This window comes from Brachybacterium endophyticum, from assembly GCF_003130585.1.
Classification (GTDB): Bacteria; Actinomycetota; Actinomycetes; order Actinomycetales; family Dermabacteraceae; genus Brachybacterium; species Brachybacterium endophyticum.
This window is the reverse complement of the sequence record NZ_QFKX01000002.1, coordinates 229,188-286,858: the sequence shown is the minus strand read 5'-3', so window position 1 is coordinate 286,858 and position 57,671 is coordinate 229,188. Positions and strand designations below refer to the sequence as shown.

The following is a 57,671-nucleotide window of genomic DNA, read 5'->3' as shown; positions in this document are numbered from 1 at the left end:
GTGCCAGGCGACGGCGTCGGCCAGCACGACGGCCTCGTTCCTGAGCTCCGGGACCCGTGCCGCGAACAGCGTCAGGGCGATCAGGCGCGGCGTCCGGAGGGACTGGGACATGTCGTACCAGGCCATCGGATCGTCCTCATCGTCCGCGACGCGGTGGATCTCGATCCAGTCCGCGGCGATGCGCACGGCCTCGTTCAGCCAGGTCACCTCGCCGCTCTCCTCGTACGCACGCAGCAGCGGGTCCATGAACTCCCACGCGTGCAGGTGGAATCCCCACGAGCGGTGCTCGTCGCCGTACTGCGCCCAGTCCTCGATCCGCGCGACGGGAACGGGCTCGAAGCTCGCGAACTTCCACCCCTCCTGCAGGATCGACTCAGCGCTCTGACGGTTGTCCTGGATGGTGAACCATCCCTTGAGAGCGGGCAGCTCCGCGGTCGCGAGCTTCTCGAGCAGCTCCCCGGAGTTGACGCCCCGGGCGTCGAGAGCGAGCTCCGCCTCGAGGTGCGGCTTCTCCTCGCCGTCGTACCCCAGCTTCTTGTAGATGCGGTAGTACTCGTTCACGTTCCTGTCCCAGGTGCGGTGGTTGCGGACCCAGCGGGCAGCACGGTCCCCGAGGGCACGACGCCGCTCGGGATCCTCGATCAGCGCCACGATCTTCTGCGAGAGGTCGTCGGGCGACCCTGCGCGGAAGGTCTCCACCGCGCGGGACTGATCGGCGATCTCCTGCAGCGCGCCCACGTCCGAGAGGATCACCGAACGGCCGGTGGAGAAGGCCTCGAAGGGCTTGAGCGGCGTGACCAGGTCCGCCACCCGCGACTTCTTCCTGGGCACCACGAACAGGTCGATCAGACCGTAGTAGCGCAGGATGTCCTCGTGCGGGACACGGCCGGTGAAGTGGACGTTCTCGATCCCGTGCTTCTCGGCATGGGCCTTGAGCGTCTCGAGGTAGTCCCCGTCGCCGACCAGCAGGAGGCACATGGGGGCGTCCGTCTGGGCCGTCGCGAGGTGGTAGCCGTCCATCAGGGTGTCGATGCCCTCGTACTCCACGATCGAGGAGATGTAGCCGACCACGACCGCGTCCTCGGGCAGTCCGAGCTCGGCCGCCAGCTCGGCATCCTTCTCCTGGAGCGGGAAGTTCTCGGACTCGACCGCGTTGGGGACGATCGAGACGTCCTCCGGCGCGATACCGCCCTTGGCGGACTCGAGGATGTGGTCGCGCATGACCTCGGCGAGGGTGAAGACGTGGTCCGGCAGCAGCCGCGACACCTCCTCCGCGTGCTTGCGCAGACCGTAGGCCGCGGGCTCGCCGTAGACGCTGAACATGGTCTCGGCACCGGCGCCCCAGCTGTTGGCCGTGATCGTGCGCGAGAGCCACGACTCCTCCCAGAAGCCCCGCGACTCGTAGATCGTCGGGATTCCGAACTTCTTCCCGACGGCGCTGACGATCAGCGCGTTGAAGAAGTCGGACTGCGCGTGCAGGACACTGGGACGCACCTGCTGGACCAGCTCGGCCAGGGCGACCATGTTCAGGCGCAGCCACTCGTCCACGAGCATCGTGTTGCGCGCGGGACCGGGCAGCAGGAAATAGTCGATGCCCTGATGGGTGTAGTGCTCGATCTGCTCGACGTCCCGCTCGGTGATCCCCGCCTGGCCGACGATCGCCACCGGAAGCCCCTGTCGGGCCTGGGCGAGCGCCGTGTACTGCGTGCGCAGCGTGTATCCGGTCTGCGTGTCCGGCAGGACGCGCCCGACCATGTGCAGGATCGGTCCCTCGGGGTCGTACGCGCTGCCGTCGGGCAGGTCCGCCGTCACCAGCGAGGGCCGGGAGAAGAGCTCGATCTCGTGATGGATCTTGGCCGCGGCATTGGCGTCATTCTCGCCCCGCGTCTTCTCGTGCACCATCTCGACGACCGTGGAGGCGAGGTCCCAGTACCCGGCCCGCCGGTAGAACCTGTAGAGGGCCCGGAGGGTGGTGAGACTCTGCAGCTCGAGCACGTCGAAGCTCTCGATGAGCGGACGCAGCTGCAGGAGCTCGCCGCGCTTCACGTAATCGGTGAAGAGCCGTGCGGCCTGGGACTTCGTCAGCAGCGCCTTCGGATCGCGGCCGAGCTGGATGGCCGACTCGAAGGAGTTGCGGACGTTGGTCCTGGTGGTGGCGCGCAGCTCCTTCACATCGCCCTCGACGGCATCGAGGTACCCGGCGGGCACGCGGGCACGGAGCGTCCGGACGTCCTTCCCGACCGATGCGGTGCGCTTCTTCCCGGCCTCGATCTTCTCGCCGTGACCGGAGAGGGTCTCAGCCTGGCCGGTGATGCGGGCATCATCGTCGGTGAGGCGGGCGTCGTGGTCGGTGAGGTGCGTGTCGTGCTCGACGAGCCTCGCGTCGTGGTTCTCCACGCTCCCGGCGAGATCCGATGCTCGCGACTCCAGGTTCTTCGTGCGGGTCGCCAGGCGATCGGTCGACGCCGCGAAGCGTCCGCCGACCTTCACCACGAAGAGGCCGGCAGCGATCACGAAGGCGATCCCGACCACTCCCGCGATGATGGCGATCAGCCACGACCCGAGCCCGGCCGCCACCGTCATCAGCACCAGGGTGAGGATCGCCCACACACCTCCGAGGGCCACAGCACCACGCAGTCTCGTCCTCATCGGGCACCTCCGTCGTTCCACATGTCGATGACCACGGTCGTCCTCCTCGTTCGCACGGCGCTCAGGAAGCCTGGCCGGTGAAGTCGGCCGGCCGCGCGGCGTCGAAGAACTTCCAGCGGATGGCCTCCACGGTGCGCTCGGCGGCCGCGCCGTCACCGTAGGGGTTCACGGCGTTGGCCATGCCCTTGTACGCCTCGGTCGAGTCGAGGAGCAGGGAGACCTCGTCCACCAGGCGCTGGCGCTGGGTGCCGATGAGCTTGACCGTCCCGGCCACGACGGCCTCGGGACGCTCGGTGTTCTCGCGCATGACGAGCACCGGCTTGCCCAGGCTCGGGGCCTCCTCCTGCACGCCGCCGGAGTCCGTGAGGACGATGTCGGCGAGGCTCAGGGCACGCGTGAACTCCGCGTACGCGAGGGGCTCGATCAGCAGCACGTTGTCCAGGTCCTCCACGGCGGGCCGGATCGCGGAGCGGACCTCGGGGTTCTTGTGGATCGGGAACACCACGGTGAGGTCCGGGTACGTGCGAGCGATCTCGGCGATGGCGGCGCCGATGTCGTCCATGGCCGAGCCGAGGTTCTCGCGTCGGTGCGCCGTCACCAGCAGGATGCGACCGGCGGAACCGGCCTTCACCGCCTTCTGCAGCTCCTCGAGGCGTTCGTCCTCGAAGTGCACCTCGAGGTTGGAGGTCGCGAACATCAGGGTGTCGATCACCGAGTTCCCGGTGACGACGATGTCGTTCTCGCTGATGTCCTCGCGGGTGAGGTTGGACTTCGAGGTCTCCGTCGGCGCCAGGTGGAGCGCGGTGATCTGACTGGTGAGCTTGCGGTTCGCCTCTTCGGGGAACGGCGAGTTGATGTCGCCGGAGCGCAGGCCGGCCTCGAGGTGGATCACCGGGATCTGACGGTTGAACGACGCGACGGCCGCCCCCATCACCGTGGAGGTGTCGCCCTGGACGATCACGGCATCGGGCTTCTCGTGGTCGAGGATCTCGTCCACGCCGGAGATGACCTTGGCGACGATCCCGTTGAGCGTCTGGCCGCTGCTCATGATGTCGAGGTCGTGGTCGGGGACGATCTCGAACATGGTGTTCACCTGATCGAGCATCTCGCGATGCTGCCCGGTCACGACGGTAATGCTCTCGAGATCGTCGGCGGCTTCGATGGCCTTGATGATCGGGGCGACCTTGATCGCCTCGGGGCGGGTGCCGTAGATGGTCATGATGCGGAGCGACATGGTTCTCCTAGTGCTGGGGAGGCAGGGGGTGGGGGTGTGTCGTTCGGTCGGTCAGGGAGCCGTGGTGTCGGACCGTCGGCCACCGCGGTGGCCTCTCGGGGGTTTTCGCGCATGTCGTGGGGTCCAGTGGAGCTCGTTGGAGCCTCGCTCGAACTGGCGTCGGTCCTCGGTCTGCTCCCAGCCCTCGCGCCGGGCATCGAGGAGCAGTCCGTTGGCCTTCGAGGTGTCGCCCTGTGCGAGGTTGTGGGCGAACCAGCGGTACTTGCGCGCCACCTCCACGGCGTCGCCGTCGAGGATGACCTGGCCGCGTTCCATCCAGATGGCGCGTGAGCACATGTTCTCGATGGTCTGGGCCGCGTGGCTGACGAGGAACACCGTTCCCGCGCGCTCCAGGAGCTCGTCCATCGCACGCTTCGAGCGCTCCATGAACGCGGCGTCACCCGTCGAGAGCGCCTCGTCGATCATCAGGATCTCCGGGCTGGCCGCGAGCGAGATCGCGAACTTCAGGCGGGCCGCCATGCCGGAGGAGTAGGTGCGCATCGGGAGGTCGATCGCATCGCCGAGCGCCGACAGCTCCACGACTCCGTCGAAGGCGGCGTCGGCCTGCTCCGGGGTCAGCCCGATCGCCAGCGCGCCGAGCTTGACGTTCTGCGCGCCGGTCAGCTCCGGCAACAGAGCTGCGTTGACACCCAGGAGGGACGGGTTCGCCGAGGTGAGCACGGTCCCGGAGCTGGGTGCTTCCAGACCGGCGAGTGTGCGCAGGAGCGTGGACTTCCCGGACCCGTTGCGGCCGATGATGCCGATGAACTCTCCGGAGCGGGCGGTGAAGGACACGCCGCGGACGGCGCCGACGGAGATCTTCTGGGTCCGGCGGAGCCGGCTGAGAGCCCCGCTCCCCCGCGTCCGGTTGGTGCGCTTCACGGTGTAGCGGACCTTCAGGTCGCGGGCGACCACCGTCAGGGGCGAGTGCTCGGGGGCCACCCAGCGCTCGCCCTGCTCGTCGGGGGACGTGGACTCTGCCGCTGCCGTGGCCTCAGCGCTTCTCGTCGCCATACGTCGCCTCCCCTCGCCAGAAGAACAGGAATCCCACGATCAACAGTCCCACGGCCCATGCCCCGAGCACGACCCATGACCTCAGCTCGGGCACGGCCCCGTCCATCAGGGCCACGCGGTACATGTGGACCAGCTGGTAGATGGGGTTCGCGTGGATGATCGCGGCGAAGACCGGGTGGTCGAAGAAGCGTTCGATCGGGAAGATGACGCCCGAGCCGTACATGAGGAACCGCGAGATCACGGTCATCGCCTGCGAGACGTCGGGCAGGACGTACCCGATCCGCGCGAAGAGGAACGAGATCCCGAGGTTGAGCAGGGACTGCAGGGCGAAGATCGGCACGATCAGCAACCATGTGACCTGGGGCAGCTCGTGCTTGGGCAGGACGATGATCATCGCCAGCATCACGGCGACGGTGATGACCATCTGCATCGCGTCCCGGATCTCCGCCGAGATCGGAAGCGCAGCGCGTGGGAACGAGAACGCCCTGATCATCGCCTTGTTGGAGCGCAGGATGCCCGGCCCCTGGCTGATGCTCCGCGAGGTCGAGCGGAACATCATCACGCCGATGATGATGTAGGCCGCGAAATTGTCGATCCCGCGGTGCGCATCGAGGATCACCCCGAAGATCAGGAAGTACATCGCGGCGTCGAGCAGCGGCCGCAGGACCAACCACAGGTTGCCGAGAAGGTTCGAGCTGTTCTGGGTGGCCACGCGGTGGCGCGAGTCCATCCAGACGAAGTGTCGCCGCTCCCACAGCTCCGAGAGGTAGCGGGTCATCCTCGGCCGCACTCCGATCGGGCCGAGATGCGAGGCATCCATGCCCTCGGCCTCGAGGGAGCGCAGGATCTGCGGCACGGTGTCGGCGTCAGCGCGCATCGTCTGCTCCTCTCGGGTCGGGAACCAGTCGGCGGTAGGCCGCCTCATATCGTCTCACCTGCGCACCCCACGTCCTTCGGGCGGCCAGGGCTCGTCCTTCGGCGACGCGTCGCCCGGTGGCCCCGGGATCTCTCCACAGCGTCGTGATCGCCTCCGCGAGCTGCGGTGGGCTCTCGGGCGGGACGAGCAGTGCGCAGACGTCGCCCCCGTCCGTGCGCGCGACCTCGCGCAGCGCCGGGAGATCGCTGAGGATCAATGGGCGGGCCAGGGCGAGCGCCTCGACGGGCTTCTGCGGCGTGACCCACTGGGTGACCGTCAGGTCGCGGCGAGGGACGACGACGGCATCGAGGGCCTGGACCCAGTCGGGCGCCGCCGACGCGGGGACCCTCCCCGGGAAGAGCACGCGGCCGCCGATCCGGAGCTCCCGGGCGAGGGCTCGCAGGGCGGGTGCCGCGGCGCCGTCACCGGCGATGACAACGTGCAGAGTGCTGCGCAGGGCCTCGGGTGCGGTCTCGTCCTCGAGGATGCGGGCGACCGCGCGCAGGAGCGTGTCGAAACCCTCGTAGTCCACGAGCGCGCTCACCGAGCCCACGACGAAGGCGCCGCCCGGCAGGGACAGGCCGACGTCGCGCCGCGCCGTCGCGGTGTCCGAGTCGTGGTGCAGCAGGTCCTCGGTGATCCCGTTGGGCATCAGCAGGATGCCCTCGGGATCGACGCCCCGGCGTGCGAGCTCGTCGGCCATGGTCCGGCTGAGCGTCACCACCTGGTCGGCCTGCCGGGCGAGCTCGGCCTCGCGGGCCGCGACCAGCTGCGCCTTCTCGGACTCCGCGGCGCGCCGGCGGTTCTCGGCCGTGGAATGGGAGGCGATCCAGGTCTGCTCCATGAGACCGCGGACCTCGAAGACCCACGGGATGCCGGTCGCCTCGCTGACCGCCTGGGCGACCAGGGCGTTGCGGTAGTCGGTGGTCGCGTGGATGACGTCGGGCCGGAAGGAGGCGACGACGTCCATCGCGGCGTCGGCCTCCTGCTGCAGGCGTGCCTGCGAGGTAGCACCGAGGGACCGGGGCAGGCTGCGGCGGTACGTCACGCCGTCGACGACGTCGTACTGCCGGGCACCGGCTCTTCCCACCATCACCGGGTAGCCGGTGCGGGTCAGCGCGACGGACCGCACCCCGAGCGAGCGCAGGGAGCCGAGGATGCGGTGGCTGCGCAGGGAGTAGCCCGACTGCGTGTGAGGAAGGGAGTTCGTCAGCAGGTGCAAGACCCTGAGCTCACCCTCGGGGTCACGGTCGCCCTCCGGCGTCGTCAGAGATCGTGAGGAAGCGCGCGGGGGATCCAACCGGAAGCCGGGCTGCAGCAGCTCGAGCTCGCTGCGCAGCCGCCGCGCCTGCGTGCCCTCGCCCTCTCCCTCGCGCTCGAGGATGCCCAGGGCCCCCTGGAGGTCGCCCTCGTGCCAGTTGGCGCGGGCCCGGGTCGCCGGTGGCGCCGCCGCATCCACGAGATCCGTCCGGTCCAGCAGGATCGCGACCTCGTAGCCGAGTCGCGCGCTCGTCGCCGCGGCGCGTGACGCGCTCTGCCCGGCGAGGTCGGATCGTCCGGTCATCAGTGCACCGAGAGCGGCCAGCCCCTCGCCGCGGCGCGTCCCCCCGGCGGCGGCGTGCAGGGCCCGGCCGGCGCGGACGCGGACGCCGGGCGGCAGGCGCCGGCTGATCTGGACCGCCAGCAGGGCTGGATCGTCCTGGAGGTGCTGCCACGCGGACTCGGCGAGGAGACGAAGGTTCCCCGCGAGGCGAGAAGCAGTGGCCACGGGCACGTGAGGGCCTTTCGGGCTGGGGACGAGGGACGAGCGAGAACTCGGCGAGAGCGCCGGGAACGGTATGTCAGGACGGCCTTCGAGCACCACGTCGCGTGGCGGCGACCGAGTGCTCGGCCGATGGGACCCGGGGATCGGGCCCCACGGATTCTAGTCAGGCAGATCAGCTCGCCGATGTCTCCATCTCTGAGTGGAAGGCCACTCTCCTCGGCGCGCCTCCCGACCAGCCACGCACGACGGTCCGAACAGCCCACACGCAGCGATGATGCCCTGTTCGCCAACTCACACCCCACCCTGCCGAGGGGTCCGGGGCGCCGTTCTGCGTAGACCTGTCGGATCGTTCCGAAGATGCCCGATCTGCCCTGGTCCGCGGGGGCCCTGTGGACGCATCGCGGTCGCGATCCGGGTGGGCCGGACGGGCGCGATAGCCTCCCAGCGACCACCACGCCCGGCCCCCACCCGGGCCATGACGAGGAGTGCCCCCGTGACTGCAGTGTTCGGCCTGTCCCTCATCGGCGCCTTCTGCCTCATCGGCATGGCGCTGCGCCGGTGGATCCCGTCCCTGCGCCGGAACATGGTCCCCGCCTTCGTGCTCGCGGGCTTCCTCGGGGCGATCGCCATGAACGTGGGGCTGTCCGGCCTCGTGGACGGCGTGGACCACAGCCTGTTCACGACGCTCACGAGCGAGCTGTTCACCCTCTCCTTCATCTCGATCGGTCTCACACCCCCGCCCGCGACCGACGCGGAGGATCAGGGACGCGCCCGCAAGGTGCTGCTGAAGGGCGCGTGGACGATGGGGCTGACGTGGACCTTCGTCTTCGCCGTCCAGGCCCTGATCGGCGTCGGCACCGTCGCTGCGACCGGTCGTTTCGGCGGCATGGATGCGGTCTACGGGTTCATGGTGCCCTTCGCGTTCGCCCAGGGCCCGGGGCAGGCGGTCACGTTCGCGACGATCTTCGAGCAGCAGGGGTGGGGTCACGCGGTGGACGTGGGGCTCGCCTTCGCCGCGGCCGGGTTCGCCGCCGCCTTCCTGGTGGGTGTGCCGCTCGCCAAGTGGGGCATGGGCAGGGGGCTCGCCCGCCACTCGATGGGCATCTCGGACTCCGTGGCCAAGGGCTACTTCCGTCGTGACGAGGAGGGGGACTCGATCGGCTCCGAGACGACCTTCTCCGGCAACATCGACACCCTAACCTTCCACCTGGCCCTGATGGGGGTCTCCTACGTCCTCGCCCACGGTCTCGCCTGGGTCCTCGCCTTCATCCCCGGCTTCGTGGGCGAGACCATGAGCGGGATGATGTTCATGAACGGCCTGCTCGCCGCCTACGTGGTGCGCTGGTCGCTGGGGAGGCTGGGTCTCGCCCATCTCACCGACCGGCAGCTGCAGGCCAAGATCACCGGCTTCGCGACCGACTACGTGGTCGTCGCCTCCTTCATGGCCGTCCAGGCCGCGGTGGTCGCCGCGTGGCTCGTGCCGATCCTGGTGACGTGTGTGATCGCCACGGTCGTGACCGTGGTCCTCGCGTTCGTGCTCGGGCAGCGCTACGGCAGCGACCACGACTTCGAGCGCACGATGGGGATGTACGGCACCCTCACCGGTACCACGCCCACCGGTCTCGCCCTGGTGCGCATCCTCGACCCGCGCATGCGCACCACGACCATGGCCGAGATGGGGCTGATGAACCTTCCGGAGATGCTCTACATCCCGGCCATGCTCACGATCTCCGCCGCCTTCGCCGGGCAGTTCGGTCTCTGGGCGGCGATCGGGATCATGGCCGCGCTGACCGTCGCCTACTTCGTGATCATGCTGCTCACCCGCAGCATCGGTCGGCGCACATGGTCGCTCGCCGGCCCTCTCCCCGTGCCCGGGACGAGCACGCCGGAAGCATCGGCTGCCCGATCGGTCGGCTCCACCGATCCCGTCTGACCGCCCCGGCCCCGGAGCACGTCCCCGGAGCTCCACCCCGCGCCCGACCCGCCTCGCCTCCCCTCGGAAGGACCCTTGCATGAGCACGCTGTACCACTCCGGCCGCATCCTCACGATGATCGATCAGGACGACGCTCCCGAGGCCGTGCTGGTGCAGGACGGCCTGATCGCCGGGGTGGGGGCTCTCGAGGACCTCCGCGCCCTCGACGCCGACGCCGAGCAGGTGGATCTGGCCGGGCGCACGCTCATGCCCTCCTTCATCGACTCCCACGGTCACCTGCTGCAGCACGGGCTGCTCTCGGTCCTCGTGGACCTCGAGCACGCGCGCAGCATCGCCGACGTGGTCGCCGCCTTCCGTACGCGCCTCGCCGAGCGCGACCCGGCGGACCGATCCCCTCTGATCGGTGCGAAGTACGACCCCGCGACGCTGGCCGAGGGACGGCACCCCACGCGCGACGACCTCGACGCGGTCTCCACCCAGCTGCCCGTCTTCGCGCTGCACCGCAGCATGCACGTGGCTGTGGGCAACTCGGTCCTGGTCGAGGGTGCGGGCCTCGAGACGACGACCCCTGATCCGGAGGGCGGCCGCTACGGGCGTCGGCCCGACGGCAGCCCCGACGGGTACGTCGAGGAGCATCCTGCGATGGCGTCGCTGCTGGCCGTCCTGGATCCCGAGGGGACCGGCGGACTGGTGCCCGGGCCCTCCGACCCCGCGACGGCCGTGCGTCTCGCCACCGAGGACTACCTGCGACACGGCATCACGACCGCCCAGGAGGGTGCGGCCGATCCCACCACCGTGAGCTCCCTCGTGGAGGCGGCGCAGCAGGACCTGCTCGATCTGGACCTCGTCGTCTACCCCCTCGTGGGATGGGGAGCGCAGGCCTTCGTCGACCACGAGGACTTCACCGACGACTATCTGGGCAGGCTCCGCCTGGGCGGCTACAAGATGATCCTCGACGGCTCGCCGCAGGCCCGATCCGCCTGGATGAGCGCGCCCTACGAGCCGGTGCCCGGCGATCCCGAGCCGGGATGCGCCTATCCGATCCACCCGCCCGAGGAGGTCGAGGAGCACGCCCGTGCGGTCGCCCGGGAGGGGCGTCAGCTGATCGTGCACTGCAACGGGGACGCCGCGGCCGAGCTCTGGGTCGCCACCGTGCAGAAGGTCGGGGCGGAGTCCCCCGCCCTGCTGGACGCCCGGCCCGTGATGATCCACGCCCAGACCGTCCGCGACGACCAGCTGGACCGCATGGCGGAGCTGGGGATGATCGCCTCGATCTTCTCGTGCCACTCGTGGTTCTGGGGCGACGTGCACATGCGCAACTTCGGGCCCTCGCGCGGCCGTCGGATCTCCCCCGCCCGCTCGGCCCTGGACCGTGGCGTGCGCGTCACCCTGCACCAGGACTCCCCGGTGACCCCGCCGGACATGCTGCTGACGATCTGGGCGGCGGTGAACAGGATCAGCCGCAGCGGAGCGCCCATCGGCCTCGAGCAGCGCATCTCCACCTGGGAGGCGCTGCGGGCGGTCACCGCCGAGGCCGCGTACCAGTACGGCGAGGAGGACTCCAAGGGCCTGATCCGCACGGGTATGCGTGCCGATCTGGTGGTGCTCTCGGGCGACCCGCTGGCCACCGCTCCGCAGGACCTCCGAGACCTCGAGGTGGTGACCACCATCAAGGACGGGCGGGTCGTGTTCGAGCGCTAGGAGCCGCGGACCCGCTCGAGGATCCGCAGGTACTCACGGGCCAGGACGTCGTCGCTCGCGTTCTCCTGCACCCAGTCCCGTCCGGAGGCGCGCACCGCGACCCGGGTGCGGTCTGCCTGCATTCCCTGCCACAGCGTCATCAGGGCGTCGATGTCCTCCGGGGGCACCACGTCGCCCGCACCGGACTCGCGCACCACGTCGGCGGCCTCCCCGTCGACCAGAGCGGTGACGTGGCGCCCGGTGGCCAGGAGCTCGTAGAGCTTCGAGGGGACGGTCCAGGTGAAGGGCTCCCAGTCGCGCAGCGACACCAGCACGGTGTCCGCCCACGCATACTGCTCGCTGACGTCACCGTGCGGGATCCGTCCCCTGATCTCCACCGGGGCGTCCAGCACGCGCACGAGCTCGGCCAGATGATCCCGTTCGGCGCCGTGCCCCACCAGGCGGAGGCGGATCGGGACGCCGCGGGCGTGCAGCCGTGCCGCCGCCCGCACCACGGTCTCCAGACCCTGCGAGCGCCCCATGTTCCCCAGGTACAGGCAGCGCAGCTCCTCGTGGTCCGGGACGTGATCACGCTGCGGGCGCACCACGTCGAGGTCGGCGCCGTTGCGGACCACGTCCACCCGCGCGATCCCCCGCTCCCGGAGGACGTGGGCGAACCGGGCCGTCGTCGTCACCACCTGCTGGGCATCGCGCTGCCAGGCGGAGACCAGCAGATGCACCTCGGTCTTGACGAGCCCGATCAGTCGGCGGGCTGCGGATCGGCGCCCCGACGCCGGCGCGGTGTCGGCCGATGCCACGCCCTCGCGCCGCACGGTGGCGCCCACGTGGGTGACGAGGTCCGGCCAGGCATCGCGCATTTCCACGACCAGCGGGACCCGCCAGAGCCGGGAGAGCACCGTGCCTGCGAGGAGGCTGTCGATCGCCGGCGCGGTCGCGATCACGACGTCCGGACGCGTACCGCGGCGTGAGAAGCGCCGCAGGGCGCGCAGCATGCCGTCCATCGCGGCCAGGGCGTGGTCGGCGCTGCGGGTGACGATGTCGCCGTGGTGGGCGAGGAACCGCGTGCGCACGATGGTCTCGCCGTGCGCGCCGCGCTCGACCGTGCCTGCTCGGTGACGGCGCCCCTGTTCGGCGCTGGGCCGACCGGCGGGATAGTGCGGGACGGGTGTCACCACGGTGACCTGATGCCCGGCGGCGATGAAGCGCCCCACCAGGGCGGACCAGCGCCGCTGGGGCGCGCCGTACTCCGGTGGGTAGTAGTGGCTGATCAGAAGGATTCTCATGCGTTTCCGGCTCGGGGGGTGGGGAGGCGCACAGGCCGTGCGCACGCAGGGTTCACGCGGGGACCTGCGACGATGCGCAGGTTCGGGGATTCCGGGCCCGCCCAGGGTAGCGCTCTCATCGAGCACGCAGAAGATGGTGCCCTCACACGTGCGAGCACCATCGCGGCCCCTCCCGTACAGTCGGGGCGACCATCTCCTCCCCGACCGTGAGAGGCTTCATGAGCGAGGACCTGGACATCTTCTCCGCCGACGAGACGGGGGCTGCTGCGCGCCCTCCGCGCCGGCGACGGCGCGTCGCCCTGATCGCTCTGCTGGTGGTGCTCGCGCTGGTGATCGCCGCAGGCGTAGTCGTCGGCCGCTACTTCTACTCCCTCGACCACGCCTACCAGAAGCACTCCGTGGTGAGCCTGGACCACGGGCCGTCGGACGACGAGCGCACCGGCAAGGGGCAGAACATCCTGCTGCTGGGATCGGACAAGCGCAGCGGCGAGGAAGCCGAGAAGTCCGGAGTGAGCGGTCAGCGCTCGGACACGATGATGCTCGTGCACATCCCCGAGGACGGCTCCGAGGCGTACATCGTCTCCTTCCCGCGCGACCTCTACGTCCCGATCCCGGGGCACGGGAAGGACCGCATTAACTCGGCGCTGGCCTACGGCGGTCTGCCACTCGCCGTGAACACCGTCGAGGACTACACCGACGCCCCCATCGACCACGTCGCCCTGATCGACTTCGACGGCATCCAGGGCCTGGTCGACACCCTGGGCGGCGTGGACGTCACCGTCCCGGAGACCTTCGAGCAGAAGGGCGTGACCTTCACCGAGGGCGAGCAGCACGTGGACGGCAAGGAGGCGCTGATCTTCGCCCGCGAGCGCAAGGCGTTCTCAGACGGGGACTTCCAGCGCAACCGCGACCAGCAGGAGCTGCTGAAGGCGATCGCCGGGAAGCTCATCAGCAAGGACACGCTCTCCTCCCCGACAAAGATGAAGAACTCCGTCGAGGCGCTCTCGCCCTACCTCACCACCGACGACGGCCTGACCACCCGTCAGCTCGTGAACCTGGGGCTGTCGAACCGGAACCTCCGGAGCAGCGATCTGCACTTCCTCGCGGCTCCGCACGGCGGGCCGACCACCGGCGCGGGTGGCGCGAGCGTCGTCTCGACCGACGAGAAGGCCATGGACGGTCTCCGGGACGCCCTGAAGAACGACAGCATGGAGGAGTACGCGGCCGAGAACGGCTGAGCCCGCGGACCGCACAAGCTCGCCACCTGATCGCGTCAAGCGCCATTCGGCCACCGCTGCGATCTGCAAGAGTGCAGGCATGTCGTTCTCCACCGTGCCTCGCGCTCTCTATCGCGCGCTGACCTCGCCCCATGACGGGCACGCGGGGAAGCAGGTGGTCTTTCTCGGCTACGTGATCGGGATCAGCTTTCTGCTGGCGGCCGTCGACCTCCAACTCGTTCTCAGCCCCGAGTACCTTCTCGGAATCGCGGCTCTCACCGCGCTGACGGCTGTAGCCGGTTTCCTGCGTCCGCGTCTAAAGAGCACGAGCAACCTGTGGATGACGCTGCCGATCGCCGACATCTTGGCGGTGGCGCTGCTCCGCGATGTGTTCCGGGTCGAGGCCGCTACGGTCACCCTGCTCTCCTTCGCCCCGGTGCTGTGGGCGGCCTATTGCTGGCGCTACGTCGGCGCGGTTCGGGCCTCACTGGCCCTGACGCTCTCGTTCGCGGCCTCGACCACGATTCGCGAGCTTCCTGCGATCGATGGAACTGTTCTCGTGCGCTGCGCGATCCTCCTACTCGCCACGTTGCAGGTCAGCCTGCTCGTCGCCCTGGCAACGACCAGGGCGACGCAGGAGAGAGCCCGGTCCGAGAAGGCACTGCGCGAGAGGACCGAGCTGTTGCACACCACTACCGGGCAGAAACAACTGCTCCAGAACGTCATCGACAGTCTGTCTGTCGGGATCGTCATCGTCGACAAAGACGGGCACGACGTCCTGATGAACAGTGTCCAGAAGAAGTTGCACGTTCTCGCGGTGCCGGAGGGAGATCCGGATCCTCCCGAAGATCGGCTCCTCGTGCGATACCCGGAGTCCTCGACACCGATCCCGCCGGACTCGCGGCCGGTACGGCGCGCCGTCGAACGGGAGACCTTCACCAACTACGTGGTGGCGCTCGGCCCTGTGAGCGGACCGAACCGCACGCTGACAACGAGTGCGCGTCAGATCGTCGACGTGAACGGAGCCCGGGACGGTGCGGTTATCGTCTTCTCCGACGTGACGGACTTCGTGGACGGAGCGCGTCGACAGCAGCAGCGCACGGCCAACGTCTCGCACGAGATGAGGACGCCGTTGACCTCGATCCTGGGCTACCTCGACCTCACCTTGGAATCACCGGACCTCGACACACAGACGAGGAACTACCTCGAGGTGGCCGATCGGAACGCGGAGCAGATGCTGAACTACGTCGAGGACTTGCTGTCGGGCCTTGCCGAAGCACGTGAGGACCGCGCCCTCGATGCTCGGCCTACGCCACTCGGCATACTGGTACGAGATGCCTGTGAGGCGCTGCTCCCCCGGGCCGCGGGAGGTGAGGTCGAGCTTCGCTGCACGATCGAGTCAGAGGCTTCGATCCTGCTCGATCCTCCCCGGATGACGCAGGTCCTAAACAACCTGATCTCGAACGCGATCAAGTACACCCTCCCCGGCGGCAGCATCGACGTGCGCGTCCATGAGGTGCCGGGAGCGCTCGAGGTGCAGGTGTCCGATACGGGTATCGGCATGGCTCCGGACGAGCAGGCGAACCTTTTCATGGAGTACTACCGGACGTCGGCGGTCGCAGAGGGCCACATCCCCGGCTACGGGTTGGGTCTCTCGATTGCCCAGCGCATCGTGCGAGCGCATGGGGGCCAGATCAGCGTCCGCTCCACCGAGGGGAAAGGCTCCACGTTCACCGTCCAGCTGCCGCGAGAGAACCTGTTCCTGGCCGGAGCGTGAGTTCGTCCGCAGGGCACGCGCGATGATCGCAACTGCCATCACCTGGCTGCGCGTATCGACCACTCATCGCACGCTGCAGCCCCGGTGCCAGTAGGCTACTGAGCAGTAGCTCACCGGCCGTTGACGGCCGACGGACCCCGTCGTCGAGGTCCGCGCACATCAGTGAAAGCGAGCCCTGCGTGCGCACACTTCTGACCCTTCTGCTGGCCGTCGTCTTCGGCGCATCGGCCCTGTTCGTCTTCGGGATCTCCGGGGTGTTCAGCCCGTTTGGTCACCAACTCTGGTGGGACGTCGCTGTCCTCGTCCTCTCTCTCGTCGCCGCATGCGCTCTCACCTACGTCGCGCTGCTACTGGTGACCTTCCTGCGGGAAATGCGGCATCCGCGAAACACCCCCGGCGATCCGGAGACTCTCCAATGGCACCTCCTCGTCCCGTGCCGCGACGAGGAGAACGTGATCGCCGAGACCATCTCGGCAGCCCGGTCATCCTTCGCTGATGTCCATGTGTGGGTCATCGACGACGCGAGCGAAGACGCCACGGCCGAGGTCGTCCGCGGTCTGATGGTCTTCGAGGACCACGTGCATCTGATCTCACGCGTCGCTCCGGACGCACGAACCGGCAAGGGCGATGCGCTGAACGCCGCCTACCGCATCGTGTCGGACCATGTCGGCGGCACGGGCGAGCAGCGGCACAGCACGGTGATCGGAGTTCTCGACGCCGACGGTTACCTCTCCGATAACGCTCTGACGATGCTCGCCGGCCCCCAGGCTTTCGGCGACACCGAGGTCGGTGCCGTGCAGCTCGAGGTCTGGATGAAGAACCGGGGCGATCGCCGACCTCGACCGACTGACGGGCGATGGCGAAATGCCATCGGCCGTTTCCTCGTGCGCATGCAGGATCTCGAGTTCCGCACGACGAACTCGGCAATGCAGGTGCTGCGCACACGGACCGGAACCGTGGGAATGGGCGGGAACGGCCAGTTCACCCGGCTCACCGTGCTCGACGCTCTCGCCGAACAGCGCGGCAAGCCGTGGGGGAAGAAGCTCTCGGAGGACTACGAACTCGGCCTGAACATCCTGCAGATGGGCATGCACAACCACTACATCCGCGAAGCCCATGTTTCACAGGAGGCACTGCCGTTCACCCGACGGCTCATCACGCAGCGCACGCGATGGGCTCAGGGGAACATGGAATGTGCCTCCGCACTTCCGGGACTGCGCCGCAGTGGTCATCTGAGCGCCGGCGGGCTGCTCGAGATCCACTACTTCATGCTCCAGCCGCTCGTGATGATGGTGAACCTGATCCTCACGCCGCTCTTGGTGATCTACGGCGTTCTGCAGCAGGCGGCAGGGTTCTGGTCGTCCTCGACCCTGTTGGTCGCCGTGCTCGCCGTCGTGTTCTATCTGGTCCTGCCCTACGCGATCTGGGGAGCGGTGTACCGCAGGGCCACAGACAAGGAGGTCTCCCGCCTGCTCGCCCTTGCGCTGGGTCTGTGCAACCTCGTGTACGTCTACCTGACCTACGTCTACTACGCGCGTGCTGCCTGGCGCGCGGTCACCGGACGCACCGGCTGGTCGAAGACCCGTCGAAATGCCGATGGCCGCACACCCGTCACCGTCGAGCTCGGTGCAGAGCTCGAAGCCCTGCCACTCATCCTCGTCGAACAGATGGAGGAGCTCTCGGAGCAGTTGGAAGGCCGCTCAGACCTCAGCATCGACTTCGTCTCCAGTTGGGCAGTCAACTGGCCTGCGCGTTTGGCCGCCCTCGAGCGCTCGGTAGCCGCTGAGGACCTCGCGCGCACACGAGACGCGATCGGCAGCATCCGTGTCTCTTCCGCGATGGTCGGAGCCGCACGCCTCGAACGCGCCGCCATGGACCTAGAGGCCGAGATCGAACGGGGCGATGTCGAGGCCACGCTCGCACGACTGCCCGCGGTCACGGCCATCGGCAACGACACGGTCACCACGCTGCGCAAGGAGGTCTCGGTCCGCCGCGAGCTGCTGCAGACCCAATACTCCGGCGCGCCGGACATCATGCAGACGCAGATGGTTCCTGTCCGTCGTCCGTGACACCTCGGGCGACGACGCGGCGGAGATCTTCGCGCAGTCGGAGCGGGCGGAAGGGCTTCGTGAGGTACTCATCCGCACCTGCTTCGAGTCCGAGCTGCGCGTCTCGTGCCTGCGACCTCGCACTGAGCAGCACGATCGTGCCCGAGACCGCCGTCCGTGCACGACGCACCACCTCGTAGCCCTCCATGTCGGGCAAACCGACATCGACGAGCGCCAGGTCCGGAGGCGCGTCGGTCAGCAGCGCGATCCCCTCGCGCCCCGTCGCAGCCGACGACACCTCGTATCCCTCCTGTCCGAGCACCACCTCGAGCAATCGGCGAATGTCGTCATCGTCCTCGATGATCGTTGCTGTCCCCACCATGCTGATATTCCTCCCCGAAGAGGGCGCGATCTGTGAGCCCCCGATAACAGGCTAGGGGATGGCCCTGCTCAGGAGCACCAGGCATCGCGATCCCGTTCTCCTTCAGGACCCCACGTCCAGCCCCCGTTCCGCGACAGGGGTGGACCCTTCGGCACTGACGGGGGTGCCCCCGTCTACGCTGGACGGCGCATCGGCGAGCTGCACGGCAGCAGCGCCTCCGTCGACACGAGAGGGATCCATGCCCGAGTCCAGCATGACCGGCCAGCGCGTCGACCTCGTCCTGGAGGGCGGAGGGGTCAAGGGCATCGCCCTGGCCGGCGCCCTCGAGGTGCTCGAGGAACGGGGCTACCACCCCAACCGGGTCGCCGGCTCCTCGGCCGGAGCGATCGCCGGCGCCCTGGTCACCGCCGACATCCCCGCCAAGACCCTGGTGCAGATCCTGCGCGAGGTCGATTACACGAAGTTCGCCGACGGCCCCTGGTGGACGCGACCGCTGCTGGGCAAGGCCCTCGCCATCCTGCTGCGCAAGGGGATCCACCGCGGGCAGTACTCCCGCGACTGGCTCGCCGAACAGCTCGCCCGGCACGGCGCCCACGGCGGCGACAGCACCTTCGCCGATCTCGCCTACACCGACCCCGACGGCCTGCATCTGGAACCGGGCGGGAAGACCGGTGAGGACGGCGACACCGGTGCAACCGCCGAGGCGGGCGCGGATGCGGCGCGCACCGAGCAGGACGGCCCCTCCGAACAGGCCGCCTCCCGCCTCACGGTCACCGTCTCCGACATCTCCGCGGGGCGCCTCCGACTGCTGCCGGCCGACGCCGACAAGTACGACTTCGCCCCCGGGCAGCTGCAGGTCGCCGACGCGGTGCGCGCCTCCACCGCCATGCCGTTCTTCTTCCGACCGGTGCGCTGGCGCAACAGCGACGGCCAGCGCGCCTATCTCGTGGACGGCGGGATGCTCTCGAACTTCCCGGTGTCCGTCTTCGACCGCCCCGACGGGGCCGCACCGCGCTGGCCCACCTTCGGCATCCGCCTCTCGGCCCGCCCGCCCTCGGACCCCGCGGTGGTCAACCCCGTGCGCGGGCCGCTGACCTTCGCCAAGGCGCTGCTGGACACCCTCACCGGCTTCCGCGATCGCATGCACATCGACGACCAGCACGTGCGGGCCCGCACGATCTTCATCGACACCGGCTTCGTCCCCACCACCCGCTTCGACCTCTCCGACGAGGAGCGCGAGAAGCTCTACCGCACCGGCCGCCAGGCGGCGACCGACTTCCTGGACGGCACCGAGGGCACAGCCGGCAGCGAGGGCACCGAGGGGTGGGATTTCGAGCAGTACGTTCGCCGGTATCGACAGCTCCCGGACTCCGCCGACTAGCGTGGAGGCCCCTTCGCCGGCGCGCCGTGTCGAGGCCTCGTGCCGGGCACCCCGCGCCAGCCGGGACACCCCTTTGACCTCTCCAGGAGATGCCGCATGTCGACCCTCTTCCACTCCGGCCGCATCATCACGATGGTCGACCAGGACGACGCCCCCGAGGCCGTGCTCGTCGAGGACGGCCGGATCGCGGGCGTCGGGACCCTGGAGGAGCTGCGAGCCCGGCTCGCCCCGGGAGCAACGGTCGGCAGTCCGGGCGCGGCGAGCGCGGAGGAGGTGGACCTGCAGGGCCGCACGCTCATGCCCTCGTTCATCGATCCGCACGGGCACCTGCTGCAGCACGGTCGCCTGGCCGCGCTCGTGGACCTCGAGGAGGCCCGCAGCATCGACGACGTGGTCCGTGCGTTCCGCGAGCGTCTCGAGCAGCGCGAGGCCGGGGACAACTCCCCGCTGATCGGCGCGAAGTACGACACCGACCTGCTCGAGGAGCGTCGCCACCCCACCCGGGAGGACCTCGACCGCATCTCGACGCAGGTCCCCGTGCTCGCCCTGCACCGCAGCATGCACGTCGGGGCCGCCAACTCGACGGTGGTCGAGGCCGCCGGCATCACCGCGGAGACGCCCGATCCCGAGGGCGCGCGCTTCGGTCGCGGGCCCGACGGCACGCCGAACGGATACGCCGAGGAGCACGCGGCCATCGGCGCCTTCGTCGCCGCGATCGCACCCGGCGGCCAGGCCGATGCGGGGTCTCTGCTGGCCGGCGCCGCCGACCCTGCCGACGCGCTCCGCCTCGCCACCGAGGACTACCTGCGCCACGGCATCACAACCGCCCAGGAGGGCGCGGCCGACCCCGGCACCGTCAGCGCCCTCGCGGACGCCGCCCACGCCGGCGAGCTGCCGCTGGACCTCGTGGTCTACCCCGTGGCCCGCTGGGGAGCCCCCGCCCGCGAGCAGTTCGCCGACTTCACCGGCGGCTACGTCGGCCGGCTGCGGCTGGGCGGCTACAAGATGATCCTCGACGGCTCCCCGCAGGCCCGGTCGGCCTGGATGAGCGAGCCCTACGAGCCGGTCCCCGGCGACGAGGACCCCGGCTGCGCCTACGGCGCCCATGCCAACGAGCAGGTCGAGGAGTGGACCCGCGAGCTCGCCGCCGACGGCGTCCAGCTGATCGCGCACTGCAACGGCGACGCCGCCGCCGAGCAGTGGATCCGCACCGTGGAACGCGTGAGCTCCGAGAACCCCGCGGTGCTCACCGAGCGCCCGGTGATGATCCACGCCCAGACCGTGCGCGACGACCAGCTGGAGCGGATGGCGAAGCAGGGCATGATCGCCTCGATCTTCGGCGTCCACGTCTACTTTTGGGGCGACGTGCACCTGACGAACTTCGGCCCGCGCCGCGGCCGGCGCATCTCCCCCGCCCGCTCGGCGCTGGACCGCGGCGTGCGCGTGACCCTGCACCAGGACTCCCCGGTGACTCCCCCCGACATGCTGCTGACGGTGTGGGCGGCGGTGAACCGGGTGAGCCGCAGCGGCCGTCCCGTCGGCCTCGAGGAGCGCATCTCCACCTGGGAGGCGCTGCGCGCGGTCACCACCGAGGGCGCCTACCAGTACGGCGAGGAGGAGTCCAAGGGTCAGATCCGCGAGGGCATGCGCGCCGACCTCGTGGTCCTCTCCGCGGATCCGCTCGCGACCGCGCCGGACGACCTGCGCGACATCCAGGTGCTGCGCACGATCAAGGACGGCGAGACCGTCTTCACGGCCTGAGAGGCGACGACGAAGGGCCGGGGCCGACGGGGATCTCCCGTCGGCCCCGGCCCTTCGTCATTCCGGGATCACACCGTCCTGCCGTGCGCGGCCCCGCTGCTCACGGGCCGGCCGCTCACGGGCCGGCCGCTCACGGCTCCGGGTCGAGGATGACCTTCTCGAGCTCCTCCTCGGGGGCGCTCATCAGCGCGCGGTGGCGGGTGGCGAGGAAGACGGCGCCGAGGACGACCCACACCGCGAGCGCGATCAGGGGCTGCGGGCCCAGGCGTCCGGGCGAGCCGGGGATGAACAGCAGCAGCAGGAACCCGAGGGCGAGGATCGCGCCGATCAGGGCGATCACCCGGTAGACGGGGCGGGCGCGGCCGAAGGCGTCGTGCCCTCCGGCGCGGGTGGGATGGGCGAGCTTGAACGCGGCCAGGCAGGTGTATCCGTAGGCGATGGTGACGCCCACCGAGGTCATGTCGACGATCCACTGCAGGGCCGAGCGACCGAAGAACGGCGCCAGCAGGCACAGGACGCTGGTGAACACGATCGCGACCACGGGGGTGCGGTGCTTGCTCTCGACGCGTCCGAACACGGCGGGCAGCATCTTCGCGCGGCCCATCGCCATCAGCACGCGGCTGGAGGAGACGGTGAAGCCGTTCAGGCCGGTCGCCACCCCCATCAGCACCGCGATCACCATCAGCGCCTTGCCGAAGGGACCCATGATCCCGGCGATCACCTCGGCCGTGGGCCAGGCGGCATCGGGATGGGTGTTCCCGCCGGGGCCGAGCGCGACCGAGCTGGAGAAGATCATGACGACGTAGACCAGGCCCGCGGTGCCGATCGCGGCGAGGATCAGGAACAGGGCCTTGCGGGGCGAGAAGTCGAACTCGCCGGCGGCCTGGGGCACGTTGTCGAAGCCGACGAAGGCCCAGGGCGCGAAGGCGATCATCACGGCGATCGCCGAGACCGGCGAGGAGCCCTCGTGGAAGGCCGGGTACAGGGCGAAGCCGTGCTGGATGCCGTGGACGATCGCGCCGATCAGGATCGCGACCACGGCGGCGATCAGCACGATGCAGGCGATGAACTGGAACCGGCCCGACAGCGCCGTGCCCATCACGTTCATCAGACCCGTGGCGATGATCGCGAGGGCCGCGACGATCACCTCGGGCAGGTAGATGTCCCAGCCGGCCACGGTGTACAGGTGCACCTGCTCCATCAGCCCGGGTAGCAGCATGCGGACCACCAGCGCGACCGCGGTCGCGTTCAGGGCGACGATGCAGGCGTAGGCGAGCGCCAGGAACCAGCCGACGACGAAGGCATTGCGCCGACCGAACTCCTGCAGGGCGAAGGCGAGCTCGCCGCCGGTCACCGGCAGCACGCGGATGATCATGCCGTAGCTGATGCCGATGATGCCGATCAGCACGGCGCCGATCGCGAAACCGATCAGGGCGCCGGCGGTGCCGCCGTCCTGCAGCCAGTCGACGGGGAGCATGAACGCGCCCCAGCCGACGGCCGACCCCAGCGCGATCGCGAAGACCCACGAGGGCTTCAGGGTGGACTGCAGGGAGCGCTCATGCTCAGGGGATGCCGAGGCGGTGGCAACGGGCCCGGAGGCCGGCGAGGGGGCAGCGTCGGACGGTTGTGGTGCGGAGGGTCTCTCCGACATGGGGACGACCTTTCGGGGGTGTCGATGCGTTCGACAGCGTCGTTGCTGCACGGCCTCGCCGCTCGGGCGGAGCCGGGGAGCCATGATGCCACTCGGGGCAGACCACCGTCGGGCCGGGCCGACCGCCTGGTAACACCGGTCGGCCGTGCGGGTTTCGTGCCTGACCTCGAACGAGCGGGCGCGAAGTGGGTGCGCGATGTGTGACGGGGGTCCTAGAGTGAGGAGGGCCCGCCAGCGCGAAGCAGTTCGGAGTCCTCCGACCGGCCGCGCGCGGGCCACCTCACCCTCAACGAAGGAGATCGTCATGGCAGACAGCAACCGCGCCGTCGTGTTCGGCGGCACCAAGGACATGCGCGTCGAGACCCTCGACTTCCCGAAGCTCGAGATGCCCAACGGCAAGAGCGCCCCGCACGGAGTCATCCTCAAGATCGTCGCCACCAACATCTGCGGTTCCGACCTGCACATCTACCGCGGCTCCTTCCCCGTCCCCCAAGGCATGGTGATGGGCCACGAGATGACCGGCCAGGTGGTCGAGGTCGGCTCGGACGTCGACTTCCTCTCCGAGGGGGACCTCGTCTCGGTCCCCTTCAACGTCGCCTGCGGCCGATGCCGCAACTGCCGCGCCCGCCACACCGAGGTCTGCGAGACGACGAACCCCGACGCCCCCTGCGCCGCCTACGGATTCAACCTGGGCGACTGGCAGGGCGGGCAGGCGGAATACCTCTTCGTCCCCTACGCCGACTTCCAGCTGCTGCGCTTCCCCGACAAGGACCAGGCCATGGAGAAGATCCGTGACCTCGCCCTGCTCTCGGACATCCTGCCCACCGCATTCCACGGCCTCGTGGAGGCGGGCGCGAAGCCCGGCTCGACCGTCTACATCGCCGGCGCCGGTCCCGTCGGCCGCTGCGGCGCCGCCGCGGCCCGACTGCTCGGCGCCTCCTGCATCATCGTCGGCGACTACCACCAGGACCGTCTGGACCTGATGAGGAACAACGGCTGCGAGACCATCGACCTCAACCAGGACGTGCCGCTGACCGACCAGATCGAGTCGATCCTGGGCGAGCCGATGGTGGACTGCGCCGTCGACTACGTCGGCAACGAAGCCCACGGGATCGGCAGCGAGGCCGACGACATGGACCCCGCCCATGCGATCAACCAGGTCATGGACGCCACCCGCGCCGGCGGAGCCACGGGGATCATCGGCGTGTACGGCCCGGACCCCCTGGCGGACTCGAAGGCCGAGCAGGAGGGCACGTTCCCCCTCGACTTCGGCAAGGCCTGGATCAAGTCGCCTCGGATCTCCGGCGGCCAGGCCCCGATCATGCACTACAACCGCGAGCTGATGATGGCGATCCTGTGGGACCGCATGCCCTACCTCAGCGACATGCTCAACACGAAGATCATCGGCCTCGACGACGCCCCGGACGCCTACGCCTCCTTCGACCAGGGGGTCTCGGACAAGTTCATCATCGACCCCCACGGGATGATCCCGGCCTGATCAACGCCTGACGGGCCCCGCTCACTCCGCCTGCATGTCCGTCTATAGGAAAGTTCCGTAGCGAGAACCGGCGTTCTTGCTACGGAACTCTCCTATAGATGTCCGGACGGAGGGGATGGCCGCACGGCAGAGATGGGCCGCACGGCAGGCCCGTCGTACTCTGATCCTCGGACGGGCCCGATCGGAGCGAGCGGGATCCGACGAGCACCGGGGAGCTGGACCATGGCCAAGGACACCGCCGCGCCGACGCAGCCCATCGAGGGGACCGCGCGGATCCGTGCGATCGGCGAGCGGCTGATTCTGCCGCTGCCCGCCGAGGCGAGCGAGCGTCTGCGCACGCGCGGGCAGAACGCCGTGACCGCGACGCTGGACTCCCACCCCTTCGAGATCGTGGTCGAGCCCGACGGCGCCAAGGGCCACTGGATCGGTCTCGACCCCGAGATGCTCGAGGTGCTGGGGCGCGGCGAGGGCGAGGACGTCGTCTTCTCCCTGACTCCTGCGGCGCAGTGGCCCGAGCCCTCGGTGCCCGAGGATCTCGACGCCGCCCTGGCCGAGGCGAACGACATCGGCGAGGTCTGGAAGGACATCACGCCCATGGCCCGCTGGGAATGGGTGCGCTGGGTGAGCGCGACCAAGAACCCGGACACCCGGGCCCGCCGCGTGGACGTCTCGATCGACAAGATGCGCCATGGCAAGCGTCGGCCGTGCTGCTTCGACCTCTCCTCGTGCACCGACCCCGAGGTCTCCAGGAGCGGCAAGCTGCTCGGCATCGAGTGACGGTCCGGCTCGAGTGACGGACTCGCTCCGCCCGCTCACTCCACCGGCAGGTCGTCCAGGAAGTAGTAGGACGGCACCTTGGCCGCGTAGTCCTTGCCGTCGAGCTCGCGCCAGCCGACGACCTCCGTGGACCCCTCGCGCGACTGCGCGTACTGGGTCGCCAGGAACATCAGGCCGATCACCGAGGCGAGGCCCTGCCGTGCGGGCTCCTCGCGCAGCACGTCACCGATCGAGGCCTGTCCGGCGAGCCCCCGCACGCGGTTGACCGAGCCGGTGAGACCGACGGTGTCGATGTCGTTGGTGCGCACGAGGTCCTGGAGCACCTCGACGCTGAGCGTCGTAGCGTCGTGCACCTCGGCCTCCACGGGCGCACCCGGGTCGGTCGGGTCCTTCAGCCGGTGCTGGGAGACCGAGGCCATCCGCACCCGCGCGACCCGCAGGTCCAACGAGAACGGGAAGCGCGTGGAGACCTCGTCCTTCTGGGCGAGCGCAAGACCCTGGGCCTCCTGCAGCAGGTCCAGCAGCACCCGGTGCTGGCGGAAGTCCTGGGAGCGCACGAAGCGCGCGAGCGAGCGGTACAGCTCGGTCTTGACGTCCAGCACCTCCTGCGCGGGCTCGTAGAGATCGCTGAAGACGTTGGCGAGGCGCTCGCGGTCGTCCCGGGTCAGGTGCCGGGTGAAGTCGCGCTCGAGCAGGCGGTCCACGACGTCCTGCGCCCGGCGGGTCTGGGCCGGATCGTTGAGCATCCGGAAGAAGGCGGTGAAGGTGCGACCCACCTGCGACTGCCCCAGCAGGTCGTCACCTGCCAGGAGCTGCTCGAGGATCTCGCCGCGGGAGGCCTCCGGGGAGAGGATCTGCTCGCGCAGGTGCAGGTCCACGGCGCGCAGGTCCTCGCGGTACTGCAGGAAGTCGCCCGAGAGCTCGGAGGCGATCTGGAGGATGTCCTGCAGGCGGTCCACCGAGGTGCCGGGGTCGGGGAGCATCAGCTCGCCCTCGGCGAGGTCGCGGATCTCCTGCTCGATCGCGGCCCGTCGCCGCTGCAGGTCCGCCAGGCGCACGTCGCGGTCGGTCTCGGTCTCCTGGGCGAGGCGATCGAACTGCTGCAGCACGAGCTGCAGGCGCGACTCGGTGGTCGTCGGCCGATGCTCCTCGAGGGAGGAGATGAACTGGACGGCATCGATCGTCGCCGGCGAGGGCTCGAACATCGTCTCGAGGTGCTGCGGGTCGTCGCGCCGGGTCACGTACCCCTCGCGCACCCACTGATCGACGTACTCCGGTGCCGTGCGGCCCTGACCGTCCTCGTGCAGCAGCTCCAGGTGGGTCTCGACCCGTGCCACCAGGTCGCTGCGGCCCAGCCGCCGCGAGCCGCCGGGGAAGACGGACTGCAGGATCGCGAGCACCGCGGGGGCCTTGGTGGCACTCAGCAGTCGCCACGTGCTCAGCCGTCGCAACTGCTCGTAGGCGTCCTTGCGCGAGGCGACGGTCTGGGGGCGCTGGGCGTCATCGGAGAACGCGGAGGCGAGCGAGCGCGCACCGTCGGGCGTCGACGGACTGCCGGACGTCGGGAACGGACTGCCGGAGGGCGGCGTCGGGGCGGCGTCGGTCGGCGTCGGCTCGGGCGTGGTCACGGCCACCGAGTCTAACGGCCACGCTCACCCCGCGCCCGGTGGCCTCGCCCGGAGCCCGTTCGCGGCGGCCGGGTGCGTCGGTGGCCCCGCGGACGCCGATCCGTGAACGCTCACGGATCGCTACGCTGGGGTCCGCCGCCGATGTCGACCTCGAGGACCCCTCACGATGACCACCGCTTCCCACGAGACGTCCTCCACCGCCGTCTCCGCGCGCCCGTCCGCCCCCGTCACACCGGCCGATGACCGCTGGTGGGAGGCGCTTCCGGCCGGCAAGGGGCGCCTGCGCTCCCGCGCGCACCTGCACTCCGACGCCCCGGAGCTCAGCCTCGACGGAACCTGGGACGTGCGCTTCGGGACCCGGGCCGACGGCAGCGACCTGGGCGAGGGCGAGCGGATCGAGGTGCCGGGCCTGTGGCAGCTGCAGGGCCACGGCGCCCCGCAGTACACCAACGTCACCTACCCGATCCCCGTGGACGTCCCCCACGTGCCCGACGAGAACCCCACCGCCCAGTACTCGCGTGAGGTCGCGGTGCCGGAGGACTGGGCCGCCCGGATCGCCGAGGGTGCCCGCACGATCCTGCGCTTCCAGGGCGTGGACTCCGCCGCGAAGGTCTGGATCGACGGGACCGAGGTGGGCGTGACCGCCGGTTCGCGTCTGTCCCAGGAGTTCGACGTCACCGATCTGCTGGGCGAGGGCGGACCGCACCTGCTCGAGGTGCGGGTGGTGCAGTGGAGCGTCAACACCTACCTCGAGGACCAGGACATGTGGTGGGCCTCGGGGATCTTCCGCAGCGTCGACCTGCTGCTGCGCCCCGCCGGCGGCATCCACGACCTGGTCACCCGCGTCGACTACGACCCCTCGAGCGGGCACGGCACGCTCAGCGCCCGCGCGACGGGCATCGACGGCGAGCTGGTCGAGGGCGCCGTGGTGCGGGTCCCCGCGCTCGGCGTCGAGATCCCGGCCGACGGCACGTCGGCCGACGTCGGCGAGGTCGATCCCTGGAGCGCGGAGGTGCCCGCGCTGTACGAGGCGACCGTGAGCACCGGCGGGCAGGGCGGCGCCGGCTCGGAGCAGGGCGCAGCGGACGGCGCACCCGTCGAGACCGTGCGCCTGCGCCTGGGATTCCGTCGCGTCGAGATCGACGGCGAGATCTTCCGGGTCAACGGCGAGCGCGTCGAGATCCGCGGGGTGAACCGCCACGAGGTCGACCGGTTGGTGGGGCGCACCCAGCACCTGGAGAACCAGGATCTCGACGTCGCCCTGATGAAGCAGCACAACATCAACGCCGTGCGCACCTCCCACTACCCGCCCCACCAGCGTTTCCTGGACGTGTGCGACGAGGCCGGGTTGTACGTGGTCTGCGAGGGCGACTTCGAGGCGCACGGCTTCCACGCCGACACCACGGGCGAGGACACCACCGGCGCCGCCAGGCGCCCGGCCGACGACCCGCGGTTCCGCGAGAGCCTGCTCGAGCGCACCGAGCGCTTCGTGCGCCGCGACCTCAACCACCCCTCGATCGTCATCTGGTCGATCGGGAACGAGGCCGCGACCGGCGAGAACACCACCGCGATGATCCAGCGCGTGCGCGAGACCGACCCGACCCGCCCCGTCATCTACGAGCAGGACTACCGGGCGCTGGACGCCGACTTCTTCTCGCTGATGTACCCCAGCCACGCCATGTCCCGCGAGATCGGCGAGCGCGAGCTCAGCGCGCAGAGCAGGGAGCAGCTGGTCGGGATGCTGCGCCACCTGGGCGTGGACGCGGCCGACGACGCCTTCGACGACGTCCCCGCGCTCAGCAAGCCCTTCCTGTGGATCGAGTTCGCCCACGCGATGGGCAACGGCGCCGGCTCGCTGGAGGAGTACATGGACCTGGTCCACGAGTACCCCGCCATCCAGGGCGGCTTCATCTGGGAGTGGATCGACCACGCCCTGGCCACGACCGACGCCGAGGGCCACGCGATCAACGGCTACGGCGGCGACTTCGGCGAGCGCCTGCACGATGCGAACTTCGTGGCCGACGGCCTGGTGCTCCCCGACCGCACTCCTTCGCCCGCGCTGCTCGACGCCAAGCACCACTACTCCCCCGTCGGCCTCGAGGTGGAGCCGGGCCTGGCCCGGGTGAGCAACCGCCATGCCTTCCGCGACCTCTCCCACCTGCGCGCCGAGGTGTCCCTCGATGCGCAGGAGAGCTGGCAGGAGCTGGTGCTGCCGGGCATCGCCGCCGGCGAGAAGGCCGAGATCGAGCTGCCGACAGGCGACGGGCCGACGACCACCGTGCGCCTGCTGACCCGCGCCACGGAGGGACCGGTACCGGCCGGGCACCTGGTGATCTCCGCGGACCACGTGGACCGCGAGGCCCTCGCCGCGCAGCAGGAGAGGCTGGGGGCGCTGGTCGCGCCGATCGCCCCGGACCACAGCATCGGCCGGGACAGCTGGCGGGTCGGGCCGGCCGTGCTCGACACGTTGGGGCGTCTGGTCCGCCTGGGCGAGGTCACGATCGAGGACGCCCGGGTGGACCTGTACCGGGCACCGGTGGACAACGAGCGCGCCTTCACCGCGGTCGCCCTCGAGACCCGCTGGAAGAGGATCGGTCTGGACGTCGCCCGACTGCGGCTGGTCTCGATCGAGCCCGAGGCCGAGCAGGGCGGCACCGGCGAGACCCTCGTGATCACGCGCCGGCTGGGCCTGGACGGCTCGAGCCTGGGCGCCGACGTCACCGAGCGCTGGAGCAGCGACGGGGAGCGCGTGCGCGTCGAGATCGACGTGGTCCCCTCCGCGAACTGGCCGAGCGACCTGCCGCTGCCGCGCGTGGGCTGGACGGCCTCGCTCCCCGGCGAGCTCGACGACGTGCAGTACACGGGCTACGGGCCGCACGAGTCCTACCCCGACACCGGCGGCGGCACCACCTTCGGGACCTACCGCTCGGCGGTGGCCGACCTGCAGACCCCGTACGTGATGCCGCAGGAGAACGGCAACCGCGCGGGCGTGGTCCACTCCGAGCTGCGGGGTGCCGGGCACCAGGTCGAGGTGACGTCGCCTGAGGGACTGGGTCTCGCGGTGCGCCCGTGGTCGACGGCCGAGCTGGACGCGACGGCGCACGACGGCGCTCTCGAGCCCGACGGCCGGACCTGGCTGACGCTGTCCGCCGCGCTGCACGGCGTGGGCTCTGCCGCCTGCGGCCCCGAGCCGCTGCCGCAATACGTGCTGTCGGCCCGGCCGGTGCACTTCGCCTTCGCGCTCGCGGCGCGGTGAGTCGAGGGAGCACCTGCGCCGGCCGATAGGCTGTCACCTGCAGATGTACGACACGGACACGGGCGAAGGACAGCTTCCATGACGCAGGGCAGCGAGCACCCCGGGGGCTTCGCCTCCGACGGCCGACAGGATCCCCAGCCGGCTGAGCTGCCCTCGTGGGAACAGCCCGGACAGCAGGCCCCCGCGTCCGGACAGCAGGCCCCCGCGTCCGGACAGCAGGCCCCCGCGTCCGGGCAGGCCCCCGCATCCGGGTGGGAGCAGCCGTCGGGTCAGCCGGATCCGGCCGTCGGCTGGCCGCAGCAGCCCGGCCAGCCGCCCAACTCCTCCACCCAGGCCCCTGCGCCGCAGCCCTCCGCGTACTCGCAGGCTCCGTCGGCGCAGCAGTTCGGGTATCCCGCGCAGGACAGTGGTGCCGCCGCACCCGGTGCCGCGGTGCCAGGTGCTGCGGCTCCGGGCGCGGCCCCGGCGTATCCGACCTACCCGGGGTCTGCGGCCGCATACCCCGCCCCCGCTGCGCCGCCCGCCGTCGCCCGCGATCACAGCGGTCCGGTCCGCACCATCGCCCTCGCGGTGATCATCGTCGGCGTCGTGGTGGCGCTCGGGCGGATCATCTTCCTCCTCGCCTCGACCATCGGCGGCTACGCCGCCGGGTACACCGGTTCCGAGGCGGGCAGTGCGGGAGTGCTCGCCGGCGGCCTCATCGGCCTCGTGCTGAACCTCGTGATCGGTGCGGCTCTCCTCGCGGCCTCGATCTACTTCCTGGCCGTCGGCCCGTCGCGGGTCCGCATCGCCGGTGGCCTGATCATGGCCCCGCTGCTGCTCGGCTGCCTGACCCGCATCCTGGTCAACGGCATCTTCGCGGTGTCCATCAACGCGACCATCGGGCAGAACGATCCGGGCTCGGCGGGCACCATGCTCGTGGTGTTCCTCGTGATCGAGGCCCTGCGCCACCTGATCGAGGGGGCGTTCGTGGTCGCCGGCGGCATCCTCGCGCGGCGCTCCGCCCGCCCGAGCGTCCCGCGCGCCTGACCCGGGCGTCCGAACCGCGAAGGAGCCATCCGATGTCGAGGATCACGGCCGGGAAGACCCTGCTGACGTTCACGGCCCTGTGGGCGGGCACCGGACCGTACGTGTTCGACTGGAACGCGACCCACATCCACAACCCCGAGTGGCCTCCGCACGCGAAGTTCCACAACGCCCAGACGATGAGTCTCGGCGCGGCGCTGGGCGGGGCCGCGCTCACCGCCCTGTGGGGGCGCGGACAGTGGTCGAGGGGCCGCCTCCAGGTGGCGACCACCGCCGCGTCGATGTACTGGGCCACGCAGCTCGCGGCGTCGGCGTACCCGGGTGTGGCGCTGGCGGATCCGCCGGCGCGGCCGAGCCGGAAGGGGCCGCAGACCTACGTCGCTGCGGGAGCGCTCGCGCTCAACGCTCTCGCCTACGTCGTGGAACGTCGGCGCACCCGCGGGTAGCGCGGCTCAGCACTTCGCCCCGTCCACGCAATCGACGGCGGTCCTACCGCGCCTCGCCGTAGTACGCCCCCGTGCGCTCCTCGCGCAGCGCCTCGAAGTCGCCGCTGCCGATCGCGGCACGGATCTCGTCGACCAGGCGCACCACGAAACGCTCGTTGTGGATCGTGCACAGCGTGGCCGAGAGGATCTCCTTGGCGCGGAACAGGTGGTGGATGTACGCGGCCGTGTAGTGCGTGCACGTGTAGCAGTCGCAGGTCTCGTCGATCGGCGCGAACTGGCGCCGGTAGCGCGAGCCGGTGAGGTTCACGCGGCCGGTGCGGGTGTAGACGGCACTGTTGCGCGCGACCCGGGAGGGCGAGACGCAGTCGAAGGTGTCGGCCCCGGCGGCGATCGCGACGAACAGGTCGTCGACCTCGCTGATGCCCAGCAGGTGGCGGGGCCGGTCCTCGGGCAGCTCGTCGGTCACCCAGCCCACGATCGTGCCCAGGTTCTCCTTCTCCAGGGCGCCGCCGATGCCGAACCCGTCGAAGCGCTGGCCGTCCACGTCCATGGCCCCGAGGTCGTGGGAGGCCCGACGACGCAGGTCCTCGTACTGTGCGCCCTGGATGACGCCCCACAGCTGCTGGTAGGGCTTGCCCTCGCGCTCGGCGGTCAGCCTCGCGTGCTCGGCGAGGCAGCGGATCGCCCACAGCCTGGTCCGCTCGAGGGCCTGCTCCTGGTAGGGCCGGGAGTTCATGAGCGTGGTGAGCTCGTCGAAGGCGAACATGATGTCGGCCCCGAGCCCGTGCTGGATCTGCATGGAGATCTCGGGGGTGAAGCGGTGCACGTCCCCGTTGATGAAGGAGCGGAAGGTGACACCGTCGTCGTCGACGTGGGCCAGGCGCTCCTTGCCCTCGGCGACCGCGTCGTCCTCGCCATTGGCGGTGCGCGCCTTCTCGCCGCCGGAGAACTCGCTGGAGAGCACCTTCTTGAAGCCTGCCCCGAGGCTCATCACCTGGAAGCCGCCGGAGTCGGTGTAGGTGGGGCCGGGCCAGTTCATGAAGGCGCCCAGGCCCCCGGCCTCGTCGACCAGGTCGTGCCCGGGCTGGAGGTAGAGGTGGTAGGCGTTGGCGAGCACCGCCTGCGCCCCGAGGTCGGCCATGGCCTCGGGCAGGACCGCCTTCACGGTGGCCTTCGTGCCCACGGGGACGAAGGAGGGGGTCGCGATCGGGCCGTGCGGCGTGGAGATGACGCCGGCGCGGGCCTTGTCACCGTGGCGCGCGGTGATCTCGAAGCCGCTGCGACGAGACGAGTCCGGGGGTACGGTGAAATCCGGGTGAACGGGGCTGTCCTGCACTGCACCAGTGTGCCACGGTGATCGCCTGCGACCGGCCCCACCGCCGTCCGGTCCCGACCGGAGAAGCGGAGGTGCCCCTGGTGCTCGACGTGGCCGCGTCCACTGCGGCGGCAGCCCTCGTGCTCGCCGTTCCCGGGCTGCCGACGATCCTCGCCCTGCGCCCTCGGCCCCTGCCGGCGCTGGCCATGTTGACGCCCGTCTCCCTGGTGACGATCGCCCTCGCCGCGCCGCTCGCGCATGCCCTGGGCCTGTCGTGGTCACCCCTGATCCCGCTGGTGCTGGGCCTGGCGCTCGGGGTCGTGGTCGCGCTGGTGCGGCGTGGCCTCGGGGTCGTGCGGCCGTCGCTCTGCGAGGGCCCGGCCCCGGACCCATCGCAGCACCGACGTGCGGCGATCGTGCTGGGGCTCGTGCTCGGCGGCGCCGCCGTGCTGGTGCGGGGGCTGCACGGGATGGACGGCATCGAGGCGATCTCCCAGACCTACGACGGCATCTTCCACCTCAGCGGCGTGCGCGCGATCCTCGACGCCCACGACGCCTCCCCCGGGGTGGTCGCGAGCGTGAACCTTCCCGAGGGGCGGAGCGGCTACTACCCGGCGCTGTGGCACCAGCTGGTGAGCCTCACGGTGATGCTCGGCGGCCAGTCCCTGCCGCTGTCGAGCAACGTCCTGATGCTGATCGTGGCGGCGGTGGTGTGGCCGCTCGGCGTGGTCGCGCTGACGGCGAGCAGCACCGACGTCGGGCCCGGGGGCCTGTTCGCCGCGGGCGCCCTGACCGGTGCCGTGTTCGCCTTCCCGCTCGCGCTGATGACCTGGGGCATCCTGCTGCCGAACCTGCTGTCCACCGCCCTACTGCCGCTCGTGGTGCTGATCGCCGCACAGGTCCTCGGGCTCTCCCCGCCGCACCGCCGGATGCTGACCCCGCTGCAGCTCGGGGTCCTCGTCCCCGGTGTCGCCCTCGCGGTGGTGCTCGCCCACCCGCAGGGCATCCACGCCTCGCTCGTGATCGTGCTGCCGATGGCCCTGTGGGCGACAGTGCGGGCCCTCGCCGCCCGCACCCGCGTGCTGCTGCCGTTGCTGGTCTCGCTGCTGCTGATCGCGCTGGTCCCCGTGGCCTGGTTCCACCTGCGCCCTTCCCGGGCCGCCTCGGCGTGGAAGCCGCTCGCGGACGTGCCGAGCGGCCTGGCCGAGGGTCTCGGCCTGTCGGGGGCCGCGGTGCACGCGAGCCGCCCGATGGCGATCGCGATGGTGATCGCCGTGCTCCTGCTCGTGCTCGCGCGGCGCGGACGCTGGCTCCTCCCTCCCCTCGCACTCGCCCTCGCGCTGTACACGGTGGCCGCGGCGGTTCACGATCCCGATCTGCGGTACCTGCTGACCGGCCCCTGGTACACGGACAGCTTCCGCCTGGCGGCGATCATCCCGGTGGTGGGGATCCCGGTGCTCGCCGTCGGCATCGACCGTGCGGGCGCGCTCGCGGCCACGGTCGTGGACCGGCGCCGTCGTCGGCCGTCCGCTCGCACCGGCTCCGCGGACACCGGGCGGGAGGACCACTCGCTGGTGGCGTCGGCCGTGGCCGGCGCCGTCGTCGTGGTGCTGCTGGCCTCGGCGGCGGTCAGCCCGGCGGCACGGGACCAGAACGGTCTGATGGCCCGCTACTGGCAGCACCCGAACGTCCTCTCCTCCCAGGAGCGCGCCGTGATGTCCCATGCCGCTGAGGTGGTCCCTGCGGATGCCGCGGTGATCGCGGATCCCTGGGGCGGCGGCTCGCTGTTCTGGGCGCTCGAGGGACGCCGGGTCGTGGTGGCGACGCCGGGCGCCGCGCTCGAGGGGGACGATGCGCTGCTGCTGCGCCGCCTGGGTGACATCGGCACGGATCCCGCGGTGTGCGACGCGGCCGCCCGCCAGGACGCGCGCTACCTGTTCGTCTCCCACGAGACCACGCTCTGGCACTACCGCAGTCCGGACCTCGGCCCCGAGAAGGCGGCGGCCTCGGGCCAGGCGACGCTCCTGGACCGCCAAGGGAAGGTCTCGCTGTGGAGGCTCGATCCCTGCAGAGGGTCCGACGGTCACCTCGAGCTGACCGACTGACCCTCCTGTGCCCTGCGGCGCCGCCGTGCGGCCGGGCGGGCTCACCGCCGCCGTCACGACAGGACCAGGACGGTGACCCGAGGGTAAGATCTGTGCGCTCGCACCTGCCGACGTACGACGCACACGCACACAGGTACGCAGGTACGCGCCCGGCGGGGCCTGCAGGGGCGCCACGGGAAACGGCGAACTGGCCGAGGAGGGGGTCGTCATCTCGGACGACGACGGGACCACGCCCCCGCACGCCCCGAAGCGTGCCCACGGCCGCCGCCGGGGCACCCCGCGCGAGGAGGCACGACCGCCCGCACCTCCCGAGGGGACCGACCCGGGCTCCACCGCGGGCCAGGCCTCTTCATCGGCCGCTCCCCCGCCCCAGCGTGCGCACGGCCGCCGTGCCCGTCGCGCGGGCGTCCCCGACCAGCGCTCCGAGCAGGTGCAGCCCGCCGGGCAGGAGCCCGCACCCGCCCGCGACAGCAGTCTCGACGCGTGGCTCGAGCCGGCCGATCTCGACGACTCCCTCGGCTACCCCGTCGAGTTCGAGGGCTCGGCCCCGGAGGCGGCCGACGCTGTCCCGGGAGCCGCAGCGGAATCGGGCTCGGACGGATCCGACGCGTCGTCCGCCGACGCCGCGCCCGCGCAGCCCGCCCCCACGGACACGACATCATCGGACACGGCACCATCGGACCCGGTCCCGCCGACCACCGCCGCCTTGGAGCGCTCGGAGCCTGATGCGACCTCTCCCGCTCACGCTCGCGTGCGCCCTGCCGCCCGTGCGCAGGCGGCGCCCGCCCCCTCGTCCCGCCCTCTCCCCCCGCACACCGCATTGTCCGGTGCCATCGGGGGCACCACCGGAACCCGTACCCAGGAACCGGGCCTCGCCGCCCCCTTCCGCATCGAGATCCACGGGTTGCGCGCGGTCGCGATCCTGCTGGTCGCGGTCTACCACGTCTGGTTCGGGCGGGTCTCCGGCGGGGTCGACGTCTTCCTGTTCCTCTCGGCCTTCCTGCTGACCGGCTCCTTCGCCCGCCGTCTGGAATCCGGGCGGCCCCTCGCGGTCCCGCGCTACGGGCTGAAGACCTTCAAGCGCCTGCTGCCCCCGGCGGTGGTGACGATCCTGGGCTCGCTCGTGATCGCCTACACCGTGCTGCCACCCACGATCTGGTCGACCGTCGGGCGGCAGGCCTGGGCCAGCGCCCTGTATGTCCAGAACTACGTGCTCGCCGCCGACAGCGTCGACTACTACGCGCACGACGCCGCGGCCGCCTCCCCTCTGCAGCACTTCTGGTCGATGTCGATCCAGGGACAGATCTTCCTGGTGTGGCCGCTGCTGTTCGTCCTCGGCGGCCTGCTGCTGCGCATCCCGGCGCTGCGCAGCCCGCGCGCCCACCTGAGCCCGCGCCGGGTGATGGCGCTGCTGTTCGGCGCCGTCCTCGTCGCCTCGCTGGCCTGGTCGATCCTCTCCACCGCGAGCAACCAGACCTACGCCTACTTCGACACCACGGCCCGGCTCTGGGAGTTCGCGGCCGGCTCCCTGCTGGGGCTCGCGCTGCCCTGGATCGACCGACTGACCGGAGCGACCACCTCGGCGCAGCGCCGCCCTCGCGGCAGCGCGCTGCGGGCGGTGCTGGGGTGGATCGGGCTGGCGGCCCTGCTCTCGTGCGGGGCCCTGCTGGACGTGCAGGGCATGTTCCCCGGCTGGATCGCGATCTGGCCGCTCACGGCGGCGGCCCTGGTGATCCTCGCGGGCCGCTCCGGTCGCTCCTGGGGCGCGGACTCGTTCCTCTCCCTGCGGCCGGTGGTCTTCCTCGGCTCGATCGCCTACGCCCTGTACCTGGTGCACTGGCCGCTGCTGATCGGCTGGCTCGAGCTGTCGAGGCAGGAGCGTGCGGGCTGGGCCGACGGCGCGGCGGTGCTCGCTCTCTCGCTGCTGGTGGCCTGGCTGCTGACCCGTCTCGTCGACACCCCGGTGCGGCGTTCCGCGTGGCTGGATGCGAGGGCTCCGCGGGCGCTCGCCGCGGTGGCCGTCAGCCTGGTGGTGGTGCTGGTCGGGTCCCAGGTGGTCTTCCCGCAGGTGACCGAGCGCTCGCTGACGGTCGCCGCACCCGCGCCCTCACCCTCCGCCTCCTCGCCGGCGAGCGACGGCGAGGAGGTGGAGCCGCCCGACGTCCCCAACCCTGGTGCCCAGTGGACCGTCGACCCTCTGACCGACGGCTTCGGCCCGATCATCCCCGGGCTCGAGGAGGCCACCGAACCCTCGGAGCTCACCTACGACGACGACTGCACGACGGAGCTCGGCCTGCCGGAGACCGTCACCTGCCGGTACACGCCTGCGCCCGAGGGCGATCCCGACCTCACCGTCGCGATGACCGGTGACTCCCACGCGGGCCAGTACACCGGCGGGGTGCTGAAAGCGGCCCGGAAGCACAACTGGGCCGTCTACTACATCGGCCACAGCGGCTGCACCTTCACCACCGAACCGGTCGAGACCCAGTGCAAGGACGTCAACACCTCGTGGGAGACCCTGCTGGACGGGGTCGACCCCGACGTCGTGGTGACGATGGGGACGCGCACCTCCTTCAACGGCGGCTCCGACACCGAGAAGGACCGCGAGGGCCTGGACAGCGGGCTCGCCCTGACCACGCAGCGCGGGATCCCGGTCCTGCTGCTGCGTGACAACCCGCGCTGGCCCAAGAAGAACGAGGAGGGCAACCGCTACGACTGCGCCTACCGGGTGCTGCGCGACGGCGGGAACAACGCCGACGCCGACGCCGAGTGCGGCGACGACATGAGCAACCGCATGGCCGCGCAGAACCCTGCGGCCGACCGCGCCAGCGACGACCCCTTCGCGCCGATCCGCGTCGCCGACCCCGCGGGCGACGTGCTGTGCCCGAAGGGGCGCTGCTCCCCCGTGGTCGGCAACGTCTTCGTCTACCGCGACAGCTACCACGTCAGCGACGCCTTCTCCAGGACGATGTCCCCCTGGCTCGAGGAGCAGATCGAGGCGACCGTGGCGATGAAGGACCCGGAGGCCACCGGGCCCGCGGGCGCCGCGGGGGCCTCCGACGATGGGGCCTGAACCCGGCCGACGGGCCGACCGGCTGTGGAACGATGTGGCCATGCCCGCTGCACCTGCCGAGACCGCCGTCCACCCCACCGACGAGGCCCGCTCCTTCGCGAGCGACCTGGGAACCTTCGTCACCGCGTCCCCCTCGTCATTCCACGCCGCCCGCGAGGCCGCGAGACGCCTGGAGGCGGCGGGGTTCACGGCCCTGGACGAGCACGAGGACTGGGCTGCTTCCGACGTCGGCGGTGACCGCTACGTGCTGCGCGACGGGTCCCTGATCGCCTGGTCGGCACCGGCCTCGGCCGATGCACGCACGCCGTTCCGGATCGTCGGCTCACACACCGACTCCCCGGCGCTGAAGATCAAGCCCGACCCGGCCCTCGCGGCCGAGGGCCTCGGTCAGGTCGGCGTCGAAGTCTACGGCGGCGTGCTGCAGAACTCCTGGCTGGACCGTGAGCTGCGGCTGGCCGGACGCCTGGTGCTGCGCGGCGGGCGCGAGGTGCTGGTGGAGACCGGTCCGCTGCTGCGGATCCCGCAGCTCGCGGTGCACCTCGACCGCGGCGTGAACACCCAGGGACTCACCCTGGACCCGCAGAAGCACATGCAGCCGGTCGCCGGTCTCGGCGAGGTCGACGTGCTCGAGATCCTCGCCCGCCGCGCCGGCGTCGAGAAGGCCGAGGTGCTGGGCACCGACGTGGTCACAGTCGATGCGCAGGCGCCCGGCTTCTTCGGCGCGAACGAGGAGTTCCTCGCCTCGGGCCGTCTGGACAACCTCTCCTCCGTGCACGCAGAGACCGAGGCGCTGGTGCGGATCGCCCGCGGTGACGGCGCCGCTGACGGGCAGGCGGGCGACGAGGCGAGCACGGACGCGGGCACGGGCACAGGCACGGGCGCGGGGCGTCCGATCGCGCTGATGGTCGCCAACGACCACGAGGAGGTCGGCTCCGCCTCCCGCTCCGGCGCGGCCGGACCGTTCCTCGAGGACGTGCTGGTCCGGGTGCACGCGGCCCTGGGCGGTGACGAGGCCTCACGGCGCCGCGCCCTGGCGGGCTCGATGGTGCTCTCGGCCGACGCCGGTCACGCCGCCCATCCGAACTATCCCGAGCGCCACGACCCCGTGAACCGCCCGCGGCTGGGCGCCGGGCCGATCCTCAAGCTCAACGCCAACCAGCGCTATGCGAGCGACGCCGTGGGCACCGCGGCGCTCTCGGAGGCCTGCGAGCGCGCGGACGTGCCGCTGCAGGCCTTCGTCTCGAACAACGCCATGCCCTGCGGGTCGACCATCGGGCCGATCACGGCGACCCGGCTCGGGATGACCACGATCGACGTGGGCATCACGCTGCTGTCGATGCACTCGGTGCGCGAGATGTGCGCCGTCGCGGATCCTCTGCACCTCTCGCGGGCGTGCGAGGAGTTCCTGCGCGGCTGAACCGCTCGCGGGGAGGGACGAGCGCGCTCACGCCCTCCAGCGGCCCAGCATCTCGCGCACGTCCACCAGTTCCGCCTGCCGGTCGTCCTCGAGGAGCTCGAGGACGGCGTCCTTGTGCTCGGGGCGCTCGTCGGCGACGGCGTCGGTGACGATGCTGACGCGGATGTTGTTGGCGAAGGCGTCCCGAGCGGTCTGGGTGATGCAGGCGTGCGTCGAGACGCCCGCGACGACCACCCGTTCGACGGCGAGATTGCGCAGCCTCAGCAGGAGATCGGTGGCGAAGAAGGCGCTGTCACGGGTCTTCTCGAGGCGGGTCATCCCGGTCGTGTCGATCTCGTGGATCACCTCCGTGCCGGCGTCGCCGTGGAAGAGGAAGCCCTGGTCGTCGTCGAACATGGTCAGCGTCCAGGTCGATCGGTCCCGGCTGTGCTCGGTGGTGACGAGCAGGACGGGCACGTCCGCATCCTTGGCCGCGTCGATCAGCGAGGTGGTGGCCTCCACGACCTCCTCGCGCGAGCCCGCCAGCCCGGGCGCGGTCAGGAAGGCCTCCTGCAGGTCGATCAGCAGGAGGGCATCGGTGGCGGGGGCTGTCATCACTTCTCCTGGAACGCTGTCACGGAGTGAGGGAAGGCGCGAACCTCTGCCAGACGCGGTGCGTGCCGAGGAACTCCTGCAGCTTACGCACCAGTGCCTCGCCGTCGGCGCCGACGATGACTCCCGCGCTCGGACCTTCCCCTGCACCGGAGGGATCGATCTCGGCTGCACGCCCCGCGACGACGAGGGCATCGATGACCTGGGAGCCTGCACCCCACGCGGCCAGCGCCTTGCTGTGCCGCCACGCCTCGTGCGCCAGGAGCACCGCCCGGGGGTCAAGTCCCGAGATAACCCCCGCCCCCGCCTTGGCATCAAGCGCCGGTGTCGCGTCGGCCGCCGCGGCCGGCGACCCCACGAAGGCGAGCGCATCGAACTCCACCGACCGTGCCGTGGCGAACGTGCGGTCGATCTGGCGCCCCAGGATCTCGCCGCCCTCGGGAGCGATCAGCAGAGGCGTCATCGAGAGCGACTCGATCAGCTCGAGCGTCGCACCGAGATCATCCGGAAGGCGCTCGGGATCGACGACCACGCCGATCCTGCGACCGTCGACGGGCCAGCGTCGACCGAGCTGTGAGAGCGCAGGGCTGGGGTCGAGATCGGTGGCAGGCGGCTCCGCCGGGTCCGGGACGGGGAGACCGAGAGCTTCGGCGACCGTCGCACACAAGCCCTCGTCGATCCGCGCGAGGCACTCCAGCTGACGTTCCCGGACGCCGACGTCCGTGCACTTCCCCAGCTCGAAGGAGTAGGCGGCCGCGATGTGGTCCTGCTCGACGGACGTCATCGAGAGCCAGAACAGACGCGCCTGGCTGAAGTGGTCCTCGAACGATCTCGGGGTCCGACGCTCCCGCACCGACGAGGCGATGGGGACAGGGATGTCCCGGACCGCCTCACCGGGATCCGCCGCGAAGGGGCATCCGCCGCCCAGGGAGTTGGGCTTGTACGGCGCGATGCCCTCATGGGTGGCCTGCTGTCCGTAGCCGTCTCGCAGCATGTCGTTCACCGGCGCGTGCGGACGGTTGATCGGGAGCTGGTCGAAGTTCGGCCCGCCCAGTCGCGTGAGCTGCGTGTCGAGGTAGCTGAACAGACGCCCCTGGAGCAGCGGGTCGTCGGTGACGTCGATGCCCGGGGGGAGGTGCCCTGGGTGGAACGCCACCTGCTCGGTCTCCGCGAAGAAGTTGCTGACGTTGCGGTCCAGCGTCATCAGGCCCAGTGGACGCACGGGCGCGAGCTCCTCCGGTACCAGCTTGGTGGGGTCCAGCAGGTCGATGCCCTCGAAGCTCTGGTCATCGGTATCGGGGAAGACCTGGACGCCGAGCTCCCACTGCGGCAGGGCACCGGCCTCGATGGCGTCGGCGAGGTCGCGGCGATGGAAGTCCGGGTCCACCCCGCCCAGGAGCTGGGCTTCCTCCCAGGTCAGCGAGTGCGCGCCGAGGGCGGGCTTCCAATGGAACTTCACCAGGGAGCTGACGCCCTCGCCGTTGGTGAGCCGGAAGGTGTGGATGCCGAAGCCCTCCATCATGCGGTAGGAGCTCGGGATCCCCCGGTCCGACATCTGCCACATGGTGTGGTGCTGGGCCTCGGTGTGGAGGGAGACGAAGTCCCAGAAGGTGTCGTGCGCGCTCTGCGCCTGGGGGATCTCGCGGTCCGGGTGGGGCTTCGCGGCGTGGACGACGTCGGGGAACTTGATCGCGTCCTGGATGAAGAAGACCGGGATGTTGTTGCCCACGAGGTCGAACACGCCCTCGGAGGTATGGAACTTGGTCGCGAACCCGCGGGTGTCCCGCACGGTGTCGGAGGATCCGCGCGACCCCACCACCGGTGAGAAGCGCGTGAACACGGGTGTCACGCGCCCGGGGGCGAGGAAGTCGGCGACCGTCAGCTCACCGGCGGTGCCGTAGCTCTCGAAGCGCCCGTGCGCTGCCGCACCGCGGGCGTGGACGACCCGCTCGGGGATGCGTTCGTGGTCGAAGTGGGTGATCTTCTCCCGCAGGTGGTGGTCCTGCAGGAGGACGGGGCCCCGCGGCCCCGCGGTCAGCGAGCGATCGGTGTCCGGCAACGGTGTGCCGAGGGCCGTGGTCAGGGTCTTCCCCTGCTGGGCTTCGACGTCGGGGGCGTCGGCGCGCGTCGCCCCGGTCGCGGAGCGTGGCCGTCGGGCGCCTGCCGCGTCGTCGGCCTGATCGGGGGTGCGGAGATCTTCGTCCATCGTGGGCCACGTCCTTGTGATCGTGTGCGGGAACTGCGGTGCAGCAGCAGGTGGGGTCGGTGGGGTCGGCCGTCTCAGGGCGTCGGCGTCCCGCCGTTGACATGGAGGGTCTCGCCGAGCACGTAGCTGGACTCCGGCGAGCTGAGGAAGACGAAGGCCGGAGCCAGCTCCGTCGGCTGTCCGGCGCGCCCCAGCGGCGTGTCCTTCCCGAAGTCGGGCAGTGCGTCCTGCGGCTGGCCCTTCGAGACCTGCAGCGGCGTCCAGATCGGGCCGGGAGCGACCGCGTTGACGCGGATCCCCCGGGAGGCGACCTGCTGTGCCATGCCCTTGGTGAAGTTGTTGATCGCGGCCTTCGTCGAGGCGTAGTGGATGAGGTTGGTCGAGGGGTTGTAGGCCTGGATCGAGGTCGTGTTCACGATCGTGGCGCCGGCCTCGAGATGCGGGAGCGCGGCCTGGGTGACGCGGAAGATCGCGGTGATGTTGACGTCGAAGGTCGCCGTCCACTCCTCGTCCTCGAGGTCCTCCAACCGGTCCACCGAGACCTGCTTGCCGGCGTTGTTCACCAGGGCGTCGAGCCCTCCGAGCTGATCGACCGCATCGGAGACCACGCTCCGGCAGGCCTCGACGTCCGCCAGGTCCGCGGGCAGCAGGATCGCGCGGCGCCCTGCGGCCCGGATGATCTCGGCGACCCGCTCGGCGTCCTCGCGCTCCTCCGGCAGGTAGTTCAGGGCGACGTCGGCGCCCTCGCGGGCGAAGGCGATCGCCACGGCGGCGCCGATGCCGGAGTCCGCGCCGGTGATCAGGGCCCGGCGCCCCTCCAGGCGCCCCGTCCCGCGATAGCTCTCCTCGCCGCGGTCAGCAGCGGGGTCGAGCTCGGCGTCCAGGCCCGGCTCGGGCTGGGACTGGCGGGGAGGGCTGATCCGGTGGAACCGGGAGACGGGATCGCAGAAGGTCAGCTGGTCATGGGTGCTCATGTGGTGCTCCTCGTGTCGAAGGTAGCGGTGTGCCGTGCGATGCCCGTCCGGGCGGACCTGGGCAGGACCGGTACCGAGCTCGGGCGGGAACTCGGGGAGACGCCCCGGTCAGGCATGCCTAGCAATCGGTCCGCGGGTGTTCAACAGCGGCTCCCCCACCCGCTGGTCACCGGCACCTTCCACTCGGTCGGCGCCCGCCCGGCCGGCGGGCGGACGAGGATCGTCGGGTGCCCCGCTAGTCGGCAGTCGATACGTCGGCGGGAACGTCCTTCAGGAACATCCCGACCAGCGTGGTGACGTCGCTGAGGGGCGCGTCGTCGTGGGTGGTGCCCTGCATCATGCGGACGGTCTTCTCCCGCATCGCATGGCTGAGCACGAGGGCGAGGGTGCTGCGGGCCATGAACGCGGGGTCGACGCCCGGGCGCAGCAGGCCCGCGCGATCGAGCTGGGCGAAGCACTCCTGCAGCACGTGCTCGTGGACCCTGTGCAATCGCGCGACCCGATACCTGCCGGGGTGGTCCCTGCTCACGATGTCGGCGTCCAGGGTCGCCAGCAGCTGGATCGACGCCGAGCACGGATCCCACACCTCCGACAGCGCCTGCAGCAGGGAGTCCCTGTCGGTGCTGAGCTCGTCGAGCCTGTTCAGGGCCTTCTGCGCATGGGCCTCCATGCGGTCGATGACGGCGCCGAGCAGATCGTGCTTCGAGGCGAAGTGGTGCAGCATGCCCGGATGGGTGATGCCCACGTGCGTGGCGATGTGACGCAGGCTCGAGCCGTGATAGCCGTACTCGGCCAGGACCTCGGCAGCGCCGTCGATGATCTGTTCGCGTCGTGAGGGACGGCCGGGCCGTACGGGCACATCGCTCGCATCACCGCGGGTCGGGGCGAGTCGCTGCGGCTGCTCGGGGCCCGCCGTGGACCGGCTCTGTCCGGCTCCGGGGATCTGTGCGGAGGGGTCCGGGGGGTGGGAGCTCTCTGGTCGCGATCGGCTTCGCTCGGCACGGGGCCCGACGGCCCGTCCGGTCGCGGGAACGGCGTGCGCCGCCGCCACCGACGTCGCAGGATCATGCTGCTCGTCGGTGCATTCGAGAAGGGGGTCGGTCCGCTCCATGGCAGAGGCCTCCGAGATGTTCAACAGCTCGCGCGGCCTTCTGCTAGACCAACTGCCACCCTAACCCGGAAGAATGATGAGGACAACGTCGCTGCACGTCGCCCGGATCGTGCTCCATCCGTTGCGAGCGCGGAGCGTGGAGCGCGGCCGGGGCCCGCTGGCACCGCTCGTGCGCACCACCGCCCGCCCGGCACTACCGCTCGGTCGTAATCCTTGCCGGGCACGTCACCTCTCCCTAGCGTCGAGGGCGAGCGGCCTCCACCGCCGGCCCACCGGACGGCGATGCGAACCCCGACAGCTGCCGGGGACAACCGCTCCGATCACGAGACGAACGGGGGCCAGCCATGACGGACGAGATATCCGTCCTCATCCGCGCTGACGTGGGACGCGAGACCATCGACGTCCTGGTCCGCGGGCGCCTCACCGAGCAGACCCGCCAGACCCTCGCCACCCAGATCCTCAAGGCCCGCACGCTGGACCCGGCGTCCGCGATCCTGGTGGACCTGACGGCCGCGGAGTCCATAGACGCCCAGCCCTTGACGTGGCTCCGGGAGACGTTCGGCTGCCACCGGTCACTGGGACACGAGCTCCATCGCCACGGCACGCACTTCCTCCTGCCGGCCCAGCCCAGCGATTCATGAGCCAGGCCGTCGGCCCGGGCTCAACCGTCCTGGCCGGTGGGCAGCGTCCCGCTCTCCCTGACCTCCTGCGCGATGTCGCGCAGCTTGCGGTTCAACCGGTTGCTGGCGATCCTCAGCAGGTCGTAGGCCTGGTCCTCGGTGATCTTGTGGAGGGCCATCAGGATCCCCACCGCAACACCGATCTGCCGGCTCGTGGTGAGCGCCGCTCCCAGGGTCGCCGCCTGCTGGGCGCTCTCGGCGTGAGCGATCATCACCGAGGCGTGGATCGCGAACAGGCTGGCGCTCGCGACCGCCTCCTCGTCCAGCCCGGTCGGCGAGGCCGAATACAGGTTCAGGGCGGTCGGCGACGGAATATCCGCCACATGGAACGAGAGCGCTCCCCGCACCGGGGTCTCCTCGAGCACGTACGCGCAGAACCGGGGCCAGCGCTCCTCCTGCGACAGGTCGCGACTGAGGACTGGGTCGTGCGTGCGTGCGGCATCCAGGCAGGGCCCCTCCCCGACCGAGTGCTGGAACGCGTCGACCTCCCGCACCACGTCCTGCCCGTGCGTCAGGCTGCGGGCGGGGCCATCGGTGGGGCGCATGGTGATGCCCGCCCAGTCGCAGCCCGAGATGGATCGCGTGGCGAGGTCCACGAGGCGCTGTCGCGCAGTGGAGGGAGCGCCGCCCTCGTGCAGGAAGTCGCTGAGGTCACGGAACTCCCGTGCAAGATGCTGGATGCTGTCCGAAGCCATGCCGTGCTCCTGAATCGCGATCGGTCGGGTCCTGTGCCGGGTCACGAGGGCCATGCACCGGGAGGGCGATCAGTGCCCTCAGGTTCGCACGGCAGGCCGACGACGTCGAGCACGGCTCGGGCCGGGGTGCCTCGTGCGGCCACCAGGGTGATCTCGTGGCCATGGTCGGCCATGCGGCCGCGGGCGTCGATCAGGATCCTCACGGCGGAGCTGGCGAGCAGCTGCAGGCCCGATAGGTCGAGCGTGAGGTCATGGAACCCTCCGCGACTGCTGCGATCGAGGTGGTCGGCGACATCTGCCGACGAGGCGATGTCGGCGCAGCCGGTCGCGACGAGGCGCGACGGTTCGTCGTTCTCCGACCGCAGTTCGAGAGGGGTTCGCGACGGCGCTGCCGTCCCGCCCGAGACCTCGGGTTCCGAGATGTTGGAAGGGCGGCCCAGGCGCCGTCGGAGCACCACACGGCTCCCCCTGTCAGCGGGGGTCCCCTTGCGGGCGATCTCGACCTGGTCCATCACGGAGGCCGCGATCCACAGACCGCGTCCCCGGACCGGGGATGGCGCGGACTCAGGGACCCAGAGACCCTGGTCGCTGACCGCGAACTCGAGGAACCCGTCCTCCCCGATCGCGGCGTCGATCCGCACGGAGCCGGGGTCCTGGCCGAGATACGCATGCTCGATCACGTTGGAGATGACCTCGGTCGCGGCGAGGTCGAGCCCCTGGACCTCGGCCGTGTCCAGGCCCAGCCGTGCGACGCGTTCGCACAGTCGCGGTCGCAGCTCGAGAAGACCGTCAACGTCCGCCGGGGCTTCCACGCTCATCGGGACGTGCGGGCGCGTCAGCACATGGGCGGCCAGCGTGGTGATGTCGTCGTAGCCGGTGCGGGCGAGCAGCTCGACCGCCTGCTGGCAGATCCTCTCGGCGGGCGAGGCCGCTCCCTCCTCCGCCGGGCCGGCGTCGAGGACGGCGGCGCGGGCGATGTCTCGGAGCGCCCCCACCCCTTCGTCGAGGGTGAGACCGGCGCGCTCGATCAGTCCGTCGCTGAAGAGGAAGGCCGTCTCGTCGGGCTCGATCCGTGCGGAGGCGACGCGGATCGGCCCGGCCGTCCCCAGCGGCATGCTGCCGCTCGGCGGCAGCGTGCGGCTCGAGCCATCCGGCCCGATGATCAACGGAGCAGGGTGACCGCAGGTGATGTAGTCCAGCCTGCCCTGCTGCACGTCGAGGATCGCAGCGCAGACGGTGCTCGCCCGTACCTCCGTGCGTCGTGCGGCGAGCTCGTCCACCCGCTGGATGGAGGTCCGCAGGTCGTGTGAGCGCACCATCGCGTCCTCGAGGATCGCCCGAGCCTGTCCCATCGCGGCCGAGGCCGCGACCCCGTGGCCGACGATGTCGCCCACCACGAGGGCGAGACGTCCCTCCCCGAGAGGGATCGCATCGAACCAGTCACCGCCGGCGGCCTGGTCGCGATCGGCGACGAGGTAGCGAGCTGCCGTGCGCACCCTCGGCAGCACCGGGAGCTGCGGAGGCAGGAGAGCTCTCTGCAGCTCCACGACCGTCCCGTGGGCTTCCTGGTACCGCTCCTCCGCCTCGGCCGCATCGACCTCGGCCTGCTGACGCTCATGCACCCTCTGGGCGACGTCCATCTGCTGGATCACGGCCCCGCAGACCTCGCCCCGCGCATCCTTGCGCGGTATCACGGCGAACTCGTGGTCCTCGTCGGCGGTCGCATGCGCAGTCGCGCCGGCCTGCTGTCGCCATTCGTCCGCCGTCACCGGCTCACCGGTCGCGTGGACCTTCTCCACGATCTCGAGGAGGAGCTGCCCCCGGGGGCCCGGGAAAATCTCTCGCAGGGTCCGGCCGATCGGGTGCTGCCATCCGGAGAACCGTCGGAACGCGGCGTTCGCGGCGACCAGCCTGTGATCCGGGCCTTCGACGAGCACCACGGGCATCGGCAGATCGTCGAACCCTGCGCGCACGGCGCGAAGCTCGCCGACCCGGCCATCGAGGTCGCCGTCGACACCTGGCTGGCTCACCCTCGCCCACCTCCCGGGACGCTTCCGGATGCTGCGGAGGAGCGACGCGGCGGCGCCGCCCACCCGAGCATGGCACAGGCCGGGCCGGCGCGGCAGGGGCCTCCCGGAGGTGGAAGGGCCCGGCGGATACCACGATCGAGCGTCGTGCGGGACCTGCCCGGGAGGAGAGCCGGCGTCCTTGCACGGGCCGGGCGGGCTCGTTAGCCTCGTGAGCGGGTCCAGCCAACGGCCTCCGCTCCTCGAAGGACGAGGCCCCTGCCATGACCCATACGATCTCCATCCTGGTCCGCGCCGACGTCGACAGCGAGTCGATCACGCTCGAGGTGACCGGCTGCCTGACGCCGAGGACGCGCGACGTGCTCGCGGCGCAGATCGAGAAGGCCCGCTCGCTCGGGCCGCGCGGCCCTGTCGTCGTCGACGCACGCGGGGCCCGGCACGTGGACCCGATCGCCCTCCAGCTGCTGCGCTCCACCGCGGACACCACCGGGGCTCTCAGCACGCAATGGGATCACCCCGCCCCCGTGCGCTTCCTGCTGGCCACACCACTCCCTCACTGCGCGAGCGGGGATCCGGCAGGCGCGTCCACCACCTGACGCGCCCCGGGGCTGTCCGATCCTGCCTACCGCTCGGTAGTCCTTCTCGTCCGTGCGGTCGCCGGGCGCTCCTCTCCGCCCCCCGCGACACCCCCGCCGGAACCCCGTCGCCGCGCCACGTCCGGAGACCGTGATCGCGTCCCGCCCGCGCGCCCAGAGGCGCGCATCACCGGTGGTAGTCTCGTTGCCGCACTTATCTATGGACCCGATATCAACTCCTCGCGGATTGCAGTCGGGCTCACGTCAGCGCCGACGGAAGGCACCTCCCCCATGACCTCTGAGACCCCCTCGATCCGCGCCGGCGTGGTCGGCATCGGCTGGGCCGGCCAGCAGCACATGGCCGCCTACGACGCCGCCCCGGGCGTCGACCTGGTCGCGATCGCCGGCATGGAGGACGACGTGCGGGCCGAGCTCGCCGAGCGCTACGACATCGCCGACACCTACCGCGACTGGGAGTCGATGATCGCCCGCGGCGACCTCGACGTCGTCAGCGTCGCCGTACCCACCTTCCTGCACGCGCCGATCGCGATCGGCGCGCTGCGTGCGGGCGCCCACGTGCTCAGCGAGAAGCCGATCGCCCGCACCGGCGAGGAGGGCCAGGCGATGGTCGAGGCCGCCCGCGAGGCCGGGAAGGTGCTCGAGGTCGTCTTCAACCACCGTCGGCGCGGGGACATCGAGGCGGTGCGCGCCGCCGTCGAGGACGGCACCGTCGGCCGCCCGTACCACGCCAGGGCCATGTGGCTGCGCCGCGCCGGGATCCCCGCCCTGGGCAGCTGGTTCACCAACGCCGAGATGTCCGGCGGCGGCCCGCTCGTGGACCTCGGCGTGCACGTCCTGGACTGGACGCTGCACATCATGGGCGAGCCGCGGGTCACCGCCGTCTCGGCCGTCACGCACGCCGAGCTGGGACCGCGCGGCCTCGGCGGTGCCGTCGGCGGACTGAAGTCCGGCGTGGATTCGGCCTACGAGGTCGAGGACCTCGCGAGCGCCCTGCTGCGCCTCGAGGGTGGCGGCTCGATCATGCTCGAGACCAGCTGGGCCACCCACCGCTCGACGCCCGACGAGTTCGGCATCTCGCTGTACGGCACGGACGGCGGCGCCGACCTGCGTGTCGAGGCCTACGCGCCGTCCGGCGAGCTGACCATCTTCACCGGGGACGGCGAGGAGGCCACCGACACCCCCGTCACGGCGCCCGAGGGCCGCGGCCACCGCGCCGTCGTCGAACGCTTCCTCGAGCAGGTGCGCGACGAGGGCTCCTGGTCGGAGCACGACGGCAGCGTCGGCCTCAGCCGCGCCCGCATCGTCGACGCCTGCTACGCCTCGGCCCGCAGCGGCCGCGAGGCCCGACTGGACGAGGACCTGCGGATCATCGAGGACTGACTCGGCGAGAGCGGTGCCGAGAGGCGGTGCTGCCGCCGATGCCTGTGCGCCAGTTCAGCCGCCGTGGCTGCTGCGCAGCAGGAGCAGCGCCTGCAGCCACGGCGGGTGCTCGCTGCACAGGGCGACGACGCCGTCGGCGATCACCAGCAGGCCGCCGAGCGCGAGGATCGCCGAGAAGGTCAGCAGCAGCACGCGGCGTCGCGGGCCGAAGAACCGGGCGAGGGCGTCCAGCGCCCGGGTGTGCAGGCCGAACTGCGAGAGCGCGGTGACGGTGACCAGCGGCAGCTGGTAGATGACGTTCCAGGCCACCAGCAGGCCGATCTCCGTGATCAGACTGTGCGTCTGCATCGCCATCCCCACCGCGATGGTGAAGGTGGGATCGGCGAAGGTGGTCAGCGACAGCAGCAGACCGCCGACGGCGAGCGAGCCCACCTGGTCCACGGTGTGGTGGTCCTTGGGTCTCGGGGGCTTGCGGGCGTTGCGGAACTGGAAGATCGCGAAGCCGACGAGCGCGAGCCCGACGACCAGCTGGATCCCCGCGATGCGCTCCGGGGACTCGATCACGGGTGCGGCCCACCGGCCGACGATCTCGAGGATCGGCTTCAGCGCCAGGGTCACGACGAACACGGCGACCGCGTAACCGCCGACGAAGTACAGCAGGTGCAGGGGCCGCATGCCACGCGCGAGGAACGTCGCGGCGATGACGCCGCCGAGGACGTCCATGGTGACGATGGCGAGGCCGAAGAAGGTCAGCAGGCCCGCGATCGTCATGAGCTCGAGGCTACAGGGGCGTCACTGACCTGCCAGTGGGGAGAACCCGACAGTCCACGGGCAGGCAGCACCCGGGTTCGGGGCCGGGGCGTTCTCCGGATGGCGCGGGGCGGCCCCTCGGACGTTCGGGGGCGGCCCGTCAGACGTTGTGGGTCGGGTGCATGTTGTGCTCGAGGCGGGCGGGCTCGCGCAGCCCCAGGATCGCCTCGCTCATGCGGACCGCATCGACGGTGGCGGCGATGTCGTGCATGCGCACGATGCGCGCCCCGGCCAGGATGCAGGCGGTCATCGCGGCGAGGGACCCGGCCAGGCGCTCGCCCTGCGGCCGGTCGATCGACTCGCCGATGAAGTCCTTGTTCGAGACCGCGACCAGCAGCGGCAGGCCGATCTCCGCGATCTCGCCCAGGCGCCGGGTGAGCTCGAGGGAGTGCAGCGTGTTCTTGTCGAGGTCGTGCCCGGGGTCGATGATGATCCGCTCCCGCGGGACGCCGGCCTCCTGCGCGCTCGCGATCTGCGCTAGGAGGGACTCCCGGACCTCGGCGACGACGTCCTCGTAGTGGGCTGCCGGTTTCTCCTGGCGCGGACGCCCAGCGCTGTGGCAGAGGATCACGTGGGCTCCGCCGTCGGCGACGACCTGCGCCATGTCGGGGTCGGCGAGGCCGCTGGTGTCGTTGACGACGCTCGCGCCCGCGGTGATCGCGGCCCGCGCGACCTCGGCGCGATAGGTGTCGACCGAGACCACGAGCTCGGGTCGCGCCTCGGCGAGACGTTCGACGACGGGGACGACCCGATCGATCTCCTCTGTTGTGGTGACGTCCGGGCCGCGCCCGAAGGGCACTCCGCCCACGTCGACCCAGTCGGCCCCGAGGTCCGCCGCCTGCAGCGCGCTGGTCACGGCCTGCTCGAGACCGACCGTGCGGGCGCCCTCGTAGAAGGAGTCGGGGGTGCGGTTCACGACCGCCATCACCGCCACACGGTTGCGCAGGTCCAGGCCGCGCGGGCCCCCGTGATCAGGCTCCATCCGAGGATCTCTCCTTCCGGCCCACCGGCGAGGGGTCGCCGACCTCCCGTCGAGCGTCCGCCGATCATGCATGTGGGACGACTCTAGGGCGCATCGGCGCACGACCAGCCCGGCGCGGTAGTTTCACAGGACGTCAGTGAGGAGCAGAACATGTCGGACCAGGTGACAGTCATCGAAGGAGCCCGGGTCTTCACCGGTGAGGGCCTCAGCGAGCCGCAGGACGTCGTGATCGTCGACGGGACGATCGGGGACACGGGAGACCTCGGGCCCGGCGGAGGATCGAGCTCGCGCGCCGACGGTTCGAGCTCGCGCGTCAACGGCCGGGGGAAGGTGCTGCTGCCCGGCCTCATCGACTCCCACATGCACACGCTGGGACGCCAGGACCTCGACGACCTCGCCGCCTGGGGCGTGACCACGGGCCTGGACATGGCGGCCTGGCCCGCCGAGCACGTCCGCGAGATGCGTGAGCTGCGCGGCACCACGCAGATGCTCAGCGCGATGACGCCGGCCGTCGGCCCCGGTGGCAACCACGCCCGCATGCCCGGCTTCCCGGCCGGCGGCATCCTCACGGCACCCGAGCAGGCGCGCGGATTCGTCGAGACCCGCATCGCGGACGGCGCCGACTACATCAAGATCGTCACCGAGGCCGAGCCCCCGGAGGGCATGGCGCCCGAGACCGTGCGGGCGATCGTCGAAGCCGCGCACGCCCACGGACTGCTGGTCGTCGCGCACTCGGTGACCACCGGCGCGTTCCACGTCGCCATCGACGCCGGCGTCGACATCAGTACGCACGCACCGCTGGACGACGTCCTGGACGAGGCCTCGGTGGACCGCATGGCGGCCCAGCGCATGGTCTCCTCCCCCACGCTGACCATGATGAGGGGCGTCGCCGGCCTGCGCGCCGATCAGGGCCTGCGCTACGACGCCGCCCGCGCGAGCGTCTCCCGCTTCCACGACCACGGCATCCGCCTGCTCGCCGGCACGGACGCGAACTCTGCGCCCGGCGCCCCGTTCGCCCCGCGCCACGGCGAGTCGATGCACGACGAGCTGGAGCTCCTGGTCGAGGCCGGGCTCACCCCGCTCGAGGTGCTGCGCAGCGCCACCTCGCTGCCGGCGCAGACCTTCGGCCTCGAGGACCGCGGCGTCATCGCCCCCGGCAAGCGCGCCGACCTGCTGCTGGTGGACGGCGACCCGACCACGGACATCACCGCGACCCGCGGCATCGCGGGGGTCTGGATCGCCGGCGAGCGGATCCGGTGAGGGTGGCAGTCGGCGGCGGAACCCGAGCGGTTCGCGTCGGCGTCCGTGCGGTCGGAGGCGGGGTGTGTGTTTCGGTGGCGGCGGTGAGCGTGCGCCCGATGGCTCCTGGTGAGGGCTCAGCCTCCCCTGGGCCGTGAGGCCTCACGGTGAGCCATCGAAGGAGCGATCGGCTATCACCCGCAGCCCCACCCGGGGCACATCGCTACCGCATGCCGCGCGCGCACCGCGCACCGCGCATCCCACCCTCCTCAGCGCCGGTTCGCATCCGCCGCGAGGATCCAGTTGTGGAACTCGACCCCGAAGTGCCGCAGATGATGCTCGAGGACGTCCTGCGAGCACGCGGCGGGGAGATAGACCGTCAGGCGTGCACTGAAGCCACCAGGGGTGTCGCCGAACTGCGTCAGGACCCGGCCGACGACGGTCCCGTCGGCGAGGAAGAGGTTCGATGCCATCCGGTGGGGGAAGTCGGATTCCTCGAGCAGCTCGGCTGCTTCCTCGGCCCATCCCAGGGCGTTGGTCCCCCATCCGCCCATGAAGAACGAGCAGACATGGGGGCCGATGTTCTCGACCACCAGGACCGTCCCATCGGGCTGGTCGGCCATCACGTAGTGCTCCGGGTGGGCGCGCAGGAGGGCCCGAGCCGGCCACCGCCTCCTACGAGGTCGGCTCCGCCGCCGATGCGGTGTCCTTCCTCGTGCGCTTCGAGAAGGAGACGCAACTGGTCGGCTATCCGAAGGCCCACCTCTGGGTCGAGGCCGACGGCGCCGACGACATGGACCTGTTCGTGCTGATCCAGAAGCTCGACCGCTTCGGCACGCCGCTGCAGGCCTTCACCGTGCCGAACCAGAGCGCCCTGGTCCATGACGTCACCGACCACGGGGCGAGCATCCTGCGCTACAAGGGGTCCGACGGTCGCCTGCGGGTCTCCGCCCGCCATCTCGACGGGGCGCGCACGAGCGACGAGGTCCCCGCCCACAGCTTCGACCGGGTCGAGAAGCTCTCCCCCGGCGAGGTGGCGGAGATCGAGATCGATCTGCTCCCGATCGGACTCGCCTTCCATCCCGAGGAGCAGCTGAGGTTCATCGTCAGCTCGCGGAACCTGCTGGGGACGATGATGCCCGGGATCGCGGAGTACGCGGGCGCCGGCAGCGGCCGCCACGTGGTGCACACCGGCGGCGAGCACGCCTCCTACCTGCAGCTTCCCGTCATGGGGTCCTGACGGCGACCGCGGCCTCGCTCAGCCCTGCTCGCCGACCGCCTCGATCAGGCGCCAGACCTCGGCCCTCGCGGCCTCGGCGCGCAGGCTCCGCGGATCCTGCGCGTCGAGCTCGCGGCGGCAGTCCTTGGCGAGCTCCTCGACCTGCAGGGCGGCGTCCTCGGCGCGACCCTCGCGGGCGCAGGCGATGGCGAGCTCGGCACGCGTGTCGATCACCTGGGAGTCGAAGGCGTCCGGTGCCTCGGGGCCGGAGAACAGCGCGGCCAGGCGCGGGTAGAGCTCGGCGACCGTCGCCGGGGAGCCGGCATTCTCCTGCGGCTCAGACACGTCCGCGCCCCATCGGTCCGTGACCCGCCTGCCCGTGGTCCACGTGCCCTGGCCCCACCTGGGCGAGGAAGGCCTGCTGCTGGGCAGGGGTGAGGGGGCAGGCCGAGGGGTCCTGGCGCACATTCTCCTGCACGCCGATCCGGGCCAGCCGCGCCAGGGCCTGCATGGTGTCGGCCGACGGGGCCGTGTCGACCGACGGGCTCCCCTCGGCGTCGCGGACCTCGGCGGACGAGGCGGTCACGGCCGGGAGGTCACCCTCGAGAGCGAGCCCGGCGACCTCGGCGGCCGATGCCGCGTCCGCGGCCGTAAGCTCACCCTCGCGCACGGCCTCCGGGGGCACGGTGCGGTCCAGGCGCACCCAGGCGCTGGCGAGGTGATCGCCCTCGGCGGGGGCGTCGGCCTCGCCGAGGTCGACGCCGAAGATGGTGTGGAAGGCCTGCACGAACTTCTCCGCGTCACCCTGCTCGGCGAGCTCGCGGGCGCGGGCCGTCGGCGAGTGCATGACCTTGGCGAGGATGCGGCGGATCGAGCGCTCGACGTCCTCGGCCTCGTCCGTCTTGCCGGTGCGGCGCAGGCGCGCGACCTCGGCGTCGGTGGCCTCCCCGAGCGAGCGGCGCAGGGCCGCCATCGCCGGGTCCACGCGGCGGTACTCCTGGCGCGCGGTGAACTGGGCGACGCCGTCGGCGATGATCCGCCGGGCCGCCTCGAGGACGGGCGCCGCCTCCTCGTCGATCTCGATGGTGAGGTCGGAGAGGTCGAGCACGCGCACCCCGCCGCGGTGGCGCACCAGGGGGTGCAGGTCCGAGTGCAGGGCGAGGTCGAGGATGAGGGTCGGGCCGACGTCCCGGAAGTGGTCGGGGAACAGGCTGGTGCCGCGGCCGGAGCAGGCCAGCACCAGGTCGGCCTCGCGGATCGCGGAGCCGAGCTCCTCGGCCCGGATCGGCTCGACGCCGTGGCGCTCGGCGAACCCGATCGCGCGGCCCGAGCCGGAGTGCACGCGCACGCGGACCGCGCCGCGACGGGTGAGGTCGGCGACGCCCAGGCGGGCGTAGGCGCCGGTGCCGATGACCAGCACGTCCTTGTCCTGCAGGGGGCCGATCAGGCCGATCGCATGGTCCAGCGCGATCGCCACGCCGGAGCGTCCCGCCGCACCGACCGGGGTGCGGGAGGCGACGCGCTTGGCGAAGCGGAAGCCGATCTGGAAGAGGTCGTTGAGCTGGGCGGTGGTGTGGCCGGCACCGCGGGCCGCGTCGAAGGCGGCGCGCACCTGGCCGGCGATCTCTGCCTCGCCCAGGACGACGGAGCGCAGACCGGCGGTCACCTCGTAGAGGTGCTCGGCGACGGGAGCGCCCATCGCGGTCTCGAAGCACACGGAGACCAGCTCGGGATCCAGCCCGCTGGTCTCGCTGACGGCCTCGACCACGAGGTCCAGCCCGTCGTGGAAGCGCTGGGTGTCCAGGTAGACCTCGAGGCGGTTGCACGTGGACATGACGACCCAGCCGTCCAGCGGTCCCGCGTCGCCGTTGAGCGACTCGATGGCCTCGGGGAGATCGGCTGCATCGCGCGTGAGCACGTCCAGCACCCCGAGATCGAGGTGCTCGTGTGTGGCTCGGACGGCGGCAAGCATCACTCCATGGTAGGCCCGCTCCCTCCACGGACACGTGAGGTGTTGACCACCCCGGGACCTTCCTCCCGGGGGCCGTGCAGGGCGCGGGGGCAGAATGGCACCGCACGGCGATCGTGCACGTCAGAGCCTATTTTTACGACAGGATGTCAGAACCGATGAGTCCCGCCTCCTCCGCCCCGCAGGGGGCAGCGCAGAGCGCCGCGACGGCCCCGGCCGCCACGGGATCCTCGGCCGCGGACGCCCCCGTGCTGGTGCGCCGGCTGCGCGGCGAGAGCGTCGATCCCGCCGCCCCGCCGTCGGTGTGGTTCATGCGCCAGGCGGGACGTTCGCTGCCGGAGTACCGCGCCGCCCGTGAGGGCACGGGGATGCTCGAGGCGTGCTTGACGCCGGATCTGGCCGCCGAGATCACCGTGCAGCCCGTGCGTCGCCATCGTGTGGACGCCGGCATCTTCTTCTCCGACATCGTGGTGCCCGCGAGGATCGCCGGCCTCGAGGTCGAGATCGTCCCCGGTCGCGGCCCCGTGTTCGCCCATCCGATCCGCACCCGGGCCGACATCGACGCCCTGCCGCCGATCGGCGATCACACCGAGGAGGCGCTCGAGCCGATCCGGGAGGCCGTGCGCCTGACCACCGCCGAGCTCGGCCCCACGCCCCTGATCGGCTTCTGCGGCGCCCCGTTCACCGTCGCCTCCTACATGGTCGAGGGCGGCCCGAGCCGCGACCACCTGCGCACCCGCGCCCTGATCCGCGAGGACCCGGAGGCCTGGGACCGTCTGGCCGGCTGGGTCGCCGAGCTCTCGGGGCGCTTCCTGCGTGCCCAGGTGCTCGCCGGCGCCCAGGCGGTCCAGCTCTTCGACTCCTGGGTCGGGGCGCTCTCGGCCGAGACCTACCTCGCGCACGTCCAGCACCACTCGGCCGCCGTGCTCGGCGCCGTCGCAGACCTGCCCGTGCCGCGCATCCACTTCGGCGTGGGCGCGAGCCACCTGCTGCGCGAGATGCACGCCGCCGGCGCGACCACCATGGGCGTGGACCACCGGATCGGCCTGGACCAGGCGATCGACATCCTCGGGGGCGACGTGCCCGTCCAGGGCAACATCGACCCTGCCGTCCTGTTCACCGGCGCCGAGGCCCGCGAGGCCGAGGCCCGCACCGTCCTCGCCCGTGGCGCCGCGGCCCCCGGGCACGTGGTGAACCTGGGTCACGGGGTCCCGCCCGACACCGACCCCGGCGTGCTCACCGACCTCGTGGCCTTCCTGCACGAGCAGACCCCGGGCGATCCCGCATCCACCACGACCACCTCGACCCCGGATGCCCGGGAGGCCGACGCGCTGTGAACACCGACGTCCTCGTCCTCGGCGGAGGCATCGCCGGACTCCTGGCCGCGCGTCGCCATGCGCGCGCCGGGGCCCGGGTGACGCTCCTCGAGCAGACGCAGGACGTCGGCGGCGCCGTGCACGCTCTCGACCTGGGCGGGGTCACGGTCGACGCCGGCGCCGAGGCGTACGGCACCGCCTCCGGTGCGGTCGACGCCCTGATCGGCGAGCTCGGCCTCGGGCAGATGGCGGTGGCCCCGCGCAGCGGTCCGGGCTCCCACCTGGTCTCGGCCGCCGGCTCCGTGGCCTCTCCCCGCGGTGGTCTGCTGGGGATCCCCGGCGATCCGCTCGCCCTCGATGCGCGGCAGGCGCTGGGCACCTGGGGTGCCCTCCGCGCCTGGGCCGAGCGCTTCGCCCCCGCCTCGTTCGGTCTCACCGAGCAGGTGAGCGTCGCCGACTACGTGCGCACCCGGATGGGAGCCCGTGTGGCCGACCGCCTGGTCGCCCCGATCGTCGGCGGCGTCCACTCGGCCGATCCACGCAGCCTCGAGCTCGCGAGCGTCCTGCCCAGCCTGGAACAGAC

43 protein-coding genes (2 of these 43 cut by a window edge) are annotated in these 57,671 nt (G+C 71.1%); 22 read left to right on the top strand and 21 right to left on the bottom strand.

The features are described from left to right. The 5 genes from DEO23_RS05640 to DEO23_RS05620 all read right to left on the bottom strand — a co-directional run. Nucleotides 1–2,649, bottom strand: the 5' portion of a protein-coding gene (locus DEO23_RS05640) for a glycosyltransferase (RefSeq protein WP_109275045.1). 1,230 nt of this gene lie to the left of the window's left edge; 2,649 of the gene's 3,879 nt are visible here — the first part of the coding sequence; it begins with the start codon at nt 2,647–2,649; the stop codon falls past the left edge of the window. 61 nt (nt 2,650–2,710) lie between these two features. Next, on the bottom strand, nt 2,711–3,883 hold the full coding sequence (gene wecB / locus DEO23_RS05635) for a non-hydrolyzing UDP-N-acetylglucosamine 2-epimerase (RefSeq protein ID WP_109275044.1): 1,173 nt from the start codon (nt 3,881–3,883) through the stop codon (nt 2,711–2,713). Nucleotides 3,884–3,934: 51 nt separating this feature from the next. Then, the gene (locus DEO23_RS05630; RefSeq protein WP_109275043.1) at nt 3,935–4,936 is read right to left on the bottom strand and encodes an ABC transporter ATP-binding protein; all 1,002 of its coding nucleotides are present in this window, start codon (nt 4,934–4,936) and stop codon (nt 3,935–3,937) included. Continuing rightward, nucleotides 4,917–5,813 carry an ABC transporter permease gene (locus DEO23_RS05625; RefSeq protein ID WP_109275042.1) on the bottom strand — a complete coding sequence of 299 codons (897 nt, stop codon included), beginning with the start codon at nt 5,811–5,813 and terminating at the stop codon, nt 4,917–4,919. Before DEO23_RS05625 ends, DEO23_RS05630 begins: the two co-directional genes overlap by 20 nt. Then, nucleotides 5,803–7,620 (bottom strand): glycosyltransferase, encoded by a 1,818-nt coding sequence (locus tag DEO23_RS05620; RefSeq protein ID WP_109275041.1) that lies wholly within the window; start codon nt 7,618–7,620, stop codon nt 5,803–5,805. Before DEO23_RS05620 ends, DEO23_RS05625 begins: the two co-directional genes overlap by 11 nt. A gap of 490 nt (nt 7,621–8,110) precedes the next feature. On the opposite strand from DEO23_RS05620, the gene DEO23_RS05615 reads away from it, so the two are divergent. Together DEO23_RS05615 and DEO23_RS05610 are read left to right on the top strand one after the other, a co-directional pair. Continuing rightward, nucleotides 8,111–9,550 carry a sodium/glutamate symporter gene (locus DEO23_RS05615; protein WP_165831739.1) on the top strand — a complete coding sequence of 480 codons (1,440 nt, stop codon included), beginning with the start codon at nt 8,111–8,113 and terminating at the stop codon, nt 9,548–9,550. A gap of 79 nt (nt 9,551–9,629) precedes the next feature. Continuing rightward, nucleotides 9,630–11,252 (top strand): amidohydrolase, encoded by a 1,623-nt coding sequence (locus tag DEO23_RS05610; protein WP_109275039.1) that lies wholly within the window; start codon nt 9,630–9,632, stop codon nt 11,250–11,252. Here the strand turns inward: DEO23_RS05610 and DEO23_RS05605 are convergent. Then, nucleotides 11,249–12,535 (bottom strand): glycosyltransferase family 4 protein, encoded by a 1,287-nt coding sequence (locus DEO23_RS05605; RefSeq protein ID WP_109275038.1) that lies wholly within the window; start codon nt 12,533–12,535, stop codon nt 11,249–11,251. The two genes, DEO23_RS05610 and DEO23_RS05605, sit on opposite strands and share 4 nt — an antisense overlap. 218 nt (nt 12,536–12,753) lie before the next feature. Between DEO23_RS05605 and DEO23_RS05600 the strand changes: the two genes are divergently transcribed. The 3 genes from DEO23_RS05600 to DEO23_RS05590 all read left to right on the top strand — a co-directional run bounded on the left by DEO23_RS05600 (nt 12,754) and on the right by DEO23_RS05590 (nt 17,598). Continuing rightward, on the top strand, nt 12,754–13,773 hold the full coding sequence (locus tag DEO23_RS05600; RefSeq protein ID WP_109275037.1) for an LCP family protein: 1,020 nt from the start codon (nt 12,754–12,756) through the stop codon (nt 13,771–13,773). Between the two features lie 79 nt (nt 13,774–13,852). Then, nucleotides 13,853–15,529, top strand: a complete 1,677-nt coding sequence (locus DEO23_RS05595; protein ID WP_109275036.1) for a sensor histidine kinase — start codon at nt 13,853–13,855, stop codon at nt 15,527–15,529. A 179-nt stretch (nt 15,530–15,708) separates the two neighbouring features. After that, nucleotides 15,709–17,598, top strand: a complete 1,890-nt coding sequence (locus DEO23_RS05590) for a glycosyltransferase (RefSeq protein ID WP_109275035.1) — start codon at nt 15,709–15,711, stop codon at nt 17,596–17,598. On the opposite strand, the gene DEO23_RS05585 is transcribed toward DEO23_RS05590, so the two are convergent. After that, complete coding sequence (locus DEO23_RS05585; protein ID WP_240613234.1) at nt 17,561–17,959, bottom strand: response regulator transcription factor; 399 nt, start codon at nt 17,957–17,959, stop codon at nt 17,561–17,563. The genes DEO23_RS05590 and DEO23_RS05585 overlap by 38 nt on opposite strands. A 238-nt stretch (nt 17,960–18,197) precedes the next feature. Between DEO23_RS05585 and DEO23_RS05580 the strand changes: the two genes are divergently transcribed. Both DEO23_RS05580 and DEO23_RS05575 read left to right on the top strand, forming a co-directional pair. Continuing rightward, the gene (locus tag DEO23_RS05580; RefSeq protein ID WP_240613233.1) at nt 18,198–19,340 is read left to right on the top strand and encodes a patatin-like phospholipase family protein; all 1,143 of its coding nucleotides are present in this window, start codon (nt 18,198–18,200) and stop codon (nt 19,338–19,340) included. A gap of 96 nt (nt 19,341–19,436) precedes the next feature. Next, nucleotides 19,437–21,101: an amidohydrolase gene (locus DEO23_RS05575; protein ID WP_109275034.1), complete on the top strand. Its 1,665-nt coding sequence runs from the start codon at nt 19,437–19,439 to the stop codon at nt 21,099–21,101. A gap of 130 nt (nt 21,102–21,231) precedes the next feature. Here DEO23_RS05575 and DEO23_RS05570 read toward each other — a convergent pair whose 3' ends face one another. Continuing rightward, nucleotides 21,232–22,752: an APC family permease gene (locus DEO23_RS05570; protein WP_109275033.1), complete on the bottom strand. Its 1,521-nt coding sequence runs from the start codon at nt 22,750–22,752 to the stop codon at nt 21,232–21,234. Nucleotides 22,753–23,056: 304 nt separating this feature from the next. Between DEO23_RS05570 and DEO23_RS05565 the strand changes: the two genes are divergently transcribed. Further along, on the top strand, nt 23,057–24,250 hold the full coding sequence (locus DEO23_RS05565) for an alcohol dehydrogenase catalytic domain-containing protein (RefSeq protein ID WP_109275032.1): 1,194 nt from the start codon (nt 23,057–23,059) through the stop codon (nt 24,248–24,250). Between the two features lie 222 nt (nt 24,251–24,472). Next, nucleotides 24,473–25,027, top strand: a complete 555-nt coding sequence (locus tag DEO23_RS05560; RefSeq protein WP_109275031.1) for a YdeI/OmpD-associated family protein — start codon at nt 24,473–24,475, stop codon at nt 25,025–25,027. A 35-nt stretch (nt 25,028–25,062) separates the two neighbouring features. Here DEO23_RS05560 and DEO23_RS05555 read toward each other — a convergent pair whose 3' ends face one another. Further along, entirely contained in the window at nt 25,063–26,478 is a 1,416-nt protein-coding gene (locus DEO23_RS05555; RefSeq protein ID WP_420808020.1) for a DUF3375 domain-containing protein, read from the bottom strand. A gap of 343 nt (nt 26,479–26,821) precedes the next feature. Between DEO23_RS05555 and DEO23_RS05550 the strand changes: the two genes are divergently transcribed. The 3 genes from DEO23_RS05550 (at nt 26,822) to DEO23_RS05540 (ending at nt 31,383) form a co-directional block, all read left to right on the top strand. Beyond that, nucleotides 26,822–29,911, top strand: coding sequence for a glycoside hydrolase family 2 TIM barrel-domain containing protein (locus DEO23_RS05550; RefSeq protein WP_109275030.1), 3,090 nt, complete (start codon nt 26,822–26,824; stop codon nt 29,909–29,911). Nucleotides 29,912–29,989: 78 nt separating this feature from the next. Beyond that, nucleotides 29,990–30,940 carry a hypothetical protein gene (locus tag DEO23_RS05545; protein WP_109275029.1) on the top strand — a complete coding sequence of 317 codons (951 nt, stop codon included), beginning with the start codon at nt 29,990–29,992 and terminating at the stop codon, nt 30,938–30,940. 32 nt (nt 30,941–30,972) lie between these two features. Next, nucleotides 30,973–31,383, top strand: a complete 411-nt coding sequence (locus DEO23_RS05540; RefSeq protein ID WP_109275028.1) for a DUF6640 family protein — start codon at nt 30,973–30,975, stop codon at nt 31,381–31,383. Nucleotides 31,384–31,426: 43 nt separating this feature from the next. On the opposite strand, the gene tgt is transcribed toward DEO23_RS05540, so the two are convergent. Next, a complete protein-coding gene (tgt, locus tag DEO23_RS05535) occupies nt 31,427–32,719 on the bottom strand; it encodes a tRNA guanosine(34) transglycosylase Tgt (RefSeq protein WP_109275027.1) in 1,293 nt (430 codons plus the stop codon). Between the two features lie 71 nt (nt 32,720–32,790). Here tgt and DEO23_RS05530 point away from each other — a divergent pair, with 71 nt between their 5' ends. The 3 genes from DEO23_RS05530 (at nt 32,791) to DEO23_RS05520 (ending at nt 39,293) form a co-directional block, all read left to right on the top strand. Continuing rightward, the gene (locus tag DEO23_RS05530; RefSeq protein WP_109275026.1) at nt 32,791–34,803 is read left to right on the top strand and encodes a DUF6541 family protein; all 2,013 of its coding nucleotides are present in this window, start codon (nt 32,791–32,793) and stop codon (nt 34,801–34,803) included. 820 nt (nt 34,804–35,623) lie between these two features. Further along, complete coding sequence (locus DEO23_RS05525; protein WP_165831738.1) at nt 35,624–37,876, top strand: acyltransferase family protein; 2,253 nt, start codon at nt 35,624–35,626, stop codon at nt 37,874–37,876. Nucleotides 37,877–37,916: 40 nt separating this feature from the next. Beyond that, nucleotides 37,917–39,293, top strand: a complete 1,377-nt coding sequence (locus DEO23_RS05520; protein ID WP_109275024.1) for a M18 family aminopeptidase — start codon at nt 37,917–37,919, stop codon at nt 39,291–39,293. Nucleotides 39,294–39,320: 27 nt separating this feature from the next. Here the strand turns inward: DEO23_RS05520 and DEO23_RS05515 are convergent, their stop codons facing one another. The 4 genes from DEO23_RS05515 to DEO23_RS05500 form a co-directional block, all read right to left on the bottom strand. Next, on the bottom strand, nt 39,321–39,887 hold the full coding sequence (locus DEO23_RS05515) for a cysteine hydrolase family protein (RefSeq protein WP_109275023.1): 567 nt from the start codon (nt 39,885–39,887) through the stop codon (nt 39,321–39,323). A 19-nt stretch (nt 39,888–39,906) separates the two neighbouring features. Next, nucleotides 39,907–42,090 (bottom strand): catalase, encoded by a 2,184-nt coding sequence (locus tag DEO23_RS05510; RefSeq protein ID WP_109275022.1) that lies wholly within the window; start codon nt 42,088–42,090, stop codon nt 39,907–39,909. Nucleotides 42,091–42,164: 74 nt separating this feature from the next. Then, the gene (locus DEO23_RS05505) at nt 42,165–43,064 is read right to left on the bottom strand and encodes a glucose 1-dehydrogenase (protein ID WP_109275021.1); all 900 of its coding nucleotides are present in this window, start codon (nt 43,062–43,064) and stop codon (nt 42,165–42,167) included. A 235-nt stretch (nt 43,065–43,299) separates the two neighbouring features. After that, on the bottom strand, nt 43,300–43,923 hold the full coding sequence (locus DEO23_RS05500; RefSeq protein WP_240613232.1) for a TetR/AcrR family transcriptional regulator: 624 nt from the start codon (nt 43,921–43,923) through the stop codon (nt 43,300–43,302). 596 nt (nt 43,924–44,519) lie between these two features. Between DEO23_RS05500 and DEO23_RS05495 the strand changes: the two genes are divergently transcribed. After that, entirely contained in the window at nt 44,520–44,816 is a 297-nt protein-coding gene (locus tag DEO23_RS05495) for a hypothetical protein (RefSeq protein ID WP_109275019.1), read from the top strand. A 20-nt stretch (nt 44,817–44,836) separates the two neighbouring features. Here DEO23_RS05495 and DEO23_RS05490 read toward each other — a convergent pair whose 3' ends face one another. Together DEO23_RS05490 and DEO23_RS05485 are read right to left on the bottom strand one after the other, a co-directional pair. Then, entirely contained in the window at nt 44,837–45,550 is a 714-nt protein-coding gene (locus tag DEO23_RS05490; RefSeq protein WP_165831737.1) for a GAF and ANTAR domain-containing protein, read from the bottom strand. 41 nt (nt 45,551–45,591) lie between these two features. Then, nucleotides 45,592–47,580, bottom strand: a complete 1,989-nt coding sequence (locus tag DEO23_RS05485) for a SpoIIE family protein phosphatase (RefSeq protein ID WP_109275017.1) — start codon at nt 47,578–47,580, stop codon at nt 45,592–45,594. Nucleotides 47,581–47,840: 260 nt separating this feature from the next. Between DEO23_RS05485 and DEO23_RS05480 the strand changes: the two genes are divergently transcribed. Continuing rightward, a complete protein-coding gene (locus DEO23_RS05480; protein WP_109275016.1) occupies nt 47,841–48,173 on the top strand; it encodes a hypothetical protein in 333 nt (110 codons plus the stop codon). 270 nt (nt 48,174–48,443) lie between these two features. Beyond that, nucleotides 48,444–49,553: a Gfo/Idh/MocA family protein gene (locus tag DEO23_RS05475; protein WP_109275015.1), complete on the top strand. Its 1,110-nt coding sequence runs from the start codon at nt 48,444–48,446 to the stop codon at nt 49,551–49,553. 54 nt (nt 49,554–49,607) lie between these two features. Here DEO23_RS05475 and DEO23_RS05470 read toward each other — a convergent pair whose 3' ends face one another. Both DEO23_RS05470 and folP read right to left on the bottom strand, forming a co-directional pair. Beyond that, a complete protein-coding gene (locus tag DEO23_RS05470) occupies nt 49,608–50,324 on the bottom strand; it encodes a hypothetical protein (protein ID WP_109275014.1) in 717 nt (238 codons plus the stop codon). Nucleotides 50,325–50,463: 139 nt separating this feature from the next. Continuing rightward, a complete protein-coding gene (folP, locus tag DEO23_RS05465) occupies nt 50,464–51,345 on the bottom strand; it encodes a dihydropteroate synthase (RefSeq protein ID WP_109275013.1) in 882 nt (293 codons plus the stop codon). A gap of 150 nt (nt 51,346–51,495) precedes the next feature. Here folP and DEO23_RS05460 point away from each other — a divergent pair, with 150 nt between their 5' ends. Continuing rightward, nucleotides 51,496–52,605, top strand: a complete 1,110-nt coding sequence (locus tag DEO23_RS05460; RefSeq protein ID WP_109275012.1) for an amidohydrolase family protein — start codon at nt 51,496–51,498, stop codon at nt 52,603–52,605. 248 nt (nt 52,606–52,853) lie between these two features. Here the strand turns inward: DEO23_RS05460 and DEO23_RS05455 are convergent, their stop codons facing one another. After that, complete coding sequence (locus DEO23_RS05455) at nt 52,854–53,207, bottom strand: hypothetical protein (RefSeq protein ID WP_205678877.1); 354 nt, start codon at nt 53,205–53,207, stop codon at nt 52,854–52,856. Nucleotides 53,208–53,287: 80 nt separating this feature from the next. Between DEO23_RS05455 and DEO23_RS05450 the strand changes: the two genes are divergently transcribed. Then, nucleotides 53,288–53,824 (top strand): CocE/NonD family hydrolase C-terminal non-catalytic domain-containing protein, encoded by a 537-nt coding sequence (locus tag DEO23_RS05450; RefSeq protein ID WP_109275011.1) that lies wholly within the window; start codon nt 53,288–53,290, stop codon nt 53,822–53,824. 18 nt (nt 53,825–53,842) lie between these two features. Here the strand turns inward: DEO23_RS05450 and DEO23_RS05445 are convergent, their stop codons facing one another. Together DEO23_RS05445 and DEO23_RS05440 are read right to left on the bottom strand one after the other, a co-directional pair. Beyond that, nucleotides 53,843–54,148, bottom strand: a complete 306-nt coding sequence (locus tag DEO23_RS05445; RefSeq protein WP_109275010.1) for a hypothetical protein — start codon at nt 54,146–54,148, stop codon at nt 53,843–53,845. Continuing rightward, the gene (locus DEO23_RS05440) at nt 54,141–55,775 is read right to left on the bottom strand and encodes a glutamyl-tRNA reductase (RefSeq protein ID WP_109275009.1); all 1,635 of its coding nucleotides are present in this window, start codon (nt 55,773–55,775) and stop codon (nt 54,141–54,143) included. Before DEO23_RS05440 ends, DEO23_RS05445 begins: the two co-directional genes overlap by 8 nt. A 155-nt stretch (nt 55,776–55,930) precedes the next feature. Between DEO23_RS05440 and hemE the strand changes: the two genes are divergently transcribed. Both hemE and DEO23_RS05430 read left to right on the top strand, forming a co-directional pair. Further along, the gene (gene hemE, locus DEO23_RS05435) at nt 55,931–57,109 is read left to right on the top strand and encodes a uroporphyrinogen decarboxylase (RefSeq protein ID WP_109275008.1); all 1,179 of its coding nucleotides are present in this window, start codon (nt 55,931–55,933) and stop codon (nt 57,107–57,109) included. Further along, nucleotides 57,106–57,671, top strand: partial view of a protoporphyrinogen/coproporphyrinogen oxidase gene (locus DEO23_RS05430; protein ID WP_109275007.1) — the beginning only. The gene runs 913 nt beyond the window's last position; only the first 566 of its 1,479 coding nucleotides appear in the window; its start codon is at nt 57,106–57,108; its stop codon lies off the right edge, out of view. The genes hemE and DEO23_RS05430 overlap by 4 nt, the downstream gene beginning before the upstream one ends.

What these genes read in the sequence shown, in the direction of transcription:
- wecB (WP_109275044.1), bottom strand. Translation starts at nt 3,883, where the DNA reads ATGTCGCTCCGCATCATGACCATCTACGGCACCCGCCCCGAGGCGATC.
- DEO23_RS05630 (WP_109275043.1), bottom strand. Translation starts at nt 4,936, where the DNA reads ATGGCGACGAGAAGCGCTGAGGCCACGGCAGCGGCAGAGTCCACGTCC.
- DEO23_RS05625 (WP_109275042.1), bottom strand. Translation starts at nt 5,813, where the DNA reads ATGCGCGCTGACGCCGACACCGTGCCGCAGATCCTGCGCTCCCTCGAG.
- DEO23_RS05610 (WP_109275039.1), top strand. Translation starts at nt 9,630, where the DNA reads ATGAGCACGCTGTACCACTCCGGCCGCATCCTCACGATGATCGATCAG.
- DEO23_RS05605 (WP_109275038.1), bottom strand. Translation starts at nt 12,535, where the DNA reads ATGAGAATCCTTCTGATCAGCCACTACTACCCACCGGAGTACGGCGCG.
- DEO23_RS05600 (WP_109275037.1), top strand. Translation starts at nt 12,754, where the DNA reads ATGAGCGAGGACCTGGACATCTTCTCCGCCGACGAGACGGGGGCTGCT.
- DEO23_RS05595 (WP_109275036.1), top strand. Translation starts at nt 13,853, where the DNA reads ATGTCGTTCTCCACCGTGCCTCGCGCTCTCTATCGCGCGCTGACCTCG.
- DEO23_RS05585 (WP_240613234.1), bottom strand. Translation starts at nt 17,959, where the DNA reads ATGGTGGGGACAGCAACGATCATCGAGGACGATGACGACATTCGCCGA.
- DEO23_RS05580 (WP_240613233.1), top strand. Translation starts at nt 18,198, where the DNA reads ATGCCCGAGTCCAGCATGACCGGCCAGCGCGTCGACCTCGTCCTGGAG.
- DEO23_RS05575 (WP_109275034.1), top strand. Translation starts at nt 19,437, where the DNA reads ATGTCGACCCTCTTCCACTCCGGCCGCATCATCACGATGGTCGACCAG.
- DEO23_RS05570 (WP_109275033.1), bottom strand. Translation starts at nt 22,752, where the DNA reads ATGTCGGAGAGACCCTCCGCACCACAACCGTCCGACGCTGCCCCCTCG.
- DEO23_RS05565 (WP_109275032.1), top strand. Translation starts at nt 23,057, where the DNA reads ATGGCAGACAGCAACCGCGCCGTCGTGTTCGGCGGCACCAAGGACATG.
- DEO23_RS05560 (WP_109275031.1), top strand. Translation starts at nt 24,473, where the DNA reads ATGGCCAAGGACACCGCCGCGCCGACGCAGCCCATCGAGGGGACCGCG.
- DEO23_RS05550 (WP_109275030.1), top strand. Translation starts at nt 26,822, where the DNA reads ATGACCACCGCTTCCCACGAGACGTCCTCCACCGCCGTCTCCGCGCGC.
- DEO23_RS05545 (WP_109275029.1), top strand. Translation starts at nt 29,990, where the DNA reads ATGACGCAGGGCAGCGAGCACCCCGGGGGCTTCGCCTCCGACGGCCGA.
- DEO23_RS05540 (WP_109275028.1), top strand. Translation starts at nt 30,973, where the DNA reads ATGTCGAGGATCACGGCCGGGAAGACCCTGCTGACGTTCACGGCCCTG.
- DEO23_RS05520 (WP_109275024.1), top strand. Translation starts at nt 37,917, where the DNA reads ATGCCCGCTGCACCTGCCGAGACCGCCGTCCACCCCACCGACGAGGCC.
- DEO23_RS05515 (WP_109275023.1), bottom strand. Translation starts at nt 39,887, where the DNA reads ATGACAGCCCCCGCCACCGATGCCCTCCTGCTGATCGACCTGCAGGAG.
- DEO23_RS05510 (WP_109275022.1), bottom strand. Translation starts at nt 42,090, where the DNA reads ATGGACGAAGATCTCCGCACCCCCGATCAGGCCGACGACGCGGCAGGC.
- DEO23_RS05505 (WP_109275021.1), bottom strand. Translation starts at nt 43,064, where the DNA reads ATGAGCACCCATGACCAGCTGACCTTCTGCGATCCCGTCTCCCGGTTC.
- DEO23_RS05495 (WP_109275019.1), top strand. Translation starts at nt 44,520, where the DNA reads ATGACGGACGAGATATCCGTCCTCATCCGCGCTGACGTGGGACGCGAG.
- DEO23_RS05490 (WP_165831737.1), bottom strand. Translation starts at nt 45,550, where the DNA reads ATGGCTTCGGACAGCATCCAGCATCTTGCACGGGAGTTCCGTGACCTC.
- DEO23_RS05480 (WP_109275016.1), top strand. Translation starts at nt 47,841, where the DNA reads ATGACCCATACGATCTCCATCCTGGTCCGCGCCGACGTCGACAGCGAG.
- DEO23_RS05475 (WP_109275015.1), top strand. Translation starts at nt 48,444, where the DNA reads ATGACCTCTGAGACCCCCTCGATCCGCGCCGGCGTGGTCGGCATCGGC.
- DEO23_RS05470 (WP_109275014.1), bottom strand. Translation starts at nt 50,324, where the DNA reads ATGACGATCGCGGGCCTGCTGACCTTCTTCGGCCTCGCCATCGTCACC.
- folP (WP_109275013.1), bottom strand. Translation starts at nt 51,345, where the DNA reads ATGGAGCCTGATCACGGGGGCCCGCGCGGCCTGGACCTGCGCAACCGT.
- DEO23_RS05460 (WP_109275012.1), top strand. Translation starts at nt 51,496, where the DNA reads ATGTCGGACCAGGTGACAGTCATCGAAGGAGCCCGGGTCTTCACCGGT.
- DEO23_RS05455 (WP_205678877.1), bottom strand. Translation starts at nt 53,207, where the DNA reads ATGGCCGACCAGCCCGATGGGACGGTCCTGGTGGTCGAGAACATCGGC.
- DEO23_RS05440 (WP_109275009.1), bottom strand. Translation starts at nt 55,775, where the DNA reads ATGCTTGCCGCCGTCCGAGCCACACACGAGCACCTCGATCTCGGGGTG.
- hemE (WP_109275008.1), top strand. Translation starts at nt 55,931, where the DNA reads ATGAGTCCCGCCTCCTCCGCCCCGCAGGGGGCAGCGCAGAGCGCCGCG.